Source organism: Pseudomonas sp. MPFS (assembly GCF_022537035.1).
GTDB classification, from domain to species: Bacteria; Pseudomonadota; Gammaproteobacteria; order Pseudomonadales; family Pseudomonadaceae; genus Aquipseudomonas; species Aquipseudomonas sessilinigenes.
Window position 1 is genome coordinate 741,650 of sequence record NZ_CP066123.1, and the last position, 55,431, is coordinate 797,080.

53 protein-coding genes and 1 pseudogene (2 of these 54 only partly in view) are annotated in these 55,431 nt (G+C 64.1%); 20 read left to right on the forward strand and 34 right to left on the reverse strand.

The window, feature by feature from the left end; genetic code table 11:
* Positions 1-463: the 5' portion of a cobalt-precorrin-5B (C(1))-methyltransferase gene (locus tag I9018_RS03240; RefSeq protein ID WP_241108718.1), read on the reverse strand. The gene continues 635 nt to the left of window position 1, outside the view; the window shows 463 of its 1,098 coding nt (coding positions 1-463); the start codon lies at positions 461-463; the stop codon falls past the left edge of the window.
* A complete protein-coding gene (gene cbiE / locus I9018_RS03245; protein ID WP_241108719.1) occupies positions 456-1,700 on the reverse strand; it encodes a precorrin-6y C5,15-methyltransferase (decarboxylating) subunit CbiE in 1,245 nt (414 codons plus the stop codon). The genes I9018_RS03240 and cbiE overlap by 8 nt, the downstream gene beginning before the upstream one ends.
* A gap of 48 nt (positions 1,701-1,748) precedes the next feature.
* Here cbiE and cobG point away from each other — a divergent pair, with 48 nt between their 5' ends.
* From cobG to I9018_RS03270, 5 genes are all read left to right on the forward strand, one after another.
* The gene (cobG, locus tag I9018_RS03250) at positions 1,749-3,152 is read left to right on the forward strand and encodes a precorrin-3B synthase (protein ID WP_241108720.1); all 1,404 of its coding nucleotides are present in this window, start codon (positions 1,749-1,751) and stop codon (positions 3,150-3,152) included.
* A complete protein-coding gene (locus I9018_RS03255) occupies positions 3,145-3,771 on the forward strand; it encodes a precorrin-8X methylmutase (protein ID WP_068577108.1) in 627 nt (208 codons plus the stop codon). The genes cobG and I9018_RS03255 overlap by 8 nt, the downstream gene beginning before the upstream one ends.
* Positions 3,768-4,502, forward strand: a complete 735-nt coding sequence (locus tag I9018_RS03260; protein WP_178083948.1) for a precorrin-2 C(20)-methyltransferase — start codon at positions 3,768-3,770, stop codon at positions 4,500-4,502. Before I9018_RS03255 ends, I9018_RS03260 begins: the two co-directional genes overlap by 4 nt.
* On the forward strand, positions 4,502-6,211 hold the full coding sequence (gene cobJ / locus I9018_RS03265) for a precorrin-3B C(17)-methyltransferase (RefSeq protein WP_241108721.1): 1,710 nt from the start codon (positions 4,502-4,504) through the stop codon (positions 6,209-6,211). The genes I9018_RS03260 and cobJ overlap by 1 nt, the downstream gene beginning before the upstream one ends.
* Positions 6,212-6,576: 365 nt before the next feature.
* A complete protein-coding gene (locus tag I9018_RS03270; protein WP_241108722.1) occupies positions 6,577-6,837 on the forward strand; it encodes a hypothetical protein in 261 nt (86 codons plus the stop codon).
* Between the two features lie 73 nt (positions 6,838-6,910).
* Here the strand turns inward: I9018_RS03270 and I9018_RS03275 are convergent, their stop codons facing one another.
* The 17 genes from I9018_RS03275 to I9018_RS03355 all read right to left on the reverse strand — a co-directional run bounded on the left by I9018_RS03275 (position 6,911) and on the right by I9018_RS03355 (position 26,070).
* Positions 6,911-7,339, reverse strand: coding sequence for an SMI1/KNR4 family protein (locus I9018_RS03275; RefSeq protein WP_241108723.1), 429 nt, complete (start codon positions 7,337-7,339; stop codon positions 6,911-6,913).
* Positions 7,336-7,878, reverse strand: a complete 543-nt coding sequence (locus I9018_RS03280) for a CPCC family cysteine-rich protein (protein ID WP_241108724.1) — start codon at positions 7,876-7,878, stop codon at positions 7,336-7,338. The genes I9018_RS03275 and I9018_RS03280 overlap by 4 nt, the downstream gene beginning before the upstream one ends.
* Positions 7,879-7,900: 22 nt before the next feature.
* Positions 7,901-8,359, reverse strand: a complete 459-nt coding sequence (locus I9018_RS03285) for a hypothetical protein (protein WP_241108725.1) — start codon at positions 8,357-8,359, stop codon at positions 7,901-7,903.
* 26 nt (positions 8,360-8,385) lie between these two features.
* Complete coding sequence (locus I9018_RS03290) at positions 8,386-8,982, reverse strand: MarC family protein (RefSeq protein ID WP_022642054.1); 597 nt, start codon at positions 8,980-8,982, stop codon at positions 8,386-8,388.
* Positions 8,983-9,023: 41 nt separating this feature from the next.
* Positions 9,024-11,810 (reverse strand): hybrid sensor histidine kinase/response regulator, encoded by a 2,787-nt coding sequence (locus I9018_RS03295; RefSeq protein WP_241108726.1) that lies wholly within the window; start codon positions 11,808-11,810, stop codon positions 9,024-9,026.
* A gap of 99 nt (positions 11,811-11,909) precedes the next feature.
* Positions 11,910-13,199: a phosphoribosylamine--glycine ligase gene (purD, locus tag I9018_RS03300; protein ID WP_241108727.1), complete on the reverse strand. Its 1,290-nt coding sequence runs from the start codon at positions 13,197-13,199 to the stop codon at positions 11,910-11,912.
* 154 nt (positions 13,200-13,353) lie between these two features.
* Positions 13,354-14,961, reverse strand: coding sequence for a bifunctional phosphoribosylaminoimidazolecarboxamide formyltransferase/IMP cyclohydrolase (gene purH, locus I9018_RS03305; protein ID WP_241108728.1), 1,608 nt, complete (start codon positions 14,959-14,961; stop codon positions 13,354-13,356).
* 82 nt (positions 14,962-15,043) lie between these two features.
* Positions 15,044-15,364, reverse strand: coding sequence for a DNA-binding transcriptional regulator Fis (gene fis, locus I9018_RS03310; protein WP_003186237.1), 321 nt, complete (start codon positions 15,362-15,364; stop codon positions 15,044-15,046).
* The gene (dusB, locus tag I9018_RS03315) at positions 15,361-16,374 is read right to left on the reverse strand and encodes a tRNA dihydrouridine synthase DusB (RefSeq protein ID WP_068577179.1); all 1,014 of its coding nucleotides are present in this window, start codon (positions 16,372-16,374) and stop codon (positions 15,361-15,363) included. The genes fis and dusB overlap by 4 nt, the downstream gene beginning before the upstream one ends.
* A 195-nt stretch (positions 16,375-16,569) precedes the next feature.
* Positions 16,570-17,877 carry a DUF3426 domain-containing protein gene (locus I9018_RS03320; RefSeq protein ID WP_241108729.1) on the reverse strand — a complete coding sequence of 436 codons (1,308 nt, stop codon included), beginning with the start codon at positions 17,875-17,877 and terminating at the stop codon, positions 16,570-16,572.
* 30 nt (positions 17,878-17,907) lie between these two features.
* Positions 17,908-18,786 (reverse strand): 50S ribosomal protein L11 methyltransferase, encoded by an 879-nt coding sequence (prmA, locus tag I9018_RS03325; protein WP_068577175.1) that lies wholly within the window; start codon positions 18,784-18,786, stop codon positions 17,908-17,910.
* Between the two features lie 35 nt (positions 18,787-18,821).
* Positions 18,822-19,682 carry an EI24 domain-containing protein gene (locus I9018_RS03330; RefSeq protein WP_241108730.1) on the reverse strand — a complete coding sequence of 287 codons (861 nt, stop codon included), beginning with the start codon at positions 19,680-19,682 and terminating at the stop codon, positions 18,822-18,824.
* 66 nt (positions 19,683-19,748) lie between these two features.
* On the reverse strand, positions 19,749-21,107 hold the full coding sequence (gene accC, locus I9018_RS03335) for an acetyl-CoA carboxylase biotin carboxylase subunit (RefSeq protein ID WP_124345653.1): 1,359 nt from the start codon (positions 21,105-21,107) through the stop codon (positions 19,749-19,751).
* A gap of 17 nt (positions 21,108-21,124) precedes the next feature.
* On the reverse strand, positions 21,125-21,586 hold the full coding sequence (accB, locus tag I9018_RS03340) for an acetyl-CoA carboxylase biotin carboxyl carrier protein (RefSeq protein WP_068577169.1): 462 nt from the start codon (positions 21,584-21,586) through the stop codon (positions 21,125-21,127).
* Positions 21,587-21,634: 48 nt separating this feature from the next.
* Positions 21,635-22,087 carry a type II 3-dehydroquinate dehydratase gene (gene aroQ, locus I9018_RS03345; protein ID WP_068577167.1) on the reverse strand — a complete coding sequence of 151 codons (453 nt, stop codon included), beginning with the start codon at positions 22,085-22,087 and terminating at the stop codon, positions 21,635-21,637.
* 297 nt (positions 22,088-22,384) lie between these two features.
* Entirely contained in the window at positions 22,385-24,346 is a 1,962-nt protein-coding gene (locus tag I9018_RS03350) for a methyl-accepting chemotaxis protein (RefSeq protein ID WP_068577166.1), read from the reverse strand.
* A gap of 53 nt (positions 24,347-24,399) precedes the next feature.
* Positions 24,400-26,070, reverse strand: a complete 1,671-nt coding sequence (locus I9018_RS03355) for a PleD family two-component system response regulator (RefSeq protein WP_068577164.1) — start codon at positions 26,068-26,070, stop codon at positions 24,400-24,402.
* A gap of 288 nt (positions 26,071-26,358) precedes the next feature.
* Here I9018_RS03355 and I9018_RS03360 point away from each other — a divergent pair, with 288 nt between their 5' ends.
* The 4 genes from I9018_RS03360 (at position 26,359) to speA (ending at position 30,670) form a co-directional block, all read left to right on the forward strand.
* The gene (locus I9018_RS03360) at positions 26,359-27,426 is read left to right on the forward strand and encodes a DUF2333 family protein (protein ID WP_241108731.1); all 1,068 of its coding nucleotides are present in this window, start codon (positions 26,359-26,361) and stop codon (positions 27,424-27,426) included.
* Positions 27,427-27,429: 3 nt separating this feature from the next.
* Positions 27,430-27,966, forward strand: coding sequence for an NUDIX hydrolase (locus I9018_RS03365; protein WP_068577162.1), 537 nt, complete (start codon positions 27,430-27,432; stop codon positions 27,964-27,966).
* A 196-nt stretch (positions 27,967-28,162) separates the two neighbouring features.
* Positions 28,163-28,534 carry a translation initiation factor Sui1 gene (locus I9018_RS03370; protein WP_015634001.1) on the forward strand — a complete coding sequence of 124 codons (372 nt, stop codon included), beginning with the start codon at positions 28,163-28,165 and terminating at the stop codon, positions 28,532-28,534.
* A gap of 222 nt (positions 28,535-28,756) precedes the next feature.
* Complete coding sequence (gene speA, locus I9018_RS03375; protein ID WP_068577161.1) at positions 28,757-30,670, forward strand: arginine decarboxylase; 1,914 nt, start codon at positions 28,757-28,759, stop codon at positions 30,668-30,670.
* A gap of 93 nt (positions 30,671-30,763) precedes the next feature.
* Here the strand turns inward: speA and I9018_RS03380 are convergent, their stop codons facing one another.
* Together I9018_RS03380 and I9018_RS03385 are read right to left on the reverse strand one after the other, a co-directional pair.
* Entirely contained in the window at positions 30,764-32,110 is a 1,347-nt protein-coding gene (locus I9018_RS03380) for an MATE family efflux transporter (protein WP_241108732.1), read from the reverse strand.
* An 85-nt stretch (positions 32,111-32,195) separates the two neighbouring features.
* Positions 32,196-32,489 (reverse strand): hypothetical protein, encoded by a 294-nt coding sequence (locus I9018_RS03385; RefSeq protein ID WP_068577157.1) that lies wholly within the window; start codon positions 32,487-32,489, stop codon positions 32,196-32,198.
* 189 nt (positions 32,490-32,678) lie between these two features.
* Here I9018_RS03385 and I9018_RS03390 point away from each other — a divergent pair, with 189 nt between their 5' ends.
* From I9018_RS03390 to I9018_RS03410, 5 genes are all read left to right on the forward strand, one after another.
* Complete coding sequence (locus tag I9018_RS03390; RefSeq protein WP_068577155.1) at positions 32,679-32,984, forward strand: MazG-like family protein; 306 nt, start codon at positions 32,679-32,681, stop codon at positions 32,982-32,984.
* Positions 32,981-33,730: a methyltransferase gene (locus tag I9018_RS03395; RefSeq protein WP_241108733.1), complete on the forward strand. Its 750-nt coding sequence runs from the start codon at positions 32,981-32,983 to the stop codon at positions 33,728-33,730. Before I9018_RS03390 ends, I9018_RS03395 begins: the two co-directional genes overlap by 4 nt.
* Before the next feature lie 11 nt (positions 33,731-33,741).
* The gene (locus I9018_RS03400) at positions 33,742-34,359 is read left to right on the forward strand and encodes a DUF4136 domain-containing protein (protein WP_241108734.1); all 618 of its coding nucleotides are present in this window, start codon (positions 33,742-33,744) and stop codon (positions 34,357-34,359) included.
* A 21-nt stretch (positions 34,360-34,380) separates the two neighbouring features.
* A complete protein-coding gene (locus I9018_RS03405) occupies positions 34,381-34,938 on the forward strand; it encodes a DUF4136 domain-containing protein (RefSeq protein WP_241108735.1) in 558 nt (185 codons plus the stop codon).
* A 168-nt stretch (positions 34,939-35,106) separates the two neighbouring features.
* On the forward strand, positions 35,107-37,122 hold the full coding sequence (locus I9018_RS03410) for a pilus assembly protein TadG-related protein (protein ID WP_241108736.1): 2,016 nt from the start codon (positions 35,107-35,109) through the stop codon (positions 37,120-37,122).
* Here I9018_RS03410 and I9018_RS03415 read toward each other — a convergent pair.
* On the reverse strand, positions 37,107-39,875 hold the full coding sequence (locus I9018_RS03415) for a PAS domain-containing sensor histidine kinase (protein WP_241108737.1): 2,769 nt from the start codon (positions 39,873-39,875) through the stop codon (positions 37,107-37,109). The genes I9018_RS03410 and I9018_RS03415 overlap by 16 nt on opposite strands.
* Positions 39,872-40,309: a TadE/TadG family type IV pilus assembly protein gene (locus tag I9018_RS03420; RefSeq protein ID WP_068577145.1), complete on the reverse strand. Its 438-nt coding sequence runs from the start codon at positions 40,307-40,309 to the stop codon at positions 39,872-39,874. Before I9018_RS03420 ends, I9018_RS03415 begins: the two co-directional genes overlap by 4 nt.
* A gap of 74 nt (positions 40,310-40,383) precedes the next feature.
* Between I9018_RS03420 and I9018_RS03425 the strand changes: the two genes are divergently transcribed.
* Both I9018_RS03425 and I9018_RS03430 read left to right on the forward strand, forming a co-directional pair.
* Complete coding sequence (locus I9018_RS03425; RefSeq protein ID WP_241108738.1) at positions 40,384-40,854, forward strand: prepilin peptidase; 471 nt, start codon at positions 40,384-40,386, stop codon at positions 40,852-40,854.
* 124 nt (positions 40,855-40,978) lie between these two features.
* A complete protein-coding gene (locus I9018_RS03430) occupies positions 40,979-41,770 on the forward strand; it encodes a response regulator transcription factor (RefSeq protein ID WP_068577140.1) in 792 nt (263 codons plus the stop codon).
* Between the two features lie 44 nt (positions 41,771-41,814).
* Here the strand turns inward: I9018_RS03430 and I9018_RS03435 are convergent, their stop codons facing one another.
* The 8 genes from I9018_RS03435 to cpaB are packed head-to-tail and all read right to left on the reverse strand — an operon-like array spanning position 41,815 to position 49,282.
* Positions 41,815-42,087, reverse strand: a complete 273-nt coding sequence (locus tag I9018_RS03435; RefSeq protein ID WP_241108739.1) for a DUF3613 domain-containing protein — start codon at positions 42,085-42,087, stop codon at positions 41,815-41,817.
* A complete protein-coding gene (locus I9018_RS03440) occupies positions 42,087-42,821 on the reverse strand; it encodes a hypothetical protein (protein ID WP_068577138.1) in 735 nt (244 codons plus the stop codon). The genes I9018_RS03435 and I9018_RS03440 overlap by 1 nt, the downstream gene beginning before the upstream one ends.
* 10 nt (positions 42,822-42,831) lie before the next feature.
* Positions 42,832-43,716: a type II secretion system F family protein gene (locus tag I9018_RS03445; RefSeq protein ID WP_068577136.1), complete on the reverse strand. Its 885-nt coding sequence runs from the start codon at positions 43,714-43,716 to the stop codon at positions 42,832-42,834.
* A 1-nt stretch (position 43,717) separates the two neighbouring features.
* Positions 43,718-44,599: a type II secretion system F family protein gene (locus I9018_RS03450; protein WP_124345660.1), complete on the reverse strand. Its 882-nt coding sequence runs from the start codon at positions 44,597-44,599 to the stop codon at positions 43,718-43,720.
* Between the two features lie 16 nt (positions 44,600-44,615).
* Positions 44,616-45,890 carry a CpaF family protein gene (locus I9018_RS03455; RefSeq protein ID WP_241108740.1) on the reverse strand — a complete coding sequence of 425 codons (1,275 nt, stop codon included), beginning with the start codon at positions 45,888-45,890 and terminating at the stop codon, positions 44,616-44,618.
* Positions 45,887-47,074 (reverse strand): pilus assembly protein, encoded by a 1,188-nt coding sequence (locus I9018_RS03460; RefSeq protein WP_068577129.1) that lies wholly within the window; start codon positions 47,072-47,074, stop codon positions 45,887-45,889. Before I9018_RS03460 ends, I9018_RS03455 begins: the two co-directional genes overlap by 4 nt.
* Positions 47,071-48,324 carry a type II and III secretion system protein family protein gene (locus tag I9018_RS03465; protein WP_241108741.1) on the reverse strand — a complete coding sequence of 418 codons (1,254 nt, stop codon included), beginning with the start codon at positions 48,322-48,324 and terminating at the stop codon, positions 47,071-47,073. Before I9018_RS03465 ends, I9018_RS03460 begins: the two co-directional genes overlap by 4 nt.
* Before the next feature lie 19 nt (positions 48,325-48,343).
* Positions 48,344-49,282: a Flp pilus assembly protein CpaB gene (gene cpaB, locus I9018_RS03470; protein WP_068577125.1), complete on the reverse strand. Its 939-nt coding sequence runs from the start codon at positions 49,280-49,282 to the stop codon at positions 48,344-48,346.
* Positions 49,283-49,610: 328 nt separating this feature from the next.
* Here cpaB and I9018_RS03475 point away from each other — a divergent pair, with 328 nt between their 5' ends.
* Genes I9018_RS03475 through I9018_RS03485 form a run of 3 tightly spaced genes read left to right on the forward strand, consistent with a single transcriptional unit; the run spans position 49,611 to position 50,549 of the window.
* Entirely contained in the window at positions 49,611-49,817 is a 207-nt protein-coding gene (locus I9018_RS03475) for a Flp family type IVb pilin (RefSeq protein WP_068577124.1), read from the forward strand.
* 54 nt (positions 49,818-49,871) lie between these two features.
* Positions 49,872-50,078 (forward strand): Flp family type IVb pilin, encoded by a 207-nt coding sequence (locus tag I9018_RS03480; protein ID WP_241110103.1) that lies wholly within the window; start codon positions 49,872-49,874, stop codon positions 50,076-50,078.
* Positions 50,079-50,135: 57 nt separating this feature from the next.
* Complete coding sequence (locus tag I9018_RS03485; protein WP_068577121.1) at positions 50,136-50,549, forward strand: response regulator; 414 nt, start codon at positions 50,136-50,138, stop codon at positions 50,547-50,549.
* A 139-nt stretch (positions 50,550-50,688) separates the two neighbouring features.
* Here I9018_RS03485 and I9018_RS03490 read toward each other — a convergent pair whose 3' ends face one another.
* Positions 50,689-52,362, reverse strand: coding sequence for a POTRA domain-containing protein (locus I9018_RS03490; RefSeq protein ID WP_241108742.1), 1,674 nt, complete (start codon positions 52,360-52,362; stop codon positions 50,689-50,691).
* Positions 52,363-52,554: 192 nt separating this feature from the next.
* The gene (locus I9018_RS03495) at positions 52,555-54,279 is read right to left on the reverse strand and encodes a collagen-like triple helix repeat-containing protein (RefSeq protein WP_241108743.1); all 1,725 of its coding nucleotides are present in this window, start codon (positions 54,277-54,279) and stop codon (positions 52,555-52,557) included.
* A gap of 412 nt (positions 54,280-54,691) precedes the next feature.
* On the opposite strand from I9018_RS03495, the gene I9018_RS03500 reads away from it, so the two are divergent.
* Complete coding sequence (locus I9018_RS03500) at positions 54,692-55,141, forward strand: DMT family transporter (RefSeq protein WP_068585498.1); 450 nt, start codon at positions 54,692-54,694, stop codon at positions 55,139-55,141.
* Between the two features lie 6 nt (positions 55,142-55,147).
* Here the strand turns inward: I9018_RS03500 and I9018_RS03505 are convergent.
* Positions 55,148-55,431 (reverse strand): annotated as a pseudogene (locus I9018_RS03505) (MaoC/PaaZ C-terminal domain-containing protein) (its annotated part continues 191 nt past the right edge of the window); the annotation flags it as partial.

The window sequence follows — 55,431 nt, forward strand, 5'->3', positions numbered from 1 at the left end:
CGACGTTCACCGTGACTTCGAAGCCGCCGTTGTAGGCCTGCTCTTCGGCCAGGCGTTGCAGGTGCTCGCCGATCATCCGCCGCGGCACCGGGTTGATCGCCGGCTCGCCCACCCCCAGGACCAGCCCGGGGCGGGTCACGGTACCGACCCCGGCACCAGCCACGAAGCGAATGCCCGGCTCATGGGTCAGGCGTACCTGGGAGTAGAGCAGGGCGCCATGGGTCACGTCCGGGTCGTCGCCGGCATCCTTGATGGTCCCGGCCTCGGCCCCGTCGCTGGTGCGCCGGCAGAACTCCAGGCGCATCCGCACCTCTTTGCCCTTGGGCAGGACGATATCCACCGCATCGGCCTCGACGTTGCCCAGCAGCAGGCGGGCGGCCGCGAGGCTGGTGGCGGTGGCGCAACTGCCGGTGGTCAGGCCGCTGCGCAGCGGAGCGGGCTGTTCGGCGGTTTCCTCACGCATGGGGCAGGTCCCCGGATGGCGTGCAGATTGGGTCCTGGGGTTTGTGCAGTTCCAGCAGGGTGATGGGCAAAGCCTGGCGCCAGGTGTCGAACTCCCCCAGCGGCTGGGCCTGGGCCACATGGATGCGGGTCAGTTCGCCGCCGTGGCGCTGGCGCCAGTCCATCAGGGTCATCTCGCTTTGCAGGGTCACCGCATTGGCCACCAGGCGGCCGCCGGGCTTGAGTCGTTCCCAGCAGGTGGCGAGCACCCCGTCGCGGGTCACGCCGCCGCCGATGAAGATCGCGTCCGGACGCTCCAGGCCAGCCAGGGCCTGGGGCGCGCGGCCACGGATCAGGTGCAACCCGGGAACGCCCAAGGTGTCGCGGTTGTGTTCGATCAGCTGCTGGCGACCCGCATCGGCCTCGATGGCCAGGGCGCGGCAACTGGGGTGGGCGCGCATCCACTCGATGCCGATCGAGCCGCTGCCGGCACCGACATCCCACAGCAACTCGCCGGGCATCGGGGCCAGGCGGGCCAGGGTCATGGCGCGTACGTCGCGCTTGGTCAACTGGCCGTCATGGGCAAAGGCCGAGTCCGGCAGGCCGGCCAGGCGCGACAGGCGTGGCGCGTCGAGGCTGGCGCGGCAGTCGATGGCCAGCAGGTTGAGGTCGGCTATGGCCGGGTCTTGCCAGTCGTCGGCGGTGCCGTCGATACGCCGCTCCAGCGGGCCGCCCAGGTGTTCCAGGACGCTGATCCGGCTCGGGCCGAAGCCGCGCTCGCGCAGCAGGCCGGCCACCGCCGCCGGGCTGTGGCGGTCATTGCTCAGCACCAGCAGGCGCAGGCCGTTGGCCAACTGCGCGTTGAGTGCGGCCAATGGCCGCGCCACCAGCGACAGGCTGACCACTTCCTGCAGGGGCCAGCCCAGGCGCGCGGCGGCCAGGGCGCAGGAGGAGGGGGCGGGCAAGATCAGCAGTTCCTCGGCGGGCAGTTGCCGTGCCAGGCTGGCGCCGACGCCGAAGAACATCGGGTCGCCGCTGGCCAGCACGCATACCGCAGTGCCACGCTGGGCGAGCACCGGCTCCAGGGAAAACGGGCTGGGCCACGGCTGGCGTTCGCCACGGATGCAAGCCGGCAGCAGCTCCAGCTGACGTTGCCCGCCGACGATCCGTGAAGCGCCCAACAGGGCATGGCGGGCATTGCGGCCCAGGCCCTTGAAGCCGTCTTCACCGATTCCCACTACTGTCAGCCAGGGCGACATGGATATTCCTCGAACACAAAAGCCAGGGTTCCGACAGGCAGGCTTTTCATGCCTTCGGACAAAGCAGGCATAATACCGCGCCTTCGCCCGCGAAGCGTTTTTCCCACACTGCCGGTCACCCCTTTGAACCCACGTCCGCTGTCCACTGCCATCCGCCCCTCGGCCTGTCCGGGGTTGTTGCGTATCGTCCCGGCCCTGGACGGCGGTATCTGCCGGATCAAACTGGCCGGCGGGGTCATCAGCGCGGCCCAGGCCGTGGCCGTGGCCGAGGCGGCGCAGGAGTTCGCCGGCGGGGTGATCGAGGCCACCAACCGCGCCAACCTGCAGATCCGTGGCATCGGCGGCGAGCACCAGGCGTTGATCGCCAAGCTGCTGGAGGCAGGCCTGGGGCCGACCACGGCGGCCGGTGACGATGTACGCAACCTGATGCTCAGCCCCAGCGCCGGTATCGACCGCCAGTGCCTGGTCGATACCCGGCCCCTGGCGGCGCAGATCCTGCACACCCTGCAAGGTCATCCACGGTTCCACGAGTTGTCGCCCAAGTTCGCCGTGCAACTGGACGGGGGCGAGGCCCTGGCCATGCTCCAGCATCACCACGATTTGTGGCTGGCAGCCTGTGAGCGCGAGGGCCAACGGTTGCTGGCCTTCGGCCTGGCCGGTTGCCCGGTGGATGCGCCGCTGGCGGCGGTGCCGCTGGAGCAGGGCCATGACCTGCTGGTGGCGGTGCTGGAGGCGTTCCTCGACCTGGCGAGCCCCGAGCAGACCCGTATGCGGCACTTGCTGGCTCAGGTGTCGGTGGCGGAATTTCTGCTCCAGGTGCAACAGCGCCTGGGCGGCCCGCTGCTGAGCGTCGATGGCTGGCGCCGGTCGGCAGCCGCCGAGGGCTTGCACCTGGGAACTTATCCACAGGCCGTGGCCGGGCGGGTCTATGTCGGTGCGGTCGCGCCCCTGGGGCGGCTCGACCCGGCCATGCTCAAGGGCGTCGCGCAGTTGGCCCGGCGCTATGGCGATTCCAGCCTGCGCCTGACTCCCTGGCAGAGCCTGCTGTTGCCCGACATTGCCGTGGCGGATGCCCCGGCGGTCAGCGCTGGCTTGGCCGAGCTGGGTTTGCTTTGTCGTCCCGAGCAGGCCCTGGCCCACCTGATTGCCTGCACCGGCTCCAGCGGTTGCGCCAAGGCCCAGGCCGATACCAAGGGCGATGCGCTGCGCCTGGCGGCCCTGTTGCAGGCTCAGGGGCAACAGGCGGCGGTCCACCTTTCTGGCTGCCTGCGCACTTGCGCTGCCGCCCATGTGGCGCCCACCACCCTGTTGGCGGTGGCCCCGGGACGCTACGACTTGTATGTGCGCGACGCCACGCAGCCGGGGTTCGGCAGGCTGCGGGCGCGCAACCTTTCTATAGAAGCGGCACAAGCGCTGCTTGATGTCCGCCAACGGAGTCACCTTGATGATTGATTACATCCGCGACGGTCAGGAGATCTATCGCAACTCCTTCGCGATCATCCGCGAAGAAGCCAAGCTAGAACGCATTCCCGCCGACCTGGAAAAACTCGCGGTACGGGTGATCCACGCCTGCGGCATGGTCGAGGCCATCGATGGCCTGCAGTTTTCTGAAGGCGCCGGCAAGGCCGGGCGCGAGGCCCTGGCCGCTGGGGCGCCGATCCTCTGCGATGCGCGAATGGTGTCCGAGGGCATCACCCGGGCACGGCTGCCGGCCAACAACCCGGTGATCTGTACCCTGCGTGACGACAGCGTGCCGCAGCTGGCCCGCGAGCTGGGCAATACCCGTTCGGCGGTGGCCCTGGAACTGTGGCGGCCTTACCTGGAAGGCAGCGTGGTGGTGATCGGCAATGCCCCCACCGCGCTGTTCTACCTGTTGGAAATGCTCGACGCCGGCGCGCCGAAACCGGCGCTGATCCTTGGTTTCCCGGTGGGCTTCGTCGGCGCTGCCGAATCCAAGGCGATGCTGGCCGCCGACAGCCGTGGCGTGCCGTTCGTGATCATGCAAGGCCGCCTGGGCGGCAGTGCCATGGCCGCCGCCGCCGTCAACGCCCTGGCCACGGAGATCGAATGATGCAGCAACCTGGACGTTTGATCGGCCTCGGCGTGGGCCCTGGTGATCCGGAACTGATTACCCTCAAGGCCCTGCGCCTGCTGCGCGAGTCGCCGGTGGTGGCCTACTTCGTCGCCAAGGGTAAAAAGGGCAATGCCTTCGGCATCATCGAGGCGCACCTGCAGGAGGCGCAGACCCTGCTGCCGCTGGTCTACCCGGTGACCACCGAAGCGCTGCCGGCGCCGTTGTCCTATGAGCAGGTGATCAGCGATTTCTACGACGAAGCCAGCGTGCAAGTGGCCGAGCACCTGGATGCCGGCCGCGATGTGGCGGTGATCTGCGAGGGCGACCCGTTCTTCTACGGTTCCTACATGTACCTGCACGACCGCCTGGCCGAGCGCTACCAGGCCGAAGTGGTGCCGGGGGTCTGCTCGATGCTCGGCGGCGCCTCGGTGCTGGGTGCGCCGTTGGTGTATCGCAACCAGAGCCTGTCGGTGCTGTCCGGGGTGCTGCCCCATGACGAGCTCAAGCGCCGCCTGGCCGATGCCGACGCGGCCGTGGTGATGAAGCTGGGGCGCAATTTTCCCAAGGTCCGCCAGGTCCTGGATGAGCTGGGGCTGGCGCAGCGGGCGCTGTATGTCGAGCGCGCGACCATGGCCAACCAGAAGATCGTGCCCCTGGACGAGGTGGAGCCGATGTCGTCGCCGTACTTCTCGTTGATCATCGTTCCCGGACAAAGGTGGCAAGGCTGATGGCCCGTTCGATTCCGGCCATCGTCATCCTTGGCCAAGGCAGCCTCGATACCGCGCGGCGGATCCAGCGCCTGTACCCCGACGCACTGGTCTACGGCCTGGCCGAGCGCACCACGGGCGCCGACCGCAGTTACCAGGAGTTCGGCGCGACCCTGCGCCAGCTCTATCAACAAGACACGCCGATCATCGCCCTGTGCGCCGCCGGCATCGTGATCCGCACCCTGGCGCCGCTGCTGCTGGAGAAGGGCGCCGAGCCGCCGGTGCTGGCGGTGGCCGAGGACGGCAGCGCGGTGGTGCCATTGCTGGGCGGCCTGGGTGGGGTCAACGTCATGGCTCGCAAGATCGCTGCCGGCCTGGGCGTGGCGGCGGCCATCACCACCAGCGGTGAACTGCGCTTCGGCACTTGCCTGCTCAACCCGCCCAGCGGTTATGCCCTGGGCGACCTGGAGCTGGGCAAGCGCTTTGTCTCCGATTTGCTGGGTGGCGAGAGCGTGCGCATCGAAGGCGCCGCGCCCTGGCTGGCCGAAGCCCGCTTGCCGGAAGATCGCGAAGCCCGGTTGACCATCCGGGTCGGTTCCGCCGAGCGTGAGCCCGCCGCCAACGAACTGCTGATCTACCCGCGCAGTGTCCTCATCGCACTCACCTGCAGGAACGAGCTTGCTCGCGATAGCGGCCCCGAGTTGGCCGAGCATCTGCGGGCCGCTCTGCACCAGGCCGGGATCGCTCGCCAGTCCGTCGCTTGCCTGTTGGCTGCCGACAGTGAAATGGCCAGCCCGGCCTTGCGTGACGCCGCTGCCGAACTGGGCGTGCCGCTGCGTTTTGCCCCGGCGGCCAGCAGTGTGGCCGAGCTGGCGCAACAAGCGGTGCCGCAATTGCTGCCGCCCCTCAATGCGGGCGAGGACATTGCCATCGCTGTGGCCAGCGAACCCCTGGACCCGCAACGGATCGGCCAGCCCCGTGGTCGCCTGGCCGTGATCGGCCTGGGGCCGGGCGCCGCCGAGCTGATGGTGCCGGCGGTCAAGGCCGAACTGGTCCGGGCCCAGGACATCCTCGGCTACGAAACCTATGTGCGCATGGCCGGCCCGTTCCGCGCCGACCAGGTCATGCACTGCACCGACAACCGCGAGGAAATGCAGCGCGCCTGCCACGCCTTCGAGCTGGCGGCCCAGGGCCGTTCGGTGGTGGTGGTGTCGTCCGGCGATCCGGGTGTGTTCGCCATGGCCTCGGCGGTGCTCGAAGCCTTGCACGAGTCCAGCGACCCGGCCTGGCATAACGTCGACCTGGAGATCCTGCCCGGGGTGTCGGCCTCCCTGGCCACCGCCGCCCAGGCGGGTGCGCCACTGGGCCACGACTTCTGCGTGTTGTCGCTGTCGGACAACCTCAAGCCCTGGGAGATCATCGAGAAGCGCCTGGACCTCGCCTCCCAGGCTGACCTGGTGCTGGCCTTCTACAACCCCATCTCCCGTTCCCGGCCGTGGCAACTAGGGCGGGCCCTGGAGATCGTGCGCCAGCACCGCACAGCGCAAACCCCGGTGGTATTGGGGCGCGACATCGGTCGCCCGGGCCAGACCCTGCGCGTCACCACCCTGGGCGAGCTGACCCCGGAGCAGGTGGACATGCGCACCATGGTGCTGGTGGGTTCCTCCACCACCTGCACCTTTGCCAAGGCGGATGGCGGCGAGTGGGTCTACACGCCGCGCTGGTACTAGAGGGGCAGCGGCAAGCTTCGAGCTTTGAGCGGCAAGCTAAAAACTTGCGGCTTGAGGCTTGGAGCTTAGTGCAACACTTTGCCGGTTGTCCCTGTAGCAAGGCGTGGCCATAGTGTTTCGGTCGCCGACGCATCGGCGGCCGATCTTAGCCGGTCGGCAAGCGAATCTATGACGGCATGAGCGCCATCAATTACTATGCTGGCGCTTTTTGCTGCATGGCCTTCTTCTATGGCGGCTGTGCGCGGGACACCTTTGGTGTGCCGGGTTTTCATAGGTTGCACCCGGTCGGCTAACCCTCGTACAGCTGCCACCCATTGTTTAGCCGCAGCGGGTGGTGGTCTTCACGCACCTATGGAGATGCACTGATGACAGATTTCATCCCGCTACAAAGCAATCTCACTCCCACCCCGATTTACCACCTCGACCGCAATGCCCCGGCAGCGGATCTGCATGGCGGTGCGCTGCAGCGCATCAAGGCTTCGCGTGATCTGCTGCACAGCCTGGATTGTCTGCGTCTTGAAGGGATCAACGAGCGTGACCTGCAGCACTTCGTCCATGCTGCCCACCTGCTGTTGCAGGATGGCTGCGATGCGCTGGATGCCTTGCAATGGCGGCTTGAGGCCTGAGGCGGCCGGATAGAACCAGGCTCTTGGCCCTCATTGAGCTGGTTCCTGCAACTTGTCGCTTGGAGCTTGTCGCTTAGGGCTGCAAGTACCAGATGATGAATTCGAAGAAACCGGTCCATCTGGCGGCAATGCGGCCAGCGGTGAAGGCTTCCCAGTCGCCCAGGTCGAAATCCCAGACGCCGCCGCTGTCCTTGTCCAGCAAGTAGCCGCCTTCGCCTTGCAATGAGGTGAAGGCGATGAAGTTCTGCGGCAGCTCCCATACTTCATGAATGAACTCGGTGCCTACAAGGATCTCCTCGCTGGGCTCGGCGATATCCATCAGCACTTCGTAGCTCGCCCGGCTTGCGAAGTCGGCGGGGTGGTAGGCCAGGTAGATCTGTGCGAACTCGCTGTCCAGGGCAATGCCCAGTGTTGCCAGCGCTCGGGTGACCCCGGCGGTGTCTGGGCGCGGGCGGAAGCTGGGCTGGGCTTCGATCAGGGCGACCAACTGCGGGGGAATCATGGGGGGTCCTTGTTGATAGATGGCCATTTGTCCAGGGGCAGGCTGCCCTGGATCTGGGCAAAGTGTTCCCGGGCCTGGGCCAGGGTCTTGTGGTTGGGGCCGCTCAGCACATCCAGTGCCTGGCAGCCATCGTCTTCCCAGTGGCACAGGCCGCAGATCTCGTACTCGCCATGGGCGCCGAGGGTCAGGTAGCCGCAGCAGGGGCAGGCCAACAGGGTTTCCACCGGGCCCTCGACCGGCTGGCTCGGGTAGCCGGCCTCGGCCAGGCAGCGGCTCAGGTAGGGGTTGCTGACGCCATGGTAGGCGGCGCGCAGGCTGACCAGGATCAACGCATCGTAACGCGCGGGCTGGGCGTTTTCCGGAGGTTCCCGAGTCTGTATTTCTTCCCCCAGGCTGGCTGGGAGGGTGGCGAATTCCGGGGCTTGTGGAGCCAGGGTCCAGACGTTCAGCAGATGATCGGCGCGTTCTTGCGCCGAGAGTGCGAGCAGGCGGTGCCGGCTCAAGAGCTCGATGGCCGCGGGGCGCGTCAGTGGCTTCATGGGGTTGTGCTCGACAAGGGGATCAGCACGCCGGCCAGGCCAGGGTCAGCTGATCCGGCCGCTCGATGGGAATGCAAACACTGACCCCGCTGGTGGATTGAGCCTCTACATGCCGGTCGCGGATTCGCACCTGGGCGAAGGGGTTGGTTTCCCGGAACACCAATAGCCAGATCAGGCGCTGCGAGTCTTTCTCCAGCAGCGCCAGGAAGCCATCGCCGCCGTCGGCCGCGCATTCGCCAGCCAGGGTCTGCCAAGGTTCCGGGCCGGGCGCCGAACAGCCCAGGGTCGCCAGGCCTTCGCAGGCTTCTGCCGGTTGGTGATCCAGGGCCGGGAGCCACGCCTTGTCCTGCAGTCGGCTTGCCCCGTGGGGCAGCTCGAACAGGCAGTAGAAACCATTGCCCAGGATCAGGGCGTTTTCCCGCGGGTAGGCTTCGTCCCGCCATTGCTGCTGGATAAAGGCCTGGTCGGCGTTGTAGGGCATGGGTATTCCGTTGCGATGAGGGCTGGCTAGGGCACCAGGTAACCGCGCACCCCGGTGAAGATGATCTGCGCCGCCAGGGCACAGACGAACAGGCCCATCAACCGGCTGACGATCTGCAGGCCCTGGTCGCCGAGGATGCGCTCGATGCGGTTGGACAGGTACAGCACCACGCCCACCGTGAGGCTGGCCAGGGCGATACTGAGGATGGCGGTGAGTTTGTCGTCCCAGTGCGGCTGGCTGACGCCCATGACCAGCAGGGCACCGATGGTGCCGGGGCCGACCGTCAGGGGAATGGTCAGCGGGACTATGGTCACGTCCTGCTGCACGTTGTCGGTCTGCACCGCCGACTTGCCCTGGGCCATGCCCAGGGCGGAGATGAACAGCACCGAGCCCGCGCCGATGCGAAACGCATCCACGGTGATGCCGAACACGCCGAAGATCACCCGCCCGAACAGGTACAGCAGCACGCTGGAGACCAGGGTCGCCAGGGCGACTTTCCAGGCCAGGCGCCGGCGTTCCTTGAGGGAGTAGCCACGGGTCAGGCTGATGAAGCACGAGAGGACGAAGAAGGGGCTGTAGAGCACCAGCATCTTCAGGTAAACGCTGAACAGCACGTGGAGCATGGTGGGAGCTCACGACTAGGGAGGGCGAGCCAGAGTTTAACTCAGCTGGTGTGCGCGGTGCTGCGTTCGCGCAAGTCGCGTTGGGTGACCCAGTGTTCCACCAGTTCGCGCAGTTGCGACAGCTCCACCGGCTTGGCCATGTGCCCGTCCATGCCGGCCTGGCGCGCGCGCTCCTTGTGCTCGGCCAGGATGTGGGCGGTCAGGGCCACCACCGGCGTGCGCACTCGCTGGTTACCCACTTCCCAGGCCCGCAGTTGCTGGGTGGCGGAGAACCCGTCGAGCACCGGCATCTCGCAGTCCATCAGCACCAGGTCGTAGCGATTGGCTTTCATCGCCTGCAGGGCTTCCTCGCCATTGCTGGCGGTGTCGGGCTGCAGGTTGAGCTTGCCGAGCATGCCGCGGATCACCTTGGTGGAGATGCTGTTGTCCTCGGCCACCAGGATGCGGAAGTCGCTGGGCACGGTCACTGCGGCCGGGGCGGGAGCGGGGTTGAGCGGCAGGTTGTAGGGCGCGGCCGGGGCCCTGCTGCGCTGGCTGAGTTCGTCGGCCAGGGTGGTCTTGAGGGTATAGCCGGCCACCGGCTTGGCGAGGATGCGCTTGATCCCGGCATTGCGTGCGATCACCTTGCTCGGCGCGTTGCTGATACCGGTGAGCATGATCAGCAGGATGTCGTGGTTCAGGCTCGGGTCTTCCTTGATCTTCGCCGCCAGTTGCATGCCGGTCATGCCGGGCATGTTCTGGTCCAGCAGGACCACATCGAAATAGTCCTTCAGGTGTGCCTTGGTGCGCAGCAGGGCCAGCGCCTCCTTGCCGGAGGGCACGGCGCTGACGTTCAGGCCCCAGGCGCTGCATTGCTGGACCAGGACCTTGCGGCAGGTATCGTTGTCGTCCACCACCAGTACCCGGGCCCCTTGCAGCGGGCCGTCGAGGTCGGCGGTAGGTTGTTCCAGGCGCTCGGCATCCAGAGGCAGGGTCAGCCAGAGGGTGCTGCCCTGCTGGTTGCCGCTCTTGATGCCGAATTCGCCATGCATCAGCAGGATCAGCTGGCGGGCGATCACCAGGCCCAGGTTGCCGCCCAGACGGGTGTTGGCCAGGAAGTTCTTGCTGTGCAGTTCGGTGTGCAGCAGGGCTTCGCGTTCCTCGGCTTCCATGGGCTGGCCGCTGTCTTGCACGGCGATGCGCAGGCGCGGTTTGCTGCTGCGCTCGTCGAGGGCGACGACGATCAGGACTTCGCCTTCGTCGGTCTTCTTCAGGGCGTTTTCCAGAAGGCTCAGCATGGCCTGGCGCAGTCGCGTCGGATCGCCACCGATGACCCGTGGGACCTGGGGCTGGATGAAGCTGATCAACTCGACATTCTGCTGTTCGGCCTTGGCCCTGAAGATGCTCAGGCAGTCTTCGATCAGGGCGTTGAGGTCGAACTGCACGTCGTCCAGTTCGATCTGCCCGGACTCGAGCTTGGAGATGTCGAGGATCTCGTTGATCAGGGTCAGCAGCTCGTTGCCAGCACTGTGGATGGTTTGCACGTAGTCGCGTTGCTTGACCGACAGCGGCGTGCCCAGCAGCAGCTCGGTCATGCCCAGCACGCCATTCATCGGGGTGCGGATCTCGTGGCTGATCTTGGCGAGGAACTCGGCCTTGGCATTGACCTCGGCGGTGCTGGCGGCCAGGTCGCGACTGACGCTGAAGCGGTTCTCGGTGATGTTGCGCTGGCGCTCGCCCAGGGCCACGCTCATCAGCAGACCGGCCACGCAGACCACGCTCATCAGGGTGACGATCAACCCTTGCGGCGGCACCAGCGTCAGGCCGAGCAGGGCAGGGAGGATCACCAGGGTGCCGAGGTTGAAGATCGCCATGGCAGCAACGAACAGGCGTGCCGGACGATACCCCTTGTGCCAGTGGTAGCCGCCCACGAACAACATGCTCAGGCCGGCCAGGGCCACCAGGGCATAGGTGATGATATTCAGCGGCAGGGTGTTGACGAACAGCAGCAACAAGCCGCTCAGGGCGATCAGCAGGATATTGCCCAGTAGCAGGCGATTCAGCGGGTGCGCGCCCAGCGGGGCGAAGAAGCGATAGGCGAACATCATGCCGGCCGGCGCGGTCAGCAGCAGGGCCAGGTACGCCCCGGGCGTCTGCAGGGCCTGCCATTGCGGCAGCCAGGGGCCGAGCAGGTTGAGCAACAGCATCAGGCTGAGGGTCAGCAGGCCTTCGCAGATCGCCAGCCACAGGCTGCTGCGCGAGCGGGTATAGGCGAAGCGTGTGAGGTTGTGCAGGATCAGCATCGTCAGGCAGCCGAAGAGCACGCCATAGATCAGCGTCTGGCTCTGGTTGGCGGCGCTCATCACGGCCGACTGCAGGGTGATGTAGGGGCGCAGTTCGTGCTCGGACACCAGGCGCAGATACACATCCAGCGGCTTGGCGTTTTGTGGCAGCGCCAGGATGAAGTCGCTGCTGGGCAACGGCCTCTGTGTTTGCGGCTGGCTGAAGCCACTGTTGGCCTGCTCGATCAGCGTGTCGCCTTCGAGCACGTAGAGATTCAGATGGGCCAGGTCAGGGGCGAAGATCCGCAGGATCTGTTCATGGGGCCCGGGTTGCAGCTTGAAGCGTAGCCACAGGGCACCCTCTGGCGCGGCGGCGGTGAGCTTGTCCAGCTCGATGGGGCTGAACTGGTTGGTATAGCGCGGGGAGCGGATGTCACTGAGTTGTAGGTCGCCCTGATCGTCGAGCAGAACTGCCCAGCCACTGCCTTGCGCGGCCAGGGCCGGGTTCAGGCAGAGCAGAGTCAGCAATGTGACGGTGAAGCCTAGGGCAGTCCTGAGCCAGCGCACGGCGAAATCCCTTCATTGGTTGATGCCTGATTATAACTATGCGCGGCGTAATGACCGAACGGCAAGGGTGCGTGGCCCTTGCCGGGGTCACGGGGAGCCTTACTCCTGGCCGCGCTCGCGGGCAATGGCACGGTAGCCGATGTCCTTGCGGTAGAAGCAACCCTGCCAGTCGATCTGGGCGGCCAGGCGATAGGCTTGCTGCTGTGCCTCATCGACACTGGCACCCATGGCGGTGGCGCACAGTACGCGGCCGCCTGCGGTCACGATCTGGCCGTCCTTGAGTGCAGTGCCCGCGTGGAAGACCTTGCCTTCCAGTGTGGCGGCTGCGTCCAGGCCGCTGATGGCCGCGCCCTTGGCATAGTCACCAGGATAGCCGCCGGCCGCCAGGACGATACCCAGGCTCGGGCGTGGGTCCCATTGTGCTTCGACCTTGTCCAGGGCCTGGGCCAGGGCCGCTTCTACCAGCAGGACCAGGCTCGACTGCAGGCGCAGCATGACGGGTTGGGTTTCCGGGTCGCCGAAACGGCAGTTGAACTCGATGACTTTCGGGTTGCCGGCCTTGTCGATCATCAGGCCCGCGTAGAGGAAACCGGTATAGACGTTGCCTTCCTCGGCCATGCCGCGCACGGTCGGCCAGATGACCTGGTCCATCACGCGTTGGTGCACGTCGGCGGTGACCACCGGGGCAGGCGAGTAGGCGCCCATGCCACCGGTATTCGGGCCAGTGTCGCCATCGCCGACGCGCTTGTGGTCCTGGCTGGTGGCCATGGGCAGCACGTTCTTGCCGTCGACCATGACGATGAAGCTGGCTTCCTCGCCATCGAGGAACTCTTCGATCACCACGCGCGAACCGGCGTCGCCGAAGGCATTGCCGGCGAGCATGTCACGCACGGCTTCCTCGGCCTCGGCCAGGGTCATGGCGACGATCACGCCCTTGCCGGCGGCCAGGCCGTCGGCCTTGATCACGATCGGCGCGCCTTTTTCCTGCAGGTAGGCCAGGGCCGGCTCGATCTCGGTGAAGTTCTGGTAGTCGGCGGTAGGGATCTTGTGGCGGGCCAGGAAGTCCTTGGTGAAGGCCTTCGAGCCTTCCAGCTGGGCGGCACCCTGGGTCGGGCCGAAGCAGTCCAGGCCACGGGCACGGAACAGATCGACCACACCGGCCACCAGCGGGACTTCCGGACCGACGATGGTCAGGGCAACGTTCTTCTCGGCGAAGTCGGCGAGCTGCTCCAGGGCCAGCACGTCGATGGCCACGTTCTCGCACTTGGCCTCGATGGCGGTACCGGCGTTGCCGGGAGCGACGAATACTTTTTCGACCCGTGGGTCCTGAGCGACTTTCCAGGCCAGGGCGTGTTCACGACCGCCGCTACCAATGATCAAAATGTTCAAGTCAGACTCCTTCGGAGGAAGCTACAAGCCGCAAGCTGCAAGTTGAAATTCAAGTGCAGCAGGCGGCTGTCAATTAAAGAGGCTGCAAGCGCGAGCAGAGGCGACAGGGTCGCGCTTTTACTTGGCGCTCGCAGCTTGCAGCTTGACGCTGCTTTTAGTGACGGAAGTGGCGCATGCCGGTGAATACCATCGCGATGCCGGCTTCGTCGGCCGCGGCGATCACTTCGGCGTCACGCATCGAGCCGCCAGGCTGGATCACGGCCCGGATGCCGACCTTGGCGGCATTGTCGATGCCGTCGCGGAACGGGAAGAAGGCGTCGGAAGCCATGACCGCGCCTTGCACTTGCAGGCCGGCGTGCTCGGCCTTGATGGCGGCGATGCGGGCGGAGTTGACGCGGCTCATCTGGCCGGCGCCGACACCGATGGTCTGGCGGTTCTTGGCATAGACGATGGCGTTGGACTTGACGAACTTGGCCACTTTCCAGGCGAACACCAGGTCGTGGACTTCCTGTTCGGTCGGGGCACGCTGGGTGACGATCTTCAGGTCATCGGCAGTGATCATGCCGATATCGCGGCTCTGTACCAGCAGGCCGCCGTTGACGCGCTTGAAGTCCCAGGCCGCAGCCCGGTCCTGCGACCATTGTCCACAGGCCAGCAGGCGCACATTGGCCTTGGTTGCGACGATGGCGCGGGCCGCTTCGCTGACGCTGGGAGCGATGATCACTTCGACGAACTGGCGCTCGACGATGGCTTTTGCGGTTTCGGCATCCAGCTCGCGGTTGAAGGCGATGATGCCGCCGAAGGCCGATTCGGTATCGGTGGCATAGGCCAGGTCGTAGGCCTTGCGGATACCGCCTTCGTCTTCAGGGACCACGGCCACGCCACATGGGTTGGCGTGCTTGACGATGACGCAGGCCGGCTTGACGAAGCTCTTCACGCACTCAAGGGCAGCATCGGTGTCGGCCACGTTGTTGAATGACAACTCCTTGCCTTGCAGCTGGAAGGCGGTGGAAATGCTGGCTTCGCCTTTTTGCGCCTCGACATAGAATGCCGCGCTCTGGTGCGGGTTCTCGCCGTAGCGCATTTCCTGGGCCTTGGCGAACTGGCTGTTGAAGGTGCGTGGGAACTCGCTGCGCCCTTCGGTAGACAGGGTGTCCCGGGTCTGGTCGATGGTGCCCATGTAGTTGGCGATCATGCCGTCGTAGGCTGCCGTGTGCTCGAAGGCCTTGAGCATCAGGTCGAAGCGCTGGGCGTAGGTCAGGCCGCCGGCCTTGAGGTTCTTCAGGACGTCGGCGTAGTCGCTGGCGTTGACCACGATGGCCACGTCCTTGTGGTTCTTGGCGGCCGAACGGACCATGGTCGGACCGCCGATGTCGATGTTCTCGATCGCGGTCGGCAGGTCGCAGCCGGGCTTGGAGATGGTTTCTTTGAAGGGGTAGAGGTTGACCGCCACCAGGTCGATGGGCTTGATCCCGTGCTCGCTCATGATGGCATCGTCGATACCGCGACGGCCGAGGATGCCGCCGTGGATTTTCGGGTGCAGGGTCTTGACCCGGCCGTCCATCATTTCCGCGAAACCGGTGTAATCCGCGACTTCCACTGCGGACACGCCATTGTCCCGCAGCAGCTTGAAGGTCCCGCCGGTGGAGAGGATCTCCACGCCGAGGGCTTCCAGCTCCTTGGCGAATTCGAGGATCCCGGTCTTGTCGGAAACACTGATCAAGGCGCGGCGGATCGGCAGGCGGGTAGTCTGGTCGGTCATCTCAATTTCCATCAAAAGCAAGGGAGTCAGCAAAAAAGGCGACCGTTTTTTACGCGGGCGCCTTTCTGGTTTGAGTGAATGCTTACAACAAATCGTACTGCTTGAGTTTCTTGCGCAGGGTTCCGCGGTTCAGACCCAGGAGTTCGCTGGCCTTGGTCTGGTTGCCCTTGACGTAGTTCATCACGCTTTCGAGCAACGGGGCCTCGACTTCGGAGAGCACCAGGTTGTACACGTCCGTGACGGCAGCGCCCTCAAGGTGGGCGAAATAATTGTGCAGCGCCTTCTCGACACTCCCGCGAAGGGTCTGGCCTTCTTCGCTGGGGGTATTGAGGTGCTGTTTCAAATTCACGTTGTCGCTCACGGGTGTTGTTCCACTCACTAAAGTCTCGGTCATCATCGTCATGCGGCCACCCCCTCTCCGTCCCCTGTTTCCAGGCTCTTGTAACGTCCGGCGAAGAACTCACGGACGTTGGCGCACTGTGCTTCCGTATCTTCCAAACGATTGAAGTGGGCGCGAAACTCCCTGGCGCCCGGCAGGGTTGCGAGATACCAGCCCACATGCTTGCGCGCAATGCGTACGCCCATGACATCCCCATAGAAGGCATGCAGCGCGGCCAGGTGCTCCAGCAGAATACGTTCAACCTCGAACAGCTCCAGTGCCGGGAGGGTTTCACCGGTACGCAGGAAATGCTCGATCTCACGAAAAATCCATGGCCGCCCCTGGGCGGCCCGGCCGATCAACAGCCCGTCGACTCCGGTGGCATGCAACACCTGCCGGGCCTTTTCGGGCGAGTCGATATCGCCGTTGGCAAAGACCGGAATCGACACCGCCTGCTTGATCGCGGCGATGGTGTCGTACTCGGCCTCGCCGGTGTACAAGTCGGCGCGGGTCCGACCATGGACCGCCAGTGCCGTGATGCCAGCCTGCTCGGCGATCTTCGCCACCGTCAGGCCATTCTTGTTCTGCCGGTCCCAGCCGGTACGGATCTTCAGGGTGACCGGTACGTCCACCGCGGCCACCACCGCCTGGAGAATCTCGTTGACCAGGACTTCGTCTTTCAGCAACGCGGAGCCGGCGGCCTTGTTGCAGACCTTCTTCGCCGGGCAACCCATGTTGATATCAATAATCTGTGCGCCCAACTCGACGTTGGCGCGGGCGGCGTCTGCCAGCATCTGTGCATCGCCACCGGCAATCTGTACCGAGCGTGGCTCGGGATCGCCTTCGTGGATCATGCGCAGCCGCGATTTGCGGCTGTTCCACAAGCTCATGTCGCTGGTGACCATTTCCGAGACTACAAGGCCGGCACCCAATTGCTTGCAAAGCTGACGAAAGGGCTGGTCGGTAACCCCCGCCATCGGGGCGAGAACCAAGCCGTTTTGCAGTGTGTATGGGCCGATGCGTACCGCCGACATAGGACTTCCCTGTTGTGGGGCCGGATCATGAGAGTTCGAAAAAGGGTTGGCATGATACCCGCTCTCGATGACCGGATAAAGGCTGAATTGGATAAAATCTGAACAGTTATTCTGCCGGTTCCCAGGATTGACCCAGGGGGAGGCTGTCATAAATCTGTCGTCAATCCAGAGTCGTCCGTTAACTCTCCAGCCGTTTCACTCGGGTGAGTGGAAACTCAGACTGTAGTTCACGGCTTTGGGTCCTGGGTCGAGAATATCGAGGGCGATGTGAATCGGGGTCTGCGGTGGCATTTCCGCAGCGTCTTGCAAGTCGCCGCCCAGGTATTCCCCGGGCTTGAAGCTGCGACTGGCGATCAGGTGGCCGTTGAGGTCGGCGAAGCGTAGTTCCAGCAGCGGGAAGGGCTGGGAGAAGGGCGCTCGGTTGTAGATGATGGCGTCCACCACCAGGGCTCCGCTGAACTCCGGGTGGCTGCGCACCACCAGGTTGCTGCTCTTGATCCGGTCGATGTCGACGCGCGATGGCACCGTACATCCGAATTCCGGACACAGTTGCTGGAACCAGGGGCGGTACTGGTCCTGGCGTGCCAGTTCGTCGAAGTGATAGGCGATGTACTGGGCTACCAGGCCGCCTGCAGCCAGCAGGATCAGTAGCAGCCAGAGCAGGCGCCGTCCCCAGGGTGAGCGACGTTTTTGCCAGTCGAGATGGAGCGGGTCGTCTTCCAGATCCAGCAGGACGTCGTCCTGGACTCCGGGCTCACTGCGCTCGCGGCGCTTCTTGCCGGCGGTCGCCGTGGGCGCTTGGTCGTCGGAGTCGGAATGGTTGGTGGCCACAGGTGCAACCGGCTCCGGCTCATCATCCGGGCGCAGCCTCGGGTGCTGGGGCTCGTCGTCCAGGTCCGCCAGGTTGAAGGACAACGAAGGTTCGGTGCGGCTGGAGCGCGGTGGCTCGACGTCGCTATCGTCCGTGGACTTGAGGCTGATGGAGTCAGGTTCATCGTGCTCGGCGGCGCTGGCGAACAGGCCGCCGGGCCAGTTGCCCTCATCGGCGTCCTGGGGGTCGCGCCGTGCGGTGAGGCCATCTTCCCTGGGGGCGTGCTCACGACCGAATGCCTTGGCAGGCTGGATCTCGCGTTGTTCGAGCTTGGCCAGTTCCTCGTCGAGGTCCAGGTGGTCCAGGTCCATTTCCGCGGCCGACCACTGTTTCTGGCTGATGGCGCGTTGTGCCGGTGCGGGCTCCGGTGGCGGTGGTTGCAGTTTCGGTTCAACTGGTGCCGGTGCCGGTGCCGGTGCCGGTTTCGGAGTCGGTTCGGCTGCCGGCTTGGCGACGGGCTTGGGCACCGTGCCTTCCTTGGCTGCGCGTTGCTCAAGCAGCTGGCGTGCGGCGTTGAACACTTGCAGGCAAGATCCGCAACGCACTACCCCGCGAGCCACGCTCAACTGAGCATGGCTGACACGGAACCTGGTTTGGCAATGCGGGCACTGGGTGACGAAACTGTCGGTCATGCGGCCATCCGGATTATGCAGGCGGCCATTCTAGCGCCGACGGCCGGTGATGCGCACCCAGCCGTCGAGGGTGGCAATCGGGTCCAGATCGAAGTCCTGGGCGTAGGCGGCGGCCACTTCCTCACCTTGTTCAGCGAGGATCCCGGAGAGTGCCAGGCGTCCCCCGGGCTTTACCAGGCTCGACAGTTGCGGAGCCAGGGCAACCAGCGGGCCGGCAAGGATGTTGGCCACCAGCACATCGGCCTGTTGTGGCGGCAGTTGTTCCGGCAGGTACAGCGGGAACAGCTCCTCGGCGATGTGGTTACGCCCGGCGTTGTCGCGGGAGGCTTCCAGGGCCTGGACATCGATATCGGTGCCCACGGCCTGCTTGGCGCCCAGCAGCAGGGCGGCGATGGCCAGGATTCCCGAGCCGCAACCGAAGTCCAGCACGTTGCAGTCGCTCAGATCCTGGCTGTCCAGCCACTCCAGGCACAGGGCGGTGGTCGGGTGGGTGCCGGTGCCGAAGGCCAGGCCCGGGTCCAGCAGCAGGTTGACCGCGTCCGGCTCCGGGGCGTCGTGCCAGCTGGGAACGATCCACAGGCGTCGGCCGAAGCGCATCGGCTGGAAGTTGTCCATCCAGCTGCGTTCCCAGTCCTGGTCCTCGATGACTTCGCTGTGATGCTCCGGTAGCGGGCTACCCGTCAGCAATTGGAGGTGGGCCAGGACGCTGGCGGCTTCGGTGCCGCCCTCGAACAGCGCCAGCAGATGGGTATGGGACCACAGCGGGGTGGTGTTCAATTCAGGCTCGAAGATCGGTTGGTCTTCGGCGTCCATGAAGGTCACCGACACGGCGCCGACTTCCAGCAGCGCGTCTTCGTAGGTCTCGGCCTGTTGCGGGGTGATGGCGAGACGGACTTGTAACCAGGGCATGACGGGACCTCAGAACGCGAAAAAAAGATGAGCCTTTATAGGGGCGGCAAGCTTACTTGAGGTACACAGGCCGCGCCAGCCGGGCTTGGCGTACGTTCCAGGCCGCGATAGGCGAGATGACAAGTACCCGCCCCCAGCAGGGCCGGCACCAGCAGGTTGAGCACCGGTACCAGCGCAATCACGAAGATTAGCAGTCCGAAGGCGGCCATGGCGCCACGTTGCTGCCGGATGGCTTGCAGCTGTTCCTCGCCGCTGGCCAGTCCGGCCAGGGCCGGCGCGCTGAGAAAACGTACATTGAGATAGGCCAGCAGGAGCATCAGCAGCATCCCGTTCACGAACGGGATCAGCAGGCATAGCAGTGGGCCCAGGCCCAGGCTCAGCCAGGGCATCAGGTAGTAGCGGGCACCTCGCAGCATGTTCCCGGGGGCCGGGGTACGGCCCTGCAGGTGCGGATACTGGCGCAAGGCTCGTTGGCGCAGGCTGCCCATCAGCACCCAGCGCAGCATCAGGCGGATGCTCAGGATGATCATGCCGGTGTAGAGGGCGACTATGACTGCGACGGCCAGCAGGCCTGCATAGATCAGCAGGGTGGCCAGTGCCGGGGCGATGGCGCCCATGCCGGCAACGCTGGCTCCGCCGCTACCGCTGATGCCGGGAACGAAGCCGATGACGGCCGCGCCGTAGACGACGAACAGGGAGATCGCGCCGGAGACGATGCTGATGAGCTGGAAGTTGCTGTAGAACGCCCAGGTCCACAGCCCGAATACAATCAGGCAGAGCAGGCTGGAGCGCAGCAGGATGCCAGGGCGCAGGCTGGAACGCAGGGCCAGGGCCAGGCAGGTCAATGCCTCGCCGCAGGCTCGGGTAATGCCCTGGCAGCGGGTTTTCAATGTCATGGGTTGCATCCTGCAAAAATGAGAAAAGGCCGCATGATGCGGCCTTGTCCGGGGTGCTGCGGGCGATCAGTGTTGCTCGGCCAGCTTGTGCTCCAGGTAGTGAATGTTCACTCCCCCTTTGCAGAAGCCTTCGTCGCGGGTCAGGTCGCGGTGCAGCGGGATGTTGGTCTTGATTCCGTCGACGACGATTTCGTCCAGCGCATTGCGCATGCGCGCCATGGCTTCGTCACGGGTTGCCCCGTAGGTGATCAGCTTGCCGATCAACGAATCGTAGTTCGGTGGAACCGCATAACCGCTGTACAGGTGCGAATCGACGCGTACGCCGTTGCCGCCTGGAGCATGGAAATGCTTGACCGTGCCTGGGCTCGGCATGAAGGTTTTCGGGTCTTCGGCGTTGATCCGGCATTCCAGTGCGTGACCGCGGATGACTACGTCGTCCTGGCTGATGGACAGCTTGTTGCCAGCGGCAATGCTGAGCATCTCCTTGACGATGTCGACACCGGTGACCATTTCCGATACCGGGTGCTCGACCTGTACGCGAGTGTTCATCTCGATGAAGTAGAAACGACCGTTCTCGTAGAGGAACTCGAAGGTGCCGGCACCGCGGTAGCCAATGTCGATGCACGCCTTGACGCAGCGGGCGAAGACTTCCTGGCGGGCGGTCTCGTCGATGCCTGGAGCCGGGGCCTCTTCGAGGACCTTCTGGTGACGGCGCTGCAGCGAGCAGTCGCGATCGCCCAGGTGGATGGCGTTGCCCTGGCCGTCGGACAGGACCTGGACTTCCACGTGACGTGGGTTGGTCAGGAACTTCTCCAGGTAGACCATCGGGTTACCGAACGCCGCGCCAGCTTCGGAGCGGGTCAGCTTCGCCGAGGCGATCAGGTCTTCTTCCTTGTGCACCACGCGCATGCCGCGACCACCACCGCCGCCGGCGGCCTTGATGATCACCGGGTAGCCGACTTCACGGCCGATGCGCAGCGCGGTCTCTTCGTCTTCGGGCAGTGGGCCGTCGGAACCTGGGACTGTCGGTACGCCGGCAGCGATCATGGCGTGCTTGGCGGACACCTTGTCGCCCATCAGGCGGATCGTCTCGGCTTTCGGGCCAATGAAGGCGAAGCCGGAGTTCTCCACCTGTTCGGCGAAGTCGGCGTTTTCCGCCAGGAAGCCGTAGCCAGGGTGGATCGCCGTGGCGCCAGTGACTTCAGCGGCCGCGATGATGGCCGGGATGTGCAGGTAGGACTGCGCAGCTTGCGCCGGGCCGATGCACACCGATTCGTCAGCCAGGCCCAGGTGCATCAGCTCCTTGTCGGCCTTGGAGTAGACGGCTACGGTCTTGATCCCCATTTCCTTGCAGGCACGCAGGATCCGCAGGGCGATTTCGCCGCGGTTGGCGATCAGGACTTTTTCCAACTTCGCAGGCTTCATCAAAGACTCTCCGCGGTTCAAACGATGGTGAACAGCGGTTGGTCGTACTCAACCGGCTGGCCGTCTTCGACAAGAATGGATTCGATCACACCGCTGGTTTCAGCTTCGATGTGGTTCATCATCTTCATCGCTTCGACGATGCACAGGGTGTCGCCTTTCTTCACGCTCTGGCCGACTTCAACGAAAGCAGGCGAGGTTGGCGAAGACTTGCGGTAGAAGGTACCGACCATCGGCGAGCGGGCCACGGTGCCGTTCAGGGCAGGTGCGGCGGCAGCGGCAGGTGCGGCAGCGGCAGCAGGAGCGGCGGCCGGGGCAGCCACTGGAGCAGCGGCCACAGGAGCCGGTGCGTAGTATTGCTGGGCTGGAGTCTTGCTGTGACGGCTGATGCGTACGGACTCTTCGCCTTCCTTGATCTCCAGCTCGTCGATGCCGGACTCTTCCAGCAGTTCGATCAGTTTCTTGACTTTACGGATATCCATGAATCATCAACTCCCAGGGGTCGGTCAGGGGCGTTTAACGCTTGTTGTTCAAGCTGTTGCCTGTCTTTCAAGCTGTTCCAGGGCGGCCTCCAGGGCCAGTCGGTAACCGCTGGCGCCAAGGCCGCAGATCACTCCTACAGCGACATCTGAAAAGTAGGAGTGATGGCGGAAAGGTTCGCGTTTGTGCACGTTGGACAAATGCACTTCGATGAATGGGATGCTCACCGCCAGCAACGCGTCACGTAATGCGACGCTTGTATGTGTAAAAGCTGCTGGATTGATCAGGATGAAGTCCACGCCCTCGTCTCGCGCGGCGTGGATACGCTCGATCAATTCGTACTCGGCATTGCTCTGCAAGTACTGCAGGTGATGCCCGGCGGCACGGGCCCGCTGCTCCAGGTCCTGGTTGATCTGGGCCAGGGTGGTTGCGCCATAGACCCCCGGTTCGCGGGTGCCGAGCAGATTCAGGTTGGGGCCGTGGAGAACCAGTAGGGTGGCCATCGGTTGTTCCTTGTTATCGGGGCGGTTGTCAGAACCCGGCGACTATGCCGGAAAGACTTTGTGACTGTCCAGTTCCCAGCAATAGCCAGCACGATGACCGATGTTTGCGCGAAATATATGACTGAGCAATGAAATCCAGTCATTTGCCTGCGCAATACGAGGCGGATGGGGGGATGGTGCCGGTTTCGCCGATGTTGGCGTGACCATGGTGGCAGTCGGGGGCTGCAGATCGTTGCGACCCCAAGGTAGCTGCTGGCCCCGAAGACCAGGGCGCAGCCCGTGGCCGCGGAGCCAGGGTCAGACGCGGAAGGCCTGGACCGCGGTATGCAGTTGTCCGCCCAGGTCCAGCAGGTTCTCGCCCTGGGCCCGGCCTTCGCCAATGCGCAGCAGATTGTCGCCTCCCAACTGATGGATACGCTCACTGTGGTCGCGGATCTCGCTGACGGCGCCACTTTGCTGGGCCGTGACGTCGGCGATCCGCACCGCGGTGTCGGCGATGGTCTGGATCGCCCCGACGATTTCGTCCAGGGCGCCGTCGGCAGCCTGGGCCTGGCTGGCGGTGGCTTCGGCATGCTCGACCTGGGCCCGCATGCCTTGTACCGACTGTTGGGCAGCGCTCTGCAGGCCGGCGATCAGGGTCTGGATCTCTGCCGTGGCGCCGGCGGTGCGCTGGGCCAGGGAGCGTACTTCCTCGGCGACCACGGCAAACCCCCGGCCCATTTCACCGGCCCGGGCCGCTTCGATGGCGGCGTTCAGGGCCAGCAGATTGGTCTGTTCGGCAATCGAGCGGATCACCGTCAGCACGCCGCCGATGGTGGCCGATTCCTGGGCCAGGTGCTCGATCATCTGTGCATTGCCCTGGACTTCCCCGACCAGTGCATGCAAGCCCGTGAGGCTCAGGCCGATGACTGTCTGGCCCTGCTGGACGGCCAGCCCGGCGCTGCGGCTGGCATCGGCGGCCTGGCTGGCATCGCCCGCTACTTGCTGGATCGTCGCTTCCAGCTCGCCAAGGGCGTCGCGGATCTGTGCGGTATCGCCCGCCTGGCGCTCGGCCCCGCTGTGCAGGCCGCTGCTCAGGTCGGCCAGGGCCCGGCTGCTGCCGGCCACCTGTTCGGCGTTCTGGCGAATGGTGCCTACCAGGTCCACCAGGTAGGCCCGCAGGCGGTTGAGGGATTCTTCGATGGCGTGCAGCTCACGGTTGGTCTTGCCCAGCTGGATCGGTTGGCTGAAATCACCCTGGGCCCAGGTCGACAGGGCAGGGGCGAGATTGGTCAGGACCCGTGCCAGCTTGCGCTGCAAGGTGTCGATCACCAGGGCGATCAGCAGGATCAGGCCGATCATCAGGCCTTGCATCAGGCGCACCTCGCCCTGGATCTGTCCATGCTGGGCGCGCACCTCAGGTTCCAGCTCGGCAATCGCCTGGCGCACGGCCGTGATCTTCAGCAGGGTGGCCGCACTCAGGTCGGCGCGCTTCTGGATCTGTTCGCGGGTTCGCGCCAGTTCGGCTGGGTAGCGATTGAGCAGGCTGTTGAGCTCGCGCTTGAGGCCGATGCCGGCGTCTTCAGCAGCGCTTTTCTGGGTGTTTTCCAGGCCCATCATGGCGGCGAAATCATCGGTGCTGGATTCGTTGCTGGCTGCCACGCCCAACAGCGGCAGGGCCTCGATCTGTTCGGCCTGGGCGCGGATGTTGTGCAACTCGCGCTCGACATCGGCCGCCAGTTCGCTGCGCCCGCTGCTGACCAGCTTGTCCCGGGCCAACGAGAGTTTGCCCAGGTGCTGCGAAGCGGCCAGCAGCAGGGGCAGGTAGGCATTGGCCTCGCCGGTCTTGGCACCGCTCGCGTATTGGCTCAGTTGTTCGAGACTGGCGCCCAGCTCGCGTTCGGCCTGCAACAACAGGGCCTGGGGATCGCCCGCCAGCTTGCCGGCGGCCAGCAGGTCGGTCTTGCTGAACTCGTCGAGGCTGGCCAGGCTCGGGCGCAGGCTGTGTGCCAGTTGAGGGGGCAGCTCGGGCAGGGCACCTTGCAGGGCTTCGATGGCTTGGGTGGCGCTGCTCAGGCGCAGGGCGTCGCCGCTGGCCAGGTAATCCTCGATGTTGCGTGCGGCCTGGTTCTGGAACTGTTGGGACAGGCCCAGGTAGCGCTCCATCAAGAGGTAAGGGCGCTCCAGGGCACGTTGCGACCACCAGAGCGTCGCACCCAGGGCCAGGCAGACGGCGACAAGCAATAGCGTATTGAGATTGGTCAGCAGCTTCAGGCGCATCGGGGCTCTACCAACGACTTAAATGGTAAGCGCCTGAATTTATTGCGTTTGTATTACAAGGTTATGACCGAATCGGTGGATTCGGATGAAAAGGTGGCACTTTGACTTGACTGCCGGGCGCTCTGCACCCGGTTGCGCCCGCTGTGCTTGGCACGGTACAGGGCCTCGTCTGCCTGGCTGGCCATCAACAGGCTATCGGAGCCCTCTTCCATCTCGACGACCCCGGCGCTGAAGGTGCACCACAGGTCCTGGGGCTGGGCCGGGTAGTGGATCTCGGCGAAGCGTTGGCGGATTTCGTCCAGTACCTTGCATGCCGCGTCCTGGTCGGTGTCGGGCATGACGATGGCGAACTCCTCGCCGCCGTAGCGGCCGATGAAGTCGGTCTTGCGCAGGCGCTGCTTGAGGAACAGCGCAAGGCTCTTGATGACCCGGTCGCCCATGGGGTGGCCATGGCTGTCGTTGACTCGCTTGAAGTGGTCGATGTCCAGCATGGCGAAGCTCAGCGGCTTGTTTTCGCGACGGGCGCGGAAGCAGCAGTCCTCCAGTAGTTGCAGGATATGGGTGTGGTTGTACAACCCGGTCAGGCTGTCACGGACCATCCTCGCCTTGAGATTGCGGGCCCTGGCAGCGCGGTTGCGTACCGTGGTGATCAGGTGGCGCGGCTTGATGGGCTTGGTGAGGAAGTCGTCACCGCCTTCGCTCATGGCGTCCAGTTGCTTGTCCAGGTCGTCCTCGGCGGACAGGTAGATGATCGGCACGCTGACGTAGCGGTCATTGTGGCGGATCACCTTGGCCAGCTCGGTGCCGGTACAGGCCGGCATGTACATGTCGAGGATGATCAGGTCCGGCTGGAAGTCCGCCAGTTCGGCCATGGCCTGGATCGGTTCGATCAGGGTGCGGGTGACGATCCCGGCGCTGTTGAGCAGGCGCTCGGTGTGCAGCGCCTGGGCCCGGGAGTCATCGATGATCAGCACTTTATAGGGTTCGTACTGGGCCACGCAGGTCAGCACCTCGATCTTCTCCAGCAGGCTGGAGGCTTCCAGGGTGCCGGTGAGGAACTCCTGGCCACCGGCGCGCACCGCGGCCAGGCGGGTCGGGGTATCGGTCTCGTGCAGGCTGAAGAACAACAGCGGCAACTTCTGCTCCAGGCCGACCTGAGCCTCGGCGGCCAGGGTCAGGCCCATGCCGGGACCGCAGAAGTCCACGTCGATGACGATGGCCGCCGGCAAGCGCTCCACCATGGACGAGCGAAAGGCGCCGATGCTGTCCAGGGATTGGGCGCTGAGGCCAAAGAATTCCAGCTGCTTGGCCAGGCGCTCGGCCCGGTCGTGATCCTGCAGCATCACGTAGATCGGCTTGCGCAGCGGCGGCAGGAAGGTCTGTTCCAGTTGGTCGCCATGGCGCAGCCCGGTGCGCGACAGGCGCTGCATCAAGCGATTGAGGTCGGTGATCAGGTGGCTGCTCAGGCGCCCGCGATTGGCGTCCACGGCTTCCAGCGATTGGCTGATGCTACGGGCCAGTTGCGTGTGTTCGGGCTGTTCGAAGCGCTCGGCGAAACGCAGCAGGCGCAGGTTGGCCTCGCAAAGCTCCGACATATCGGTGGATGACCACTCGCTGCGCTGCAGCCGCTGCCATATCTCAAGGATCTGACGTGCCTGATGAATTACCCGCTGGGCAAAGTGGTGCTTGAGGCGCTCACGGCTGGGGTCTTCTGGCTCGGTCATATCCTGACTACTAGTTAGGGTGCATGCTGAGATCGACTGGTGGCTCTATGCTAGCACCACTTTCGAGTCCCATGAGTGTCGTACGTCAATAATGTGCAAAGCGACATGATCGGGTTTTGTACCGACTGCTCGCATAGGCTCTGGAGTGTGCTTCATTTATAGTGGCCGCCTGATTCGCAATCATTGCGCGGCGCGCATTTGCCGGGAGATTTCTCCCGCCAGGGCAAGGCACGATGGAGTAGGGTTGTGGTCGAACCGATGAACCCAAGTGATTGAAAGGATATAGCCATGCTGGATTGGAAGAACCGCGCAGACAGCGCGCCGGAACGTGCAGCCCAACCCAAGTCGGCGACGCGCAGTTATTTCGGTAGCCTGCTGTTCAGTCGTGCCCTGGCTACCTTGCTGGGCCTGTACCTGCTGGTCACCGGAGCCCTGGGCTGGTATTGGAGCCAGGAGCCCGCGCTGTTCCCCGTCCAGCAGAACGCCCAGCTCGCCGCCGAGAAGGAAGGCCGGCAGATGGTGGTGGGCTACACCACCGTGGAAACCCTCAAGACCGTGGTCAGCACCCTGCTCGACAAGCCGGGCGGCTATATCTCCAACGACCGTTTTCCGCCGGGCATCTGGCTGGACAACATGCCCAGCTGGGAATACGGGGTCCTGGTCCAGGTTCGCGACCTGACCCGCGCCTTGCGCAAGGACTTCGCCCGGTCCCAGTCGCAGTCCGCCGAGGACGCCGACCTGGCCAAGGCCGAACCGCGTTTCAACTTCGACAACAAGAGCTGGATCCTGCCCTCCAGCGAGTCGGAATACCTGGAAGGCATCAACTCCCTGAGCCGCTACCAGGCCCGGTTGTCGGACCCCAACCAGAAGACCGCGCAGTTCTATGCCCGTGCCGACAACCTGAACAACTGGCTGGGTGACGTGGGTACGCGCCTGGGCTCGCTGTCCCAGCGGCTGTCGGCCAGCGTCGGGCGGGTCAAGCTCAATACTGCGCTGAAGACCGAAGTCCCGGCTCCGGGCCAGGTTCCGCAGGTGGGCGAGGAAATCGAAGAAACCCCATGGATGCAGATCGACAACGTGTTCTACGAGGCGCGTGGCCAGGCCTGGGCGTTGTCGCACCTGCTGCGGGCGATCGAGGTGGACTTCGCCGACGTGCTGGCGAAGAAGAACGCCACGGTCAGCGTGCGCCAGATCATTCGCGAGCTGGAGGCGTCCCAGGAGACCGTCTGGAGCCCGATGATCCTCAACGGTAACGGCTTCGGTATCCTGGCCAACCACTCGCTGGTCATGGCCAACTATATTTCCCGAGCCAACGCAGCGGTCATCGACTTGCGCCAACTGCTCAACCAGGGCTGATCCATGGTCGCAACCACCAATGAGGCGGCGCACCGCGCCGCCTCCGATGCCGAACAGATCGCCTGGGTCGATGGCGAGGACCAACTGCTGGGCGCCATGGCCCGCTCGGAGCTGCGCGAGCGTGGCCTGATCGGTCGTGGTACCTACATCATGCTGTTCAATTCCGCTGGTGAGTTGTGCGTGCACCGGCGCACCTTGAGCAAGGCCATCTATCCAGGATATTGGGATGTCGCGGCTGGCGGCATGGTCCTGGCCACTGAGAGCTACGCCGAGTCGGCGGCCCGTGAGTTGGAAGAGGAGCTGGGGGTGAGTGGGGTCGAGCTGGCCGCCCACGACCACTTCTTCTTCGAGGACACGGACAACCGCCTGTGGTGCTCGGCCTTCTCCGCGGTATGGGACGGACCGCTGCGCCTGCAGCCGGAAGAGGTGCTGGAAGCGCGCTTCATTCCCCTGGACCAGGTGCTACGGGAAATCCACGAGAAGCCCTATTGCCCGGACTCCCTGGCCGCCTTGCAGCGCTATCTGGCACGACGTCGTTAAAGTTGCATAAATTGACGCCGATTGGCTCTTAGCAAGTCGGCTTTTTGCCGTTACACTGCGCGCCTTTTCAAGCTGAGCCAGCGCTATCCCCGCAAGGGACCTGGCCCAGTAGCGCTGCCCCTGCCTGAGTGGGGCTTCGCGGTCGGTGCACGGTCATGTGCCCCGACCAGTCTTTGTCCTCCCAAGAGGATTGCCGGTGGCCAAAAAAGCCGCATCCTTCGCCGCCCTTGGTGGCCTGGTGTTTTCCACCGACGCAGGTCGACATTGCCCGGACTGTAGCCAGCCGGTGGCCGCCTGTATCTGCAAACAAACCGTGATTCCGGCCGGTGATGGCATCGCCCGTGTGCGTCGCGAAAGCAAAGGTCGTGGCGGCAAGACGGTGACCACCATCACCGGCGTGCCCCTGGCCGAAGACGCCCTCAAGGAACTGGCCACGACGTTGAAGAAACGTTGCGGTACCGGTGGCGCCTTGAAGGACGGTGTCATCGAGATCCAGGGCGACCATGTCGAGCTACTCTTGGCGGAACTGGTCAAGCACGGTTTCAAGGCGAAGAAGTCCGGCGGCTAGCAGCCTCTGTGAAAACCACCTCTGACTGGATGCTGTCCTGATCGATTCAGGACCCTGGCGTCGTCTCCATGGTTTTCACAGAGCCTGTTCAAGAACGGTTTCTAAACTCAGCACTGCATGCGCGGTCTATAGCGCCTGCAGGCTAATCGTCATTTTCATTCTTTAGACTGCGCCGGCCCCGGATCGGGGCGGCGCTCTATGACTTCTTTATAGGGGACTTCGATGTCCGTACGACGCACACGTAAAGACGATGGCAGCCAATGGACAGTTGCGGACAGCCGCAGTGTTTATGGGATTCGCCATTGGGGGGCCGGATATTTCGCGATCAATGACGCCGGTCGCGTCGAAGTTCGCCCGAATGGTCCGAGCAGTTTGCCGATCGATCTGTTCGAACAGGTCCAGGAATTGCGCAAGAGCGGCTTGTCCCTGCCTTTGCTGGTGCGTTTCCCGGATATCCTCCAGGATCGCGTGCGCCAGCTGACCGGTGCCTTCGATGCCAACATCGCGCGCCTGGAATACCAGAGTAAATACACTGCCCTGTACCCGATCAAGGTCAACCAGCAGGAAGCGGTGATCGAGAACATCATCGCCACCCAGAATGTCTCGATCGGCCTGGAAGCCGGCTCCAAGCCCGAGTTGCTGGCGGTCCTGGCCCTGGCACCGAAGGGCGGCACCATCGTTTGCAACGGCTACAAGGACCGTGAGTTCATCCGTCTCGCGCTGATGGGCCAGAAGCTGGGCCACAACGTATTCATCGTCATCGAGAAAGAGTCCGAAGTGGGCCTGGTGATCGAAGAAGCGGCGTCGCTCAAGGTCAAGCCTCAAGTCGGTCTGCGGGTGCGCCTGTCGTCCCTGGCTTCGAGCAAGTGGGCCGACACCGGTGGCGAGAAATCCAAGTTCGGCTTGTCGGCAGCGCAGTTGCTGTCGGTGGTGGAACGCTTCCGTGATGCCGGGCTGGACCAGGGCATTCGCCTGCTGCACTTCCACATGGGGTCGCAGATCGCCAACCTGGCCGACTACCAGCACGGCTTCAAGGAAGCCATCCGCTACTACGGCGAGTTGCGCAACCTCGGCCTGCCGGTCGACCACATCGACGTCGGCGGCGGCCTGGGCGTGGACTACGACGGTACTCACTCGCGTAATGCCAGCTCGATCAACTACGACATGGACGACTACGCCGGCGTGGTGGTGGGCATGCTCAAGGAGTTCTGCGACGCGCAGAGCCTGCCGCATCCGCACATCTTCTCCGAGAGTGGTCGTTCATTGACCGCCCACCACGCCATGCTGGTGGTGCAGGTGACCGACGTCGAGAAGCACAACGACGACGTGCCGGCCATCGAGAACAAGGACGAGTTGCCGGAAACCGTACAGTGGCTGGTGGACCTGCTGGGCCCGACCGACATCGAGATGGTCACCGAGACTTATTGGCGCGCCACCCACTACATGAGCGACGTGGCCGCGCAGTACGCCGACGGCAAGCTGACCCTGGCCGAGAAAGCCCTGGCCGAGCAGTGCTACTTCGCCGTGTGCCGGCGCCTGCACAATTCGCTCAAGGCCCGCCAGCGCTCCCACCGCCAGGTGCTGGACGAACTCAACGACAAGCTCGCCGACAAGTACATCTGCAACTTCTCGGTGTTCCAGAGCCTGCCGGACACCTGGGCCATCGGCCAGGTGCTGCCGATCCTGCCGCTGCATCGCCTGGACGAAGAGCCGCTGCGTCGCGCGGTACTGCAAGACCTGACCTGCGACTCCGACGGCAAGATCAAGCAGTACGTCGACGAGCAGAGCATCGAGACCAGCTTGCCGGTGCACTCGGTCAACGAGGGCGAGGACTACCTGCTGGGTATCTTCCTGGTGGGCGCCTACCAGGAAATCCTCGGCGACATGCACAACCTGTTCGGCGACACCGACTCGGTGAACATCTACCAGCGGGCCAATGGCAGCGTGTACCACGCCGGTATCGAGACCCACGACACCATCGAGGACATGCTGCGCTACGTGCACCTGTCGCCCGAAGAGCTGATGACCCACTACCGCGACAAGGTGGCCAGCGCCCGGATCAGTGCTGCCGAGCGCACCCAGTTCCTGGACGCCCTGCGCCTGGGCCTGACCCGCTCGTCCTACCTGTCGTCCTGACGCCGGAGCATCCCTGGTGATGCCTTCAGGCCAATGAAAAACGCCGTTTCCCTTGCCGGGGAAACGGCGTTTTTCATGCCTGGCGCCTGGCGCTCAATGAGCCTTGGCGAACCAGCCGTTTGTCCGTTCCAGACGCCAAGCGAAGACGCCCAGGGTCAGGCTGCGTAACAGCATGAACAGCAGGAAGCTCAGCCACAGGCCATGATTGCCCAGGCCCTGCAAGGCCCAGGCGCAAGGCAACAGCAGGAGCACGGTGAGCAGCATGCCGTTGCGCATCTCCCGCGCTCGGGTCGCACCGATGAACAGCCCGTCCAGCAGGTAGCTCCAGACCGCGATCAGCGGCAGTACGGCAAGGTAGGGCAGGTAGGTGAAGGCCGTCTGGCGTACGTCGGCGATATCGGTCTGCATCTCGATGAACAGGTGGCCCGCCAAGAGAAACAGCGCTGTGAATCCCAGGCTGGCCAGTAGCGACCAGCCTCCGGCGACCACCAGGGAACGGCGCAGGGCCCGATGATCACGGGCGCCGATGGCGTGGCCGCACAGGGCTTCCACCGCATGGGCCAGGCCATCCAGGGCATGGGCGGTGAGCAAGAGGCCGTTGAGCAGCAAGGCGTTGGCCGCCACCGTGGCATCGCCCAGGCGGGCGCCTTGCACGGTGATCAGGAAAAATACCGATTGCAGGGCCAGGCTGCGGATGAAGATATCGCGATTCACCGCCAGCAGCGGACGCCAGCTCTGCCAGCGGCGCAGGGCCGCCCAGACGATCTGTCCTGGATAGGCGCGCAGGGCCGGACGGGTCATGGCCAGGCCCACCAGGGCCCCGGTCCACTCGGCGAGCACCGAGGCCCGGGCCGAACCCACCACGCCCCATTCCAGGCCAAGGACGAACCACAGGTTCAGGGCGATGTTCACCAGGTTGGTGCTGAGCAGGATGGCCAGGGGGGGCCGGGCGTTCTGGGTACCGAGGAACCAGCCCACCAGGGCGAAGCTGGCCAGGGCCGCGGGCAGGCCCAGCAGGCGGGTATGGAAGAAGGCCCGGGTCATCTGGTCCAGGTCCGCCGAGGGTTGCATCAGGTGCAATGCGGCGCCGCTGAGGGGCACGCCGATGATCCCCAGCAGCAGGGCCAGGCCCAGCGCCAGCAACAAGCCCTGGAGCAGGACTTGCCGCAGCGCGGCACCGTCGCCGCGGCCGGCGGCCTGGGCGGCGAAGCCGGTGGCCCCCATGCGCAGGAAACCCATGGCCCAGGCCAGGAAGGTATAGAGGCTGGCACCCACCGCCACCGCCCCCAGTTGATGGGCGTGGGGCAGGTGGCCGATCACGGTGCTGTCCACCAGGGCGACCAGGGGCACGGAAATGTTCGACAGGATCATCGGCGCGGCCAGGGCCCAGACGCGACGATGGGTGGGGCGGTGACGCCAATCGGTGATCAGGGGGGACATGCGGGCTCCTTGCGAGAGCCGGCATTGTAGCGTCGCTATACGGCGCCGCCGAGGCCCGGAAGGGGTGGGGCAAGAACCTGCAGGGTCAATGGATGATCCAGCTCAGCAGCCAGAGGCCGATGACCAGCCAGATGAGCCCGAGGATGATCGAGGCGCGCATGAAGGCGCGGATGGCCGAGTAGAGGAACATCAGGCCGATGAGCAGGGTGATGATGCTGATGATCGAGGTGTCCATGCCCAGCGCGCGGGACAGGCCATCGACAAAGTTGCCGCCGGCGTGGGTCAGGGTATTGAACAACCCGCTGAGCAGGTCGACGATGAAGCGGATGACCGAGCCGATGGCCTGGCCAAGCCATTCGAAGAAGCTTTCTACCTGCATGTGCATATCCTGATGAAAGATGAGCCGGTCACCCGGGAGCAACCTTGGGCCGCCAACGAGGGCGATGAGTTCCCCATCAGCATAGAAGCTGTCGGGTGCCGCACATTCTGGAGCACCCCGCTTGCCGGCGAAAGCGCTCTTGCGTCCCACGGCCAACCCCCGGAAGCTATACGCCTTCAGGAGACCTCGATGAACCTAGACCAACTGACCCAACGCTTGCATGCCATTCGTGACCACAACGACTGGCGGCAATTTCACAGCCCCAAGAACCTGGCCATGGCGGCCAGTGTCGAGATGGCCGAACTGGTGGAGATCTTCCAGTGGCTGACCGAGGACCAGTCGCGGCAGCTGCCGGCGGACAAGCTGGCCCATGCCGGGCAGGAAGTGGGCGATATCGTCCTTTACCTGTTGTTGCTGTGCAGCGAACTGGGGCTGGACATGGATCAGGTGGTGCGCAGCAAGCTGGCGGACAGCGAACGGCGGTTCTGCTCATGAGCGACCGGCACTTCGACCAGTTGGCGACACGTTTCGCCGAGAAGATCTATGGCGGCGCCAAGGGGGCGATCCGTCTCGCGGTGCTCCAGGCCGATCTCAAGGAGGCCCTGCCCGAGCGCCCGTTGCGGGTGCTGGATATTGGTGCGGGCCTGGGGCACATGTCCTTGTGGCTGGCACAGCATGGGCACCAGGTGACGTTGGCCGAACCAGCCGCCCCCATGCTCGATGGGGCCCGCCAGCGGTTTGCCGACGCCGGGCATCAGGCGACCTTCATCCAGGCGCCCTGGCAGGAGCTGCTGGGACAACTGACCGAACCCTATGACCTGGTGCTGTGCCATGCGGTGCTGGAGTGGTTGGCCGAACCCCACGCGATCCTGCCGGTACTGCATCAGTTGACGGCTGCCGGAGGCTGGTTGTCGCTGGCCTTCTACAACCGCGATGCGCTGGTCTATCGCAACTTGCTCAAGGGGCACTTTCGCAAGTTGCGCAAGAATGACATGGCGGGTGAAAAACAGAGCCTGACTCCGCAACAACCGCTTGATCCTCGCGTGCTGGCGGCGCAACTTGATGGCAAGTGGCAAGTCGAAACCCAAAGCGGGGTGCGGGTATTCCACGACTATATGCCCGTGGAGTTCCAGTCCCGTGCCGAGCTCACGGATCTGCTGGAGATGGAGCTGGCTCACCGCCGACACCCAAGTTTCGCCGGGCTTGGGCGTTATCTGCATTGGCTGTGCCGGCCGGTCTGACGGAGTACTCGATGAAACGCCGCCTGGGTTTGATCCTCTTGTGTTCGGGGCTCGCCGCCTGCCAGGGCAGCAACCCCTATGTCGCCAGTTCCAGGCCCTTGCCACCGGCGCCAGCCCAGGCGGTCGGTACCTTCGACCGCAGCGCCTATCCGGCACCGCCCCGGGACTATGGACGCTATCGCAGCTGGGCCTGGCTCAATGGCCGCTTGCCCGCGGGCACGGCCTGGGCCGATTCGGCGCAGGTCGCCGAAGTCGTCGGCGATGCCCTGGACCAGCGCGGCCTGCGTCCATTGCATGACAACCGGCCCGCCGACCTGTGGGTCAGCGCCGACCTGCACCTGGAGAAGCGCTTGCGCCAGGTCCAGGAGGACTACGGCTATGGCGGTGGATATGGCTACGGCCGCTACAACCGCTACGGGCCGGGTTATGGCATGTATGGCAGCGCGCCCATAGTGCGCACTTATGAAGTGGAAGTCGTCGTGGTACGGGTCGACCTGTTCGATGCCGGCAATGGCCAGCCGGTATGGAGCGCCAGCGCCGAGACCAGCAGCCGAGGCACCCTGGGCGAGCGTGCCGATGCGCTGCGCGAAGCCGTGCACAAGGCCCTGGCTGCTTATCCTCCCAGTTAGTCCTTTACCTGGAGAAACGCCATGTTCCATCGAATTGCATTACTGGTGTGTATCGCCTTGCTCAGTGCCTGTGCCACCGACCAGGTCAATCACGACTTCGATGCCAGCAGGGATTTTGGCGCCTACCGCAGCTGGAGCTGGAAGGAGCCAGCCCTGCAATACCGTCCCAATGATCCGCGGATCGAAAGCGACCTGACCGAGCAGCGCATCCGCCAGGCCGTAGCCGAGCAGCTGGACCAGCGTGGCCTGCGCCCGGCCCCGGCGGGCGGGCGCGCCGACCTGAACGTACAGGCCTACCTGATCGTCGAGGACCGCCAGCAGCAGGTCACCACCCACTACGGTGGTGGCTGGGGTGGCCCGTGGAATGGCTATTGGGGCGGTCCGATGTACAACGAGACACGCAACATCACCTACAAGGTGGCGACCATCCAGATCGACCTGCTCGATGGCAAGGACGGCAAGCTGGTGTGGCGCGGCAGCGACGAGCAACTGCTCAGCAGTTCGCCCAAGCCCGCCGATCGCAGTGCCGCTGTGCGTGCCACGGTGACGCATATCCTGCAGAACTATCCACCACGCTAGTTCCTGCAAGGGCGCTCGATTCGCCCAGCCGCCGGGTCCGGGCGGCTGGGCGAACCGCCGTCAGTCAGCCGAGCTGGCACCCTGCCAGCGTCGCGGCAGGCTCTTGACTACACTGCTGGCATCGATGGAGATAGCGCTCGGCCTGCGCGCCGGTAAAGGAGTGCCTCGATGTCTCCCCTCAAGCGGTTTTCCGGTCCGGCTCGCCAGCGCGGGGCCATTGGCCTGATGGCAGCGGTCACCCTGGGCCTGGCGTTGCTGTTGATGTTGCTGGTGGTGGATAGCGGTCGGTTGTACCTGGAGCAGCGCCGGTTGCAGCGGGTTGCCGACACCGCGGCCCTGGAAGCCGTCAGCCGTGGCGGCACTTGCCAGGCGGGCCTGACGGCCGCTGCCTATGCCGGGCAGAGTGCGGCCCGCAACGGCTTCAGCGTGGCGCCGGGCAGTACCCTGGCCGCCAGCTGCGGGTTCCTGACGACCGGCGCCAACAACCTGCGCAGTTTCAATGTCGACCCTACGCAATCGGCCGCTGTGCGAGTGGTGGTCAGCAATACCGTGCCCATCAGCGTGGCGGCGGGTATTGTCGCTCTGTTTTCCCCGGGGCCGACCAACCTCACCACCCCGTTGAGCGCCACGGCGGTCGCCGCGGCGCCCTTGCCGACCGTGGCGCAACTGAGCATCCAGAGCACCCTGGGGACGGTCAGTACCGCGCAGTCGAGCATTCTCAACCCATTGGTGGGAGGCCTGCTGGGAGGCAGCCTGACCCTCAGTGCGGCAGGCTGGAACGGCTTGCTCAATACCAACATCAACTTGCTCAGCTATCTGAACCAGTTGGCGATCAACCTCAATGTGGCGGCGGGCAACTACACCCAGTTGCTCAATACCACCACGACCCTGACTCAGCTGATCCAGGCGGCCATCACCGTGGTCCAGGCCAATGGCGCCACGGCCGACATACTCACGGCCCTGGGCAACCTGCAGATCGCCGCTCTGAATGCGGTACCGCTGAAGCTGGGGGACATCCTGCAATTGCAAACCGGACTGCCCACTACCGCCCTGGATGCCAGCGTGCAGTTGTTCCAGTTGCTGCAGGCAATGATCCAGCTGTCCAACAGCAATAGCGCGGTGGCGGCGACGGTGCCTGCAAATATCCTGGGGCTTGCAAGCGTAACTGTACGGGTCAAGGTCATTGAACCTCCGCAACTCTCAGCTATTGGCGATCCTCGTCTCGCGGCGGCTGATCCGCTGGGACCCAACCGTATTTACGTACGCACAGCTCAAGTGCGTACATTGGTCTCGGTGAATCTGACCGGTCTTTCCGGTGTGACTGGGCTGACCAATGCGTTGCTTGGTCTGGTGGGGTCGTTGACGCCTACACTCAATAGCCTGCTCAGCCTTAACCTTGCAGCGACGATCAACTCCGTGGGGTGCTTGCTGGGAGCAGGGTGTGAACAAGTTGATCCGGAGTTGTTGCCCTCGCCGGAGATCGATATCAACCTAGAACTGGGTGGCGCCAAGGCCTATGTCACCAATTACAGCTGCCCAGCGGGGAGTAGCGGAACTAAGAGCCTGACGGTGCATAGCGAGTCGTCTATTGCTGATATCAAGATCGGCCAGATTGATCCCAACACCACATTCTCATCCTCTACGGAGCCAGTGGTTAAACCGCTGCCGATCATTGATCTGGGGATCTGGACCTGCCACAAAATACTTGGAATTGGCAGCTGTGGTCCGGCCCGTACGGCCTTTGCGGCAGGCGGGATAGGGCTTAAGGTCGACAGTTCTGTGGGACTGAGCCAGACGGGGTCGAACGTAGGACGAGACCTGGTTTTTTCCAGCTCGGCCTCGCCATTTCCTATTCCTCCGAATGTGAAGCAACCATCGGCGTATCAAAATGCAGCTCCGACAACCAACATCGTCAATAGCCTTGCTGGCACGATTACTGGAGTGAGCCTGGATGTTTACCAGCCAGTCAGTAGCAATCCTCTGGGGGCTGTAGTTGCAGGGGTTGGTAACTTGATCAATGGTGTCACGGGCCTCATCACGCCATTGATCAGCAACCTGCTGAGTCCGTTGCTGGACCCGCTGCTGAACAACCTGCTATCGGCCCTTGGCATCAACCTCATGGATGTCGAGGTCGGTGCCAACATGACCTGTGGCGACACCGGCAAGGCCTACCTGGTGATCTGATCCGCCGGGACTATCGGTAGCTCGATGCAGAAGCGCGCGCCCTCCTGGCCGTTGCTGACACTGAGGCGGCCTCCCATGTTCTCGATGATGCCGTAGCTCACCGACAGCCCGAGCCCGGTGCCCACGCCCACGGGTTTGGTGGTGAAGAAGGGTTCGAAGATCCGCTCCAGCAACCGTGGGTCGATCCCGCCCCCGTTGTCCTCGACCCACAGGCGTACCCGTTGCTCGTCGTGCTGGCCATGGATGGCGATCCAGGGCTTGAAGTCATTCTGGGCCTCGCGTTTTTCCAGCAGGGCGTCCCGGGCATTCACCAGCAGGTTGATCAGGACCTGTTCCAGCTGGTCGACGAAACCCATGACCTGGACCTCGAAGCCCAGTTCGCTGATCCGCAGGTCCAGGCCCTTGCCGCGCATGCCTTCGGCCATCAGCGACAGGGTGCCCTCGATGGCCTGGGCCGGGTTGAAGGGTCTCTGCTCGACTTCCGAACGCCGGCCGAATACCCGCATGTGATCCACCACCCTCGCTGCCCGCTGGACCTGGGCATCGATGCGGTTGAGCTTGTCGGTCAGGTAGTCGATCTGGATATCGCCGTTACCCAGGCGCTTGAGGACGTTGACGATGGCCATGCGCATCACGTTCAGCGGCTGGTTGATCTCGTGGGCCAGCCCGGTGGCCATTTCCCCGAGGGTCGCCATCTTCGCGCTTTGCGTGAGCTGTTGCTGGGAGCGCCGGACTTCGGTGTTGTCGCGGCCTACGGCCTGGATCTCCAGCAGTTGCCCTTGCTCGTCGAACACTCCGCGATCGGACCACACCCACCAGGCATGTTCACGCCCGGGCAATTGCAGGCTGATTTCAGCGGTACTCACCGGGAACTCCGGGCTCAGCAGTTTGAGTCGGCGCTCGAAGCCTTCGCGCTGCTCGGCCGACAACCACTGCCCGAGGTTGCTGCCGGGCAGGTCTTGGGCGGCACATTCCAGGTAGGCCGCCAGCGGTCGGTTGCCAAAGGTCAGGGTCAGGTCCGGGCGGTAGCGGCAGATCATCGCTGGCGAGTCCTCCACCAGAATCCGGTAACGCTCCTCGCTCTGGCGTACCTGCTCGGCGGCCAGGGTCGCCTCGGTGACATCCAGCCACAGGCCGACGGCCTCCACTGGCAAGCCCAGGTCGTTGCGCAGCAGCCTGGCCTCGTCCAGCACCCAATGGAAATTGCCTTGGCGGTCCTGCAGGCGGTAGCGGCTATGGACGCTGCCTTCGCGCAGCAACTGCCGGCAGCGTTGGAAGTACAGGTCGCGGTCATCGGGATGGATCCATTGCACCCACTGGCCGTCGTTGCAGTCCTCCAGGGTCCAGCCCAGCAGTGGTTGCAGGCTGGCGCTGAAGAAGCTGGGCAATAGCGCCCCTTCGACATAACGCTGGACGTAGATCACTGCAGGCGAGCTGGCGATCAGGTTGTCCAGCCGGGCGTGGGCTGCCGCGGCCTGTTGTTGCTGGTTCTTGATATCGCTGATGTCCAGCATGAAGCCCACCAACCGCTGTTGCGCCCCGCGGCCCAGAGCCTGGCCCTGCAAGCGGTACCAGCGGGTGGCGACGCCTGGCTCGCTCTGGTGCAGGCGCACGCAGAGCAGCAGCGGCTTGCCCAGTTTCAGCTCCTGCAAGCGGCTGGCGAGTTCAGCGCGATCGGCTGGATGCATCAGCTCCAGCCAGGCCTCGACACCCAGGCGGGTATGCCCTTCGGGCAGGTCCAGGCTGGCGGCCAATTGACTGGCCAACTGGACCTCGGCGGTGTCCGCCAGCAGTTCCCACCAACCCGCGCCCAGCAGTCCCTGCAAGGCATCCAGGCGCTCCATCTGCAAGTGATTGCGGTACTCGCGCAAGCGCCCCAGCAAGGGGCCGGCCAAGGCTGCGGCCAGCATCAGCCAGTCGCGCTCGAGCAGGCCAGGGGCATGCTGCTGCACCGGGTAGTCGCCACACAGCAACCAGGCGGCGACGCCATGATCGTCGCGGTAGGGCACCAGGAGCCCCTCGCGGTGGGCGAAGATTCCTTGCAAGCGTGGGTGTTCGTTGAGCCCATGGATCTGGTTCAGGCGCAGTACGGTGTTGCCGCCTAGGCTGTCCAGGCCACTGCCCAGGGTCTGGCCGTCGTGCCAGAACCGGGGCGCGTCATGGGCGTGATAGCAGCACTGGATCATCCAGCCCTGCTCCTGTTCGTCCAGCAAGGCCAGGCCGACGCAGGGTATGCGCCAGCAACGTGCGAGGTCGCCCAGTGCATCGTGCAGTACCTCTTGCAGGCGCGACAGGGTGCACAGGCGCAATTGTTCGCTGACCTGGGCTGCCAGCACCTGGCATTGCTCGCGGTTGAGGGTTTGCTGGCGCTGCTGGACCAGGTCACCGATGTCCAGCAGATGCAGGAGCCATTGCTCGCCCTGTCGCTGGACTCCACCGCGCAAGTACAGGGTCTTGCCGGCCAGGCCACGCAGTTGCAGGTCCAGTACTTGCCCGCTCCAGTCTGCAGGGCGGCCTTCCAGGGCCTGGGTGCTACCGGGCACTACGTAGTCGACCAGGTCGCAAGGTTCGGCGCTGGGCGGCAACTGGGGCAGGGCATGGCGCAGTTGCCCACTGCTGGCGAGGATCCGTCCCTGCTCATCCAGCACCAGCAGCAAGCCGATGCCCTGGAGCGCCTCGACTGGCGGGCGTCCTTCGCTCGATTGTGACGGGCGCGCGAGGAAACGCCCGAAAAGCTTGTCGCCAGGGTTCAAAATTGCAGGCTCGACTGGACGCTGAGGTTGTCGGGCAGGTTGGGCACCGGGCCGATCACTGGCAAGACCAGCTGGGGCACTACCCGGGTCAGCTTGCTGGTGGAGTAGTTCACCGTCACCGTCAGCACGCCGCTGTTGTAGACCGAGGAGTAGTCGGTGCTGGTGAAGTTGAAAGGCGCCGGAATCCACCCGGTCTGGGCTTGCACCACGCTGTTGGCGATGTTCTGTACCGTGGTGCCATAGTTGGGCGTGTTGGGGTCGACCTTCAGGGCCTGGCGCAGAGCCTCGGCGGTGGCCTGGTGGAAGGATTGCATCATCAAGAGCGGCACGCTGTAGCTGACCAGGCCGTAGAACACCGCGAAAAAGATCACGAAGACCACCGCGAATTCGATCGCTACGGCGCCTTTCTGCTTTCTAGGGAGGCCCAGTTTCATGAGTGCGTCTACCCTGACAACCACTATGTCCATTGAGCATAGGATCATTCCGCTGAAAGGGACTGTTCTGGCTGATGCATTTCTTGGTTTTGTGGTTCTGGTTGGCAATTTGTGCGCTGCAGGACCTGCGCCAGCGGCATATCGCCAATCCCCTGACCCTGGGGGCCGCATTGCTGGCGGCGCTGTACCTGTCATGGACGGGCAGTAGCTGGCTGGGGGGCTCAGTTTCCGAAGCCGGCTGGGCATTCGTGCTGGCCCTGCTGCTGACCCTGCCCGGTTACGCCATGGGCAAGATGGGGGCCGCGGATGTGAAGCTGATGGCGGCCCTGGGCCTGGCCTCCGATATCCCGCATCTACTGGGGGCGTTCATTGGCGCGGGATTGTTCACGGCGTTGTGGTGGCTGCTGGTTTCCTGGCTCAAGGCACCACGGAAACAGGAGCTTGGCCCGCCTGCGCCAGAGGGTGCTTTGAACTCGTCAAAAAAATATCCATTTGCCCCTTTTGTCCTGGCCGGAATGGTCTTAACTGTCATCGTGCTCCATTAGTCGCCAGGCCGATTAATGCTATGTACATAGTCGGAAAGTAGGTCTAGGTTTTAGCTCAGCGGCCTGGATTATGCGAGACATCACAAGGAGTGGCCGGTCGGCGCCGGGCCCGCACGGAGTACACGTGAACAAGCTCACCTCACCGATGAAAGTGCTCGTGGTCGACGATCAACCGCTGATCGTCGAGGAGCTCTGCGAGTTCCTGGAAAGCAGCGGTTATCGCTGCGTGCCTTGTGAGTCCAGTCGCCAGGCGCTGGATAGCTTCAACAAGGACCCGGATATCTCCCTGGTGCTTTGCGACCTGCATATGCCTGGCCTGGACGGCATCCAGTTGGTGCAGGAGATGCAGCGGCTCGCAGGCAAGCAGCGGGTATTCGAAGCCATCATGCTCACCGGCCAGTCCGACAAGCAGGATGTGATCAAGGCCCTGCGTGCAGGCATCGCCGACTACTACCAGAAGCCCATCGACCTGGATGAGCTGCTTGAAGGCCTGCAGCGCCAGGAAGTGGCCCTGCAGGAGCGGCAGAAGAACCTGCAACTGGGGCAACTGAACCAGAAGCTGCAATTTCTCTCGGAGTCCATCGACGACCTCTACCAGGACCTGGACAAGGTTCGCCGCTCGCCTGAGGCCAGCCAGCCCCAGGATTCCTCGGGCGAGCAGGGCATCGATACCGACGCTATCGAGATCCCGGCGATCTTCAACCAGCTCTCGCCCCGGCAGTTGGATGTGGCCCGCCTGGTGGGCAAGGGCCAGACCAACTATCAGATCGCCTGCGAGCTGGGGATTACCGAGAACACCGTCAAGCTCTATGTGTCCCAGGTACTGCGCCTGACCCATATGCACAACCGCACGCAATTGGCCCTGGCCTTGTCGCCCAGCAGTTCGGGTTTACGCCAGCGGGTGACGGCGCACTGATCGCAAGAGGCGGTGACCGACGTGTCGCCGCCCGTGCGCCAGGCCTACTTCTTGACCTCCACCTTGCCTCCGGCATCCGGGTCGTAGAAATCCGGAATCTCGTACCGATACTTCTTCAGCCAGCGCTGCAATGCCAGCTCCCGCTCGGTGGGCGTTGCCGTTTGTGGTTGCGGCGAGGCCGCCAGGTTGCGGCTTTGCAGCAACAGCCAGCCTTCGGTTTCCTGCTGCTGGGGCGAGGCCGGGCCGGCATCGATGGCTTGCGCCAGCAATGGCAGCGCCAGCAGGACGGGGCAGCAGAGCATGGACAGTTTCATCATCAGTGCTCCTGGGTGGAGGTGGCGGCAGCCTGTAGAGGGGGGGACCCGCTAGCGACCTGGGTACCCTTGGCCGTTGTCTTCGACGGCACCTTGAGTTCTTCGGCGCGTGCCTGGGCCTGGGCGAATTGCTGTGGTGTGAGGCCAGCCTGGCTGACCACTTCGGAAGCTTGTTTCCAGTTGTCCTGGTAGAGCAGCAGGGTCACCAGGTTCATGGCGGCCAGGGGGTAGGATTGCTTGAGCTCGATGGCGGTGAGGAACTCGAAGCGTGCGTCCTCAAGACGCAGTTGATTGAGGTAGACCACGCCCAGGTCGTTGCGGATCTTCTCGTCGGTGGGCGCCAGCTTCGAGGCCCGTTGCAGATGGGCCTGGGCCAGGCCGTTGTCGCCCCGGGCGGCCGCCAGCTGGCCCAAGCCGTGTTCGCCTTCGGCGGCCAGGCATGAGTTGAGCAGGCTGCGATACAACGGCTCGGCTTCACTGCGGCCCAGCAAACGGTAGACCCGTGCCTTGCGTACCCTGACTTCGGCGAGGTTCTCCGGCAGGTTCTGCAGGTTGGCCAGGCCTGCATGCAGCTTGCCGTCGTTGACCATTTCATCGGCCAGGTTCACCGCCAGTTCCTGCTCGGAACTGAGCTTGGCGCAACTGGTGGAGCTGGTCAGGGTGGCCCACGGCGCCTGGCCGTTGCTGGCGCATCCGCCGAGCAGCAACAGGCCGGCGACGACTATCAGTGCTTTCATCAGGTTCCCTCTAGGAAGCAAAGGCCCGGACAATGGCGGTGAAGCCCGGTCCGGCCAGGACGATCAACAAGGCGGGGAAGAGAAACAACATCATCACCACCGACATTTTGGCCGACATTTTCGAGATGTATTCCTGCAGGCGTGTCAGGCGCCGGTCGTCCAGCAACTGCTTGAGTGCCTGCAAGGACTTCATCGCGCCGCCACCCTGCAGGATCAGTTGCTGGAGAATCACACAGGTATCGGTGAACTCATCCACCGCCAGCAGGGTCGCGGTCTGGTTCAACTCCTGGCCCAGCTCCAGGCCCGAGTCGACCCGGGCCAGGATCAGGCGCAGTTCATGGGTCAGCTCCGGCAAAAGCTTCTGGGCTTCGCTGCCCAGCACCCGCAGGGCTTGTTCCACGGCCATGCCCGACTCGAACAGAATGCGCAGCAGCGGAATGAAAGTGGAGATCTCCAGGGCGATCTGTTTTTGCCGCCGCTGGGCCGCATAGGCCAGGGCGCGTTTGGGCAGCAGGTAACCGGCGCCGGCGGCGAGCATGGGCAGCAGCCATTTGTTCCCGGCCTGGGGGTAGGCCACTTCCTGGACGAACAGCACCAGGCAGACGGCCACCAGCGGCGTGGCCAGTTGCAGGGCGGCAAACAGCGAGCGCTGGTTGGCACGGCGCCAGCCCAGCCGATTGAGCAGGGTCTGGGTCTCGCTGTCCATGCTCACCGTGCGCTGGCCGAAGCGGCTCTCGCCCAGCTGGCGTAGCCAGCTGCGCAAGCGGCTGTCACGGGTCATGTGGCCTTGCAGCCGCTGGGCGACCTGGCGTTCGCGCCGACGTTGTTCCAGCAGCAGGTTGCCGAGCAGGAGCAGGGCCCCCAGGAACAGCAGTGCCGCTGCCAGTAGAAGCATCTCAGATACTCCTCAGCATGCGCCAAAGGGCCAGGCAGCCGAAGACCTGCAGGGCCACGGCGGCGATCAGCATCTTCTGTCCACCGGAGTCATGCCACATGCCAAGCATGTAGCCTGGATTGGTGAGCATGAAGTAACCCACCAGGAGCAATGGCAGAAGCCCCAGGACCCAGGCCGTCATGCGGGTTTCCCCGGTCATGGCGCTCAGTTGCCGCGCACCTTGCTCGCGCTCGCGGATCAGCTTGATGAGGTTCTCCAGCAGTTCGCTGGCGTTGCCGCCGTAGCGATGGTTGACCTTCAGCCCCAGGGCGAACATGCGCAGTTCATCCTGCTCGTAGAACTCGGCGAAGTCGCTGACTGCCTCCGGCAGGTTGACCCCCAGTTGCACGTTGCGCTGTATCCGGCCCATGGCTCCCTTGAGCGGGTCGTTGCTGGAGTCGATGGCTCCCAGTACCGCATCGGCCAAGGTGCGTCCGGACTTCAGGCTACGCACGCTGTGATCGAGCAAGGGGGGTAACTGTTCGATCATGCGCTTGAGCCGACGCTGGTACAGCCAACTGATGTACAGGCGCACCAGCAAGGGGGGCAGGAAGATCCCGGCAAGCAACCCGAACCACTGGGCCAGCCAATAGCCCAGCAACATGAGCATGGCCCACCCGGCCAGCCACAGCCCCAGGCGCTCGCCGGGCTGGCCGAGGCCGGCCCGGGCAAAGGCGCGTTCCAGGCCGCTCCATGAACTGCGCTGGGGGGCCGGGTCCGGCTGTCCCTGGGCAAGCCGCTGGAGCACCCGCTCACGCTCGGTCTTGCGCACCCCGTGATAGAACATCCAGCCGGACAACCCCAGCAGGAGCAGGCAGATCAAGGTAAGCAGCAGACCGATCATGGGCCACCTCGCCGGTTCAATTGACGCCCAGGCCGATCTCGCGGCGCAGTTTGTCTCCCGCCGGGTTCATGGCCTCGCGCAGGAACCCGAAACCGCTGCGCCGATCCAGGCGGAACAGGGTATTGGTGACATAGATGTCGTCGCGCAGGCCTACCACCTCCACGACTTCGCTGACACAGCGCCGGCCATCGGGCATGCGGGTCAACTGGATCACCACATCCAGGGCCGCGCAGATCATTTGCCGCAAGGTGCGCTCGGCCACATGACGCCCGGTCAGGCCCACCAGGGTCTCCAGTCGCAGCAAGGCATCCTGGGCATTGTTGGCGTGCACCGTGCTCATGGAGCCGTCGTGGCCGGTGTTCATCGCGGTCAGCACATCCAGCACTTCGACGCCGCGAATCTCGCCGAGGATGATGCGGTCCGGGCGCATCCGCAGGGCGTTGCGGATCAGGTCGCTGGCCTTGACCTCGCCATGGCCTTCGGCATTCGGCGGGCGGGTTTCCAGGCGGACCACATGGGGATGGCCCAGTTGCAGTTCGGCCACGTCCTCGATGGTGACCAGGCGTTCATAGGGATTGATCAATTGGCTGAGAATGTTCAGCAAGGTGGTCTTGCCGGTGCCGGTACCGCCGCTGATGAGGATGTTGCAGCGCTTGCCCACCGCGTCCTGGAGAAACTCGAAGATCGCCAGGTCGATGGTCTGCATGGCGATCAGGTCGCTGCTCTTGAGCATGTCCTTGCGGAACTTGCGGATCGACAGGCAGGGGCCGTCCAGGGCAATGGGCGGGATGATCGCATTGACCCGGCTGCCATCGGGCAGGCGGGCATCGACCATCGGCGAGGATTCATCGAGGCGGCGGCCCAGGGGCGCAAGGATGCGTTGCATGACCCGCTCGACGTGATGCGCATCGATGAAGCGCAGGTCGCTCTGGTGCAGGACCCCGTCACGCTCGACGAAGACCCGGTGCGGGCCGTTGACCAGGATCTCGGTCACCGCCGGGTCGCGCAGCAGCACTTCCAGGGGACCGAAACCGGTCAGCTCATCGACGATTTCTTCCGCCAGCCGCTCCATTTCATAGCGGGAAATGGCCAGGTGCATGCGCGCGATGTACTCCGCCACCTTGTCGGTGACGAACTGTGAAAGGTTCTGCCGCGAGCTTTCCAGCAGGTTTTTCCCCGACTCTTCGATGGCATCGATGATGTAGCGATGCAGGACCAGCTTCAGGCCCTCGTGGTCGCTGTTGCCGGTGCCCGAACGGGTTGGGGCACCAAAGAGTTTCTCGCCGCTCATCGGCCCCCCATGATTCGGTTGAGCCAGCCCGTCTTGGGCGCAGGCAGCCCCTGGGAACGCTTGGCCAAGCGTTCGCCCAGGGTTCGCAGGCTTTGCGTCAGGCTGTCGCGCGGCGCCAGTTCGAACAAGGTGACGCCCTGGTTCTTGGCATTCAGGCGCAGCTCTGGGCTGTAGGCCAGCACGGCGATCACCTCCAGGCCGAAGGTCTTGCCCAGGGTGTCGGAGTCCGGGGCCACGGCACGCAGGTAGCGGTCCACCAGAAGACGTGCGTGCTCAAGCTTCATGCCTTTTTCCCGCCAGCGGTTGAGCACCTCCAGGTTGCGCCGGCAGTCGAGAACGTTCTGGTCGGTGCACCAGATCAGCTTGTCGCAGTGGCTGACGAAGGTGCGCAGGGCTTCGCTGTCCGGCTGCCCGACGAGGTTCACCACAATGTGCTGGAAGTGCTGGCGCAGGGCGCTGAGCAGCATGTACAGCTCTGCCGCGCTGGTGTGTTCCAGGGGCTCGTCGTGGTTAGCGTAGGCGAGGATGCGCAGGCCGGCCTCGGCGCTGGTGAACGCACTGTCGATCAGGGTGGCATCCAGGCGCCGCAGGTGGCGCAGGGCGTCGCCGAAGTGGAACGAGCTTTCCAGCCCCAGCAGGGCCAGGCTATCGCCCCGTGGCAGGCCCAGGTCCAGCAGCAGGGTCTGCTGCCCGCTCTTTTGCACCACCAGCGCCATATGCCCGGCCAGCAGCGCACCATCGCCGTCGCCCTGGACGCCATAAAGCACGGTCAGCCCGCCTAGCTGGGTATTGGGCGTGACCGCTGGCAGGCGCTTGCTCAGGCGTCGGACCAGCCCGGCGACTTCGCTGGAGCGCGAACCATAGGCGACAAAGTCCCTGGCGCCGGCGCGCATGGCATTGAGGACCAGCTGGTTGTCCATGCCATCGCCGAGGGCAACGATCGCCAGCATCGGCTTGGCCTCCAGGGCGCCTTCGATCAGCGCGGCCTGGGCCACCACATGCTCGCGGTCCAGGCCAATGAACACCAGGTTGGCGAAGGTCACGTCCACCAGGGCCAGCAGTTCGTCCAGGCTGCCGTCGGCCCCCACCACCTGGCCCAGGGGGGCAAGGGCGCCTTGCAGCCACTCCAGGTCGGTGCTGTTGCGGGTGATGGCAAGGAAGGTCTGGCTCAGGTTCTGGTTCATTGCGACAGCCCACTGCGCTTGTCGAAGTTGCCGTTCTCGAGAAGGAACATGCGGTAGAAGTTCGGATCGTAGTTGCGCAGGCGCTCACCGGGCAGGGAGGGCAGCTTGGCGTCGGCCGCCAGTGGCTGGACCAGGTGCGGAGTGACCACCATCAGCAACTCGCGCTCTTCGCGATTGATCGTGCTGTCGCGGAAAAACGCGCCGAGTACCGGGATGTCTCCCAGCCCCGGGAATTTGTTCACCTGGGAGCTGTTGCGAGTGCTGATCAAGCCACTGATGACGAAACTCTCGCCATCGGCCAGGGAGATGCTGGTGTCGGTGCGGCGGATGGTCAGGGCCGGTACCTGGGCCCCGGCGATGCTCACGACGTTGCTGTAGTCCAGCTCGCTGACCTCGGGGGCGACCTTCAGGGAGATGCGCTTGCGGTCGACGATCGTTGGCGTGAGGGTCAGGCGAATGCCGAACTCCTTGTACTCGATGGTCACGCTGTTGCTGCCGGTGCTGGGGACTGGAATGGGGATTTCACCGCCGGCGAGAAAGCTCGCGCTCTGGCCACTGAGGGCCACCAGGGAAGGGCGGGCCAAGGTATAGGCGAAACCACTGCCCTCCAGGGCGTTGATCAGGGCCAGTACCCGGCCATTGCCGATGCCGATGTTGAAGGCGTTGTTGTTCAGCGGAATGTTGGTGCGTGCGCCACCGAAGGTGGGGGGAGTGCCCGAGGAGGTGCCGCCGCTCGTGGGTGCAGTACCAGGCGAACCGAACAGGAAGTTGTGCCCGCGGCCGAAGATCGAGACGCTGGCCTCCTTGAGCTTGGTGCGGCTGACTTCGACGAAGCGGATATCGGTCTGTACCTGGCTGGGCATCAGCGGATCGTCGCTGTCCGGCAGGGTGGAACCGCTCATTTGGGTGCTGGCCCGGCCCTGGACGAACACCATGCTCTGGCGTGGGGTAGTGGAGCAGGAGGTCCAGACCATCAGGCTGGTAGCCCCCGCTCCCATGCCGGTGAGCAGGAAGGCCTTGTTGCCGGTGGCTTGGACGTCGGCGATCTTCGGATCGCCAACCGCCAGCCGAGTGATCGCCACCGCAGACTGCAGTTCCTGTTGCATGCCTTCGCCGACTTCCAGTACCGCCGGCAATGGTGGCAGGCCCGAGCACCCTGTTGCCGGGGCGGCCAGGACCTGGCCGCAAAACAACGGGCCCAGGCTCAAGGTCAGCAGTACGGTGAGGGTCGGGATGGAGCGACTGCGCATGTAGTACATCCTTGCTCGATCAGGGGGTCTGTTGGGTGACCTGGTTGCCGCGGATCACTTCCACCGCCGGCCGCGTGCCTGCGCCCGCGGCCCCAGGGCTGCGCGGTGCACTGCCCAGGGCCAGTTGGGTGAACTGGAACAGGTTGCTGTCGGCAGCATCCAAATGCTCGATCGCCTCTTCGCTACCGGCCCAGTAATGGGCCAGGCGCTGCTCTTCGCTGCTGCGTACCGCCAGGCGCAGGACGCCGACCTGGGTGGCCAGCATCATTCGGCTCAGGAGCTGTTCGGGGACGGCCAGGACCACGGTGCGAGCATTGATCCGACGCTGGTCCTGCTTGAGCTTTTCATCGTTGTTCAGGGCGGGCGAGGCGGGTTGGCCGTCGTTGGTCAGCCCGAGCTGATCGCCCACGGCCAGCACCCGCATGGCCGGCACCGCGATCTGCGCCGATTGCTGCGGGTTGGCGCTGTCCTGGCGCAGGAACAGCAGCACATCGACGTAATCGCCCGGGCTCAGTTGCCCTGCCGCGCCGATCACCTCGTCCACCGCCACGGCCAGGGCGCGTTCGTCGCTGTGGATCATTCGGGCCAGGGCTCCGCCCGTGGCAAAGCTCTGCTCATTGAGCCAGGTCCCGGCACTCAATTGCCGCCACGGCGTGCGTCCCACCGCCTGGTTGATGGCACTCAGGCTGCCGGGCGGCGCGGTGCGCAGTTTTTCCAGCGCCAGATCCGTGGCGGCCAGGGGGACGAAAGGGGGTACGTCGTGCACCAGTACCACGACCGGTTGGCGGGTCTGGTCTTCGGTGCTGGACACGGTGGATTCGACGACATTGGGAGCGACTGGTTGTGCTTGCACGGGGGCGGGTTCGGGCTGGCGACTGAGCACCAGGCCCCAGTAACCGAAAAACACTGCAGCCATCAGTAGAAGCCCTGCCAGAGCCATGGTGACGCGACTGTTCATGAGGGCTCTCCCTTTCCTACTGCGCCACCGGCCCGTGATTCCAAACGCGTTAACTTCGCAATCAGGCAGCTATGAACATGCAACTATTTCGCTATGTGAAGGTAGTAGAGCTAGGACGAAATGCCATTAACTGGCCAAAAAATTGCGAACAAAAGTAGGAGGCTCTCAATGGTGGTTGTACTTTTGGCGCCTTCTTCCAATTAATACTTAGTGATTAATCAGTTCTTACAGTTGCTGGGTGGTGGTTTGTTGACAATGCTCAAATGGCATTGGGAGTTCTATCCCGGTGCCATTCCGTCGGCGCCGTCTGGCGCAAAGGAGAGCTAGGATGATCCTTCAATATTTGTGGCTCAGGGCGCGCCTGTTTTTTGACCGCACCGAAGGTGCCTCGGCCATCGAGTACGCGATCGTGGTCGCCATGGTCGCCGTGATGGTGGTGGCGTTCGTCACGCCGTTGGGTAACAGGGTACTTGCCATCTTCAACAACATCCTGATCGCCCTTGGAGGGGCTGCTGTCACCCGCCCTGTTCCGTGAACCGGCGGTCAACTGCATGGCTGTCTAGTGTTGCAACCCCGGCGGAGGTGCATGATGCTGCTTGAGTATCTTTTGCTTCGTGCTCGACTGTTGCTGGCCCGTACCGAGGGTGCCTCGGCTATCGAATATGCGATCGTGGTGGCCATGGTCGCGGTGGTCGCGGTGCTGTTCGTTACCCCGATGGGCGACCGGGTCATGGCGATCTTCAACAATATTCTCGTGGCCATGGGAGGTGCTACGGTCGCACGACCTGTACCTTGAGGCCTGCGACTGCACCTGCAGCGAAGGCCGCCAAACAGCCCGTTCAAGGTAAGTTTCATGAACACTCCTCCCACCCTACGCCAGCAACTGCTTCTTGTGGACGACGAAGAAGATGCGCTGATGGAACTCGCCGAGTTGCTGGAAGGCGAGGGTTTCTGCTGCTTCACCGCGACATCGGTGAAGCTGGCCTTGAATCATCTCACCCGCCACCCGGACATCGCGCTGGTCATCACTGACCTGCGCATGCCGGAGGAGAGCGGCATGTCGTTGATCAAGCGCCTGCGTGAACACACTTCGCGCCAGCACCTGCCGGTCATCGTCATGTCGGGGCATGCCGACATGGACGATGTCAGCGACTTGCTGCGCCTGCAGGTGCTGGATCTGTTCCGCAAGCCGATCTACCACGTGCGCTTGCTGGAAACCCTCAACAATCTATTCCCCGAGCCGCGGCTACAAGTCGTCGGTCCCTGACCCGCTTGCCGGTACAGCTCCCGCCTGGCGGGAGCCGTACCTGGCGGCCTGCTGTTTTCCGGTAGCAGCAGTCCATGTTGCAGATGTTCCCCGCAGGTAAAAAAAGACCCGCCGAAGCGGGTCACAGTCACGCAACTGTTCAGAGTTGATAGCTGAAGCTCAGGCTATAGCGCGGCCTGCGGTTGTAGGTGTCCAGGGCTTCGTCGGACAGGGCCTTGGCGGCCTCCAGGGCGATGTTGTAGTGCTTGGTATCGCCAAAGCGCAGGCCGAAGGCCGCCGATGACAGGCTGCTGCCCTTGACCGGTAGCTCGTTGAACCAGGTCTTGGCCCGGTCCAGGACCACATAAGGTTGTACGACCCTGACCCAGGGACCCTCGCGGTTGAAGCTGTAGTTCACCTCATAGGCCACGCCCCAGCCCTTGTCGCCGGTGGTCTGGTCATCGGGGTAGCCACGTGCGAAGTTCTGTCCACCAAAGCTGGCCCGCTCACTGTCGGGCAGGTTGTCCCGGCTCCAGTACAGGGCCCCGGACAGCACGCCTTGCCAGTTGTCGAGAAAGCGATTGCTCTGGACCCCGGCCAGGCGCACGCGGAAGAAGTCCAGGTCATAGAGGTCGTTGTTGGTCTTGGCGCCCATGCTATCGAGGCCACGGTACAGGCCGGCACTGAGAATCCTCAGCTGGCGCTGGTCGGACTTGCTCCAGTCGCCTTCCAGGGCCAGGGCGCGGATGTCGGTCTTCACGTCCACGCTCTGCGGGCTGTTGACCACCTTGTAGCGAGTCTTGTCGTTCACTGCATACAGGCGTGTGCCGAGGGTGAGCATTTCATTGGGCGACGCGATGAAGGGGTGGCTGACACCGATGGAGAAGCGATCGTTCTCGCGATGGGGTTCGAGTTCCAGGCCATTGTCCAGCTGCACGTTGCTGTGGGGTTCACTGCGATAACGTGCACCGTAAAGGCTCAGTTGCGTGCCCTCCGAGCCCAGCAACTGGCTGTAGTCCAGGCGGTAGTAGTGCTCCTTGTCCTTGCCCGGGGGGAACAGGCCGCTGAGGGTGAGTTGTTCGCCCAGGGAGGTCTGCGAGTTGCTGGAGACCCCCACCAGGGCCTGCAGGCCATTGCGATTGTCCTGGGTACTGTTGAGTGTGGTGGTGAAGGGCTTGCGGCTGGCGGTCGCCACCAGCCGGGTGGCGCCGTCGGTGGTGCCCGGTGGTGGCACCACGGCTTGCAGCGTCACCCCGGGCACGCGGCTCATCAGGGTGGTGTAGCGCTCGAAGGTCTTGCGGGTCAACGGGCGCTCGGCCTTGAGCTTGGCCACCAGCTTGTCCAGGTAGGCCGACACCGGACCGATGTCGCCCTGTAGCTGGTAGTCCTTGACATAGCCTTCCACCAGCACCACCCGCAGCACGCCCTTGTCGAAGCTCTGCTGTGGCATGAAGGCATAGGAGAGCAGGTAACCGTCGTCCTGGTAGCGCCGGGTGATGCTGCGAGTGGCCTCGATCAATTGGGCGAGGGTGGTTTCATGGCCGATCAGAGGCTGGTAGATCGTCGCCAGCTGTTCCAGTGGGTAGAGGGTGCCGCCCTCGATCTGCACCTGTCGTACGGTGACCTTGGTGCCCATGGTCAGCGGTTGTTGCCCCTGGGGGGCAGGTTGTTCGGGGAGCTGCAGTTTCGGGGTTGCCGGGCGATAGGCATCCACTGGCAGGTTGGGCGTGGGCAGGTTACGGATGCTGTCGTTGCTGTTGAGAAAGCGGGGAAGAGAGTCGGCATAGGCGCTTGAACAGCACCCGAGTAACAACAAGCTGGCCAACGTGCGCATAGGACACTCCATGGTCGAACTGCGGTGGTGCTGGGAGCTCCCGTCCTAAATCTTTCGCTCGGTGCTGGAACCGAGGTTGACGCTAGGTTGCAGTGCTCCTGATAACAAAAAGGCGAGAGACTCTTCTGAGTCGCTCGCCTTCAACCAAGCGTAGGCGCTGTAGGTAGGGCCGTCGAATCGGCCGGGTGCAAATTATTTTGAGGTGCCGCCCAGGGCTCCGGTCAGGCCGCCGACGACACCGCCCAGGCCGGTAGCGGCGCTGCCGTTGGTGGTGCCGGTGGCACCCAGGCCGCCCAGCAGGCCGCCACTGGTAGTGCCTCCACTGGGGGTGCCGCCGGTTACCAGGCCACCCACCGAGGCCACGGTGCTGCCCACCGCGTTCACGGTACCGCCCAGCGCGGCGCCGACTTGGTTGCCTCCGGTGCCGCCAGCGATAGCGGTGCCTACGTTACTGACCGCTCCACCCACTTGGCCCAGCAGGCCGTTGACCGGAGTACCGAGACCGGTGGCCGCTCCGACTTGCTGGGTCACGCCGCTCACTTGAGTCGTGACCGGGTTCAAGGCTGCACCGACATTGGCGCCGACGGTGGCCAGTGGTGCAGTGGCTGCCAGGTTGGGAGTACCGCTGCCGCCCAGTGCACCACCGACCGAAGCCACCAGTCCGCCGCCCGAGGCACCGGAGACGCCACCGGCGCTGACGGTACCGTTGGTGTTGCCGGCATTCAGGCCGTTGCTCAGGTTGGCCACTGCGCCACCCACGGTTTCCAGCAGGCCAGTGTTGCCACCGACACCCCCTGTCCCGCCTGTGCCGCTGCCCGAGGTGCTTACATAACCACCGGTAGCCCCGACTGCGGTGCTGGCATTGCTCAAGGTGTTGCCCAGCAGGCCGGTCACGGGGTTGCCATTGCCCGCGCCGGAGACCTTGCCACCGGTGGTGTCGACTGCCTGGGCCACGCCATTGAGCAGGCCGCTGACTGGGGTACCCAGGCCTGTAGCGCTGCCGACCTTGCCAGTCAGGCCTTCTGCCAGGCTGACCACGGGCACCAAGGCCGTGTTGCCCACATCGTTGGTCAGGGTGCCTAACGGGCCGCTACTGGTGGCCGTGCTCAGGGTGTTGCCGAGCATGGTCACTTGGGTGCCGACGCCTCCCAGGGCCGGTGCGACCCGGCTGACCAGGCCTCCAACCACCGGCACGCTTTGGGTGGTGGTGGCCAGTTTGCCGCTGAGGTCGGTGACACCGGTGCCGACGTCACTGACGACGTTGCCGGCGGTGGCAGTCGTGGTGCTCAGGGCATTGGGATTGGTGCCGAGTGTGCCCAGGCCGTTGGTCAAGCCGCTGCCGACGCTGTCCACCACATTGCCGGCGGTGTTGGCGGCGCTTTGCACAACACCTCCTACTACCGGGGTACCGCCCAGGGAGCTGCCCACGCCACTGACGCCGCTACCTACGCCACTGACAGTGGTACCCAGGTCCGACACCAGGCTGCTGGTCGTCAGGGGGGTGCCTGTGCTGCCAGTGCCACCACCCGTACCGCCGGTTCCGCCACCTGTGCCTCCGGTGCCACCGCCGGTACCGCCAGTGCCGCCACCCGTACCTCCGGTGCTACCGCCAGTACCGCCGGTTCCGCCACCCGTGCCTCCGGTGCCGCCACCTGTGCCTCCGGTGCCGCCACCTGTGCCTCCAGTGCCGCCGCCAGTACCACCGGTTCCACCATCAGTGCCTCCAGTGCCACCACCGGTCCCGCCGGTTCCACCACCAGTACCGCCCGAGCCGCCATCTGTGCCGCCGCTTGCGGCCGGGGATGAGGAGCTGCTGCCACCGCTCTTGTGGCCGCCACCACCGCTGCAGCCTGCCAGGCTGAGGGTCAGGATCATGGCCAGGGCTGTTGCTGTTTTCCAAGCGAATTGAGTTTTCATGTCAGTTATCCCTTGCACCCGATACAACGGTTGTTGTTTTCGATAGCTCTCCAGTTCTTGTGCTGGAGATGTTTTCGTCCGTTGTCTAGATGAAAGGCCCGGGAGTAACTTTGAACAATTATGAACTTGGTATTAATGACTTATTTTTTTGAGCGCCAGGGCTGTTGTAAAGGATTAGTCTTAAAGTGTTTTTAATGATTTGTTTTATTTAAAATCCATTTAAAACAACATGTTGTATTTTCCTGAAAAAATAAAAGCCCGCATAAAACGAAAGTTATATACACACAATTAATAGTCATCCTTACGGTTCTTCAATACCCCTGAAGCCTGCTGTCTGGTGCTCACTACCGCCTGCTTGTGGGCTCGAAGGCCTGGCCTATAATGCGCGCCCTAAAAACTCCAGGAGCTTGTGATGCCCAATCCCGTCTGGTGGCTGTTGTGCTTGCCGTTTGTCGCGGGTGCCTTCCTTGCCTTGCAAGCCGGCATCAATGGCCAGTTGGCCAAACAGGTCGACAGCGTGCTGGCGGCGGCCATGATTTCCTTCTTTGTCGGCACGATGGCACTGCTGGCGCTGGTGCTGCTGCAACGTGAAGTGCCGTCGCTCAATGCCCTCAAGGGTTTGACCTGGTGGCACTTGTGCGGCGGCTTGTTGGGGGCGTTCTTCATCACCGTTGCGGCGTACACCGGGCCACGGATCGGGGCCTTGCTGTTCATGGCACTGGTATTGGCCGGCCAATTGAGCATGGCCCTGGCTGTGGACCACTTTGGTTGGGTGGGATTTCGCGAAGCGCCGATCAGCCTCGGCAAGATTGCCGGATTGCTGCTGATCGTTGCCGGGGTGGTGCTGATCCGCCGCGGCTGACGGAGTTCAGGCAATCGGCTGCCAACCTCCTTGCATGTGTTGAACTCGCCCTTGCCCAGCAGTTGCAGTTCGCCGCTGGACCCGGCGGCACTGGCCAGGAGCCGGAGCGGCGAGGGCAGCAGCACGGGCTTGATGAAGCGCACCGTGATCTCAAGGTTCGCTGTGGGCAGATGTTCCTGCAACGCCGCCAGGGTTCGTGCCTTGCTCCCTAGCCCATGGGCGATGGCCTGGGGAAAACCGAACAAGCGGGCGCCCAGGCGCTCAAGTGAATGGGATTGTAGTCGCCGGAT

Coding starts and splice junctions, on each gene's coding strand:
- cbiE (WP_241108719.1), bottom strand. CDS start 1,700: ATGTCGCCCTGGCTGACAGTAGTGGGAATCGGTGAAGACGGCTTCAAG.
- cobG (WP_241108720.1), top strand. CDS start 1,749: ATGCCTTCGGACAAAGCAGGCATAATACCGCGCCTTCGCCCGCGAAGC.
- I9018_RS03255 (WP_068577108.1), top strand. CDS start 3,145: ATGATTGATTACATCCGCGACGGTCAGGAGATCTATCGCAACTCCTTC.
- I9018_RS03260 (WP_178083948.1), top strand. CDS start 3,768: ATGATGCAGCAACCTGGACGTTTGATCGGCCTCGGCGTGGGCCCTGGT.
- cobJ (WP_241108721.1), top strand. CDS start 4,502: ATGGCCCGTTCGATTCCGGCCATCGTCATCCTTGGCCAAGGCAGCCTC.
- I9018_RS03270 (WP_241108722.1), top strand. CDS start 6,577: ATGACAGATTTCATCCCGCTACAAAGCAATCTCACTCCCACCCCGATT.
- I9018_RS03275 (WP_241108723.1), bottom strand. CDS start 7,339: ATGATTCCCCCGCAGTTGGTCGCCCTGATCGAAGCCCAGCCCAGCTTC.
- I9018_RS03280 (WP_241108724.1), bottom strand. CDS start 7,878: ATGAAGCCACTGACGCGCCCCGCGGCCATCGAGCTCTTGAGCCGGCAC.
- I9018_RS03285 (WP_241108725.1), bottom strand. CDS start 8,359: ATGCCCTACAACGCCGACCAGGCCTTTATCCAGCAGCAATGGCGGGAC.
- I9018_RS03290 (WP_022642054.1), bottom strand. CDS start 8,982: ATGCTCCACGTGCTGTTCAGCGTTTACCTGAAGATGCTGGTGCTCTAC.
- purH (WP_241108728.1), bottom strand. CDS start 14,961: ATGACCGACCAGACTACCCGCCTGCCGATCCGCCGCGCCTTGATCAGT.
- fis (WP_003186237.1), bottom strand. CDS start 15,364: ATGACGATGATGACCGAGACTTTAGTGAGTGGAACAACACCCGTGAGC.
- dusB (WP_068577179.1), bottom strand. CDS start 16,374: ATGTCGGCGGTACGCATCGGCCCATACACACTGCAAAACGGCTTGGTT.
- I9018_RS03320 (WP_241108729.1), bottom strand. CDS start 17,877: ATGACCGACAGTTTCGTCACCCAGTGCCCGCATTGCCAAACCAGGTTC.
- prmA (WP_068577175.1), bottom strand. CDS start 18,786: ATGCCCTGGTTACAAGTCCGTCTCGCCATCACCCCGCAACAGGCCGAG.
- I9018_RS03330 (WP_241108730.1), bottom strand. CDS start 19,682: ATGACATTGAAAACCCGCTGCCAGGGCATTACCCGAGCCTGCGGCGAG.
- accC (WP_124345653.1), bottom strand. CDS start 21,107: ATGAAGCCTGCGAAGTTGGAAAAAGTCCTGATCGCCAACCGCGGCGAA.
- accB (WP_068577169.1), bottom strand. CDS start 21,586: ATGGATATCCGTAAAGTCAAGAAACTGATCGAACTGCTGGAAGAGTCC.
- aroQ (WP_068577167.1), bottom strand. CDS start 22,087: ATGGCCACCCTACTGGTTCTCCACGGCCCCAACCTGAATCTGCTCGGC.
- I9018_RS03350 (WP_068577166.1), bottom strand. CDS start 24,346: ATGCGCCTGAAGCTGCTGACCAATCTCAATACGCTATTGCTTGTCGCC.
- I9018_RS03355 (WP_068577164.1), bottom strand. CDS start 26,070: ATGACCGAGCCAGAAGACCCCAGCCGTGAGCGCCTCAAGCACCACTTT.
- I9018_RS03360 (WP_241108731.1), top strand. CDS start 26,359: ATGCTGGATTGGAAGAACCGCGCAGACAGCGCGCCGGAACGTGCAGCC.
- I9018_RS03365 (WP_068577162.1), top strand. CDS start 27,430: ATGGTCGCAACCACCAATGAGGCGGCGCACCGCGCCGCCTCCGATGCC.
- speA (WP_068577161.1), top strand. CDS start 28,757: ATGTCCGTACGACGCACACGTAAAGACGATGGCAGCCAATGGACAGTT.
- I9018_RS03380 (WP_241108732.1), bottom strand. CDS start 32,110: ATGTCCCCCCTGATCACCGATTGGCGTCACCGCCCCACCCATCGTCGC.
- I9018_RS03385 (WP_068577157.1), bottom strand. CDS start 32,489: ATGCAGGTAGAAAGCTTCTTCGAATGGCTTGGCCAGGCCATCGGCTCG.
- I9018_RS03390 (WP_068577155.1), top strand. CDS start 32,679: ATGAACCTAGACCAACTGACCCAACGCTTGCATGCCATTCGTGACCAC.
- I9018_RS03395 (WP_241108733.1), top strand. CDS start 32,981: ATGAGCGACCGGCACTTCGACCAGTTGGCGACACGTTTCGCCGAGAAG.
- I9018_RS03400 (WP_241108734.1), top strand. CDS start 33,742: ATGAAACGCCGCCTGGGTTTGATCCTCTTGTGTTCGGGGCTCGCCGCC.
- I9018_RS03405 (WP_241108735.1), top strand. CDS start 34,381: ATGTTCCATCGAATTGCATTACTGGTGTGTATCGCCTTGCTCAGTGCC.
- I9018_RS03410 (WP_241108736.1), top strand. CDS start 35,107: ATGTCTCCCCTCAAGCGGTTTTCCGGTCCGGCTCGCCAGCGCGGGGCC.
- I9018_RS03420 (WP_068577145.1), bottom strand. CDS start 40,309: ATGAAACTGGGCCTCCCTAGAAAGCAGAAAGGCGCCGTAGCGATCGAA.
- I9018_RS03425 (WP_241108738.1), top strand. CDS start 40,384: ATGCATTTCTTGGTTTTGTGGTTCTGGTTGGCAATTTGTGCGCTGCAG.
- I9018_RS03435 (WP_241108739.1), bottom strand. CDS start 42,087: ATGATGAAACTGTCCATGCTCTGCTGCCCCGTCCTGCTGGCGCTGCCA.
- I9018_RS03440 (WP_068577138.1), bottom strand. CDS start 42,821: ATGAAAGCACTGATAGTCGTCGCCGGCCTGTTGCTGCTCGGCGGATGC.
- I9018_RS03445 (WP_068577136.1), bottom strand. CDS start 43,716: ATGCTTCTACTGGCAGCGGCACTGCTGTTCCTGGGGGCCCTGCTCCTG.
- I9018_RS03450 (WP_124345660.1), bottom strand. CDS start 44,599: ATGATCGGTCTGCTGCTTACCTTGATCTGCCTGCTCCTGCTGGGGTTG.
- I9018_RS03455 (WP_241108740.1), bottom strand. CDS start 45,890: ATGAGCGGCGAGAAACTCTTTGGTGCCCCAACCCGTTCGGGCACCGGC.
- I9018_RS03460 (WP_068577129.1), bottom strand. CDS start 47,074: ATGAACCAGAACCTGAGCCAGACCTTCCTTGCCATCACCCGCAACAGC.
- I9018_RS03465 (WP_241108741.1), bottom strand. CDS start 48,324: ATGCGCAGTCGCTCCATCCCGACCCTCACCGTACTGCTGACCTTGAGC.
- cpaB (WP_068577125.1), bottom strand. CDS start 49,282: ATGAACAGTCGCGTCACCATGGCTCTGGCAGGGCTTCTACTGATGGCT.
- I9018_RS03475 (WP_068577124.1), top strand. CDS start 49,611: ATGATCCTTCAATATTTGTGGCTCAGGGCGCGCCTGTTTTTTGACCGC.
- I9018_RS03480 (WP_241110103.1), top strand. CDS start 49,872: ATGCTGCTTGAGTATCTTTTGCTTCGTGCTCGACTGTTGCTGGCCCGT.
- I9018_RS03485 (WP_068577121.1), top strand. CDS start 50,136: ATGAACACTCCTCCCACCCTACGCCAGCAACTGCTTCTTGTGGACGAC.
- I9018_RS03490 (WP_241108742.1), bottom strand. CDS start 52,362: ATGCGCACGTTGGCCAGCTTGTTGTTACTCGGGTGCTGTTCAAGCGCC.
- I9018_RS03495 (WP_241108743.1), bottom strand. CDS start 54,279: ATGAAAACTCAATTCGCTTGGAAAACAGCAACAGCCCTGGCCATGATC.
- I9018_RS03500 (WP_068585498.1), top strand. CDS start 54,692: ATGCCCAATCCCGTCTGGTGGCTGTTGTGCTTGCCGTTTGTCGCGGGT.